This window comes from Streptomyces sp. NPDC093111, from assembly GCF_040683955.1.
Lineage (GTDB): Bacteria > Actinomycetota > Actinomycetes > Streptomycetales > Streptomycetaceae > Streptomyces.
Genome location: NZ_JBFBNW010000011.1, coordinates 287,138 through 344,808, shown reverse-complemented (window position 1 = coordinate 344,808; position 57,671 = coordinate 287,138). Strand labels below are relative to the sequence as shown.

Below are 57,671 nucleotides of genomic sequence, written 5' to 3'. Positions count from 1 at the left end.
GCGGCCGACCCGGCCGAACCCCCTCACCGAGCTGACCGGAGACACCCGTGCCTGACCCCGACGCCACCACGCTGCCCATCTGCCGCGGCTGCGGCACCCAGTACGGCGCCCCGCGCCAGGACTGCCCCGTCTGTCTCGACGAGCGCCAGTACGTCGGGGCCGCCGGCCAGCAGTGGACCTCCCGCGCCGCCCTGCGCGCCGACGGCCACCGGGGCCGCTTCGAGGAGGAGGGCCCCGGCGTCCTGGGCGTCGGGGCCACGCCCGCCTTCGCCATCGGCCAGCGCGCCCTGCTCCTGCGCACCGAGTCCGGCAACGTCCTCTGGGACTGCGTCCCCCACCTGGACGACGAGATCATCGAACGGATCCAGGCGCTCGGCGGCATCTCCAAGATCGCCGTCAGCCACCCCCACTTCTACTCCGCCATGGTCGACTGGGCCCACGCCTTCGACGCCCCCGTCTTCCTCCATGAGGCAGACCGCCAGTGGGTCGGCCGCCCCGACCCCGCCCTCCACTTCTGGAGCGGCCGCACCCACCGGCTGGCCGACGACCTCGTCCTCATCAACCCGGGCATCCACTTCCCCGGCAGCGCCGTCCTCCACTGGTCCGCCGGCGAGGGCGCCCTGTTCACCGGCGACGTCGTCCACGTCTGCCCGGACCTGCGCTGGGTCACCGTCATGTACAGCTTCGCCCACCACATCCCCGAGCGCCCCCACGCCGTCCGCGCCGCCGCCGACCTCCTCGCCCAGTACCGCTTCGACCGCATCTACGGCGCCTGGTGGCAGCGCGTCGTCCCCTCCGGCGGCAACGAGGTCCTGGAACGCTCGGTCGAGCGCTACCTGCGCTTCGAGGAGGGCATCCCGGAAGGGGCCTGACGCCGACGCACGTCAGGGAGCCCCCCCGCAGCTCCTCGGCTTCGGCTTCGGCGGGGGTCCCGCCACCGCCCGCCCGGAGCCCGTGAGCCGTGTCTCACCCGCCCTCCGGATCTTGCTATGCAACCAGTTGCATAGCAAGATCGCGCTCATGGCGCTCGAACACGCGATCCTCGTCTCCCTGCTGGAGAAGCCGGGCTCCGGCTACGAGCTGGCCCGGCGCTTCGAGCGGTCCATCGGATACTTCTGGACCGCCACCCACCAGCAGATCTACCGCGTGCTCAAGCGCATGGAGAACGACGGCTGGGTAGCGTCCAGGGACATCCCGCAGCGGGGGCGGCCGGACAAGCGGGAGTACGCGGTCGCCGACCTCGGGCGGGCCGCGCTCTCCTCGTGGCTGCACGAGCCGATCGAGCCCGAGAGCGTCCGGCACGACCTCGCCGTCAAGATCCGCGGCGCCGCCTTCGACGACCCGGCCGCCCTCGTCACCGAGGTGCGGCGGCACCGGGCCGCGCACGAGGAGCGGCTCGCCCGGTACCTCCTCGGCGAGGAACGCGACTTCACCGGCGCCGACGCGCGCGCCGCCGAAATGACCGAGGCCGAGCGGGAGCTCCAGCACGCCGTGCTGCGCGGCGGCATCGCGTACGAGCGGATGATGCTCGCCTGGCTCGACGACGTCCTCGCCACGCTGGCGCGGTTCGGCCCGGAACGCTGACCGACCCCGCACCCCTCACTCCGACCCCACCAGCCGAAAGGCGTCCCCACCATGGCCGACCCGCTGCTCTTCAACCCGCGCACCTACGACCCCGCGCACTTCGACCCGGAGACCCGCCGCCTGCTGCGCGCCACCGTCGACTGGTTCGAGGAGCGCGGCAAGCGCCGCCTGATCGAGGACTACCGGACGCGGGCCTGGCTCGGCGACTTCCTCGCCTTCGCCGCCGAGGAGAACCTGTTCGCGACCTTCCTCACCCCTTCCGCCGCCTCGGACGGTGACGCGGACAAGCGCTGGGACACCGCCCGGATCGCCGCCCTCAACGAGATCCTCGGCTTCTACGGCCTGGACTACTGGTACGCCTGGCAGGTCACCATCCTCGGCCTCGGCCCGGTCTGGCAGAGCGACAACGCCGCCGCCCGCGCCCGCGCCGCCGAACTCCTCGCGCAGGGCGAGGTGTTCGCCTTCGGTCTCTCCGAGAAGGCGCACGGCGCGGACATCTACTCCACCGACATGCTCCTGGAGCCCGACGGCCAGGGCGGCTTCCGGGCCACCGGCTCCAAGTACTACATCGGCAACGGCAACGCCGCCGGACTCGCCTCCGTCTTCGGCCGCCGCACCGACGTCGAGGGCCCGGACGGCTACGTCTTCTTCGCCGCCGACAGCCGCCACCCGGCGTACCACGTGGTCAAGAACGTCGTCGACTCCTCGAAGTTCGTCAGCGAGTTCCGCCTGGAGGACTACCCGGTCACCGCCGAGGACGTCCTGCACACCGGCCGCGCCGCCTTCGACGCCGCCCTCAACACCGTCAACGTCGGCAAGTTCAACCTGTGCACCGCCTCGATCGGCATCTGCGAGCACGCGATGTACGAGGCCGTCACCCACGCCCAGAACCGCGTCCTGTACGGCCGCCCCGTCACCGCCTTCCCGCACGTGCGGCGCGAGCTGACCGACGCGTACGTCCGCCTGGTCGGTATGAAGCAGTTCAGCGACCGTGCCGTGGACTACTTCCGCTCCGCCGGCCCCGACGACCGCCGCTACCTCCTCTTCAACCCGATGACGAAGATGAAGGTGACCACGGAGGGCGAGAAGGTCATCGACCTCCTGTGGGACGTCATCGCCGCCAAGGGCTTCGAGAAGGACACCTACTTCGCCCAGGCCGCCGTCGAGATCCGCGGCCTGCCCAAGCTGGAGGGCACGGTCCACGTCAACCTGGCCCTGATCCTCAAGTTCATGCGCAACCACCTGCTCGACCCGGTCGGGTACGAGCCCGTCCCGACCCGCCTCGACGCCGCCGACGACACCTTCCTCTTCCGCCAGGGCCCGGCCCGCGGCCTCGGCTCGGTGCGCTTCCACGACTGGCGGGCCGCCTACGACGCGTACGCGCACCTCCCCAACGTCGCACGCTTCCGCGAACAGGCCGACGCGCTCTGCGAGTTCGTCACCACGGCCGCCCCCGACGAGGCGCAGAGCCGCGACCTCGACCTGCTCCTCGCCGTCGGCCAGCTCTTCGCGCTCGTCGTCCACGGCCAGCTGGTCCTGGAGCAGAGCGCCCTGACCACCCTCGACGAGGACGTCCTCGACGAGCTGTTCGCCGTCCTCGTACGGGACTTCTCCGCCCACGCCGTCGAGCTGCACGGCAAGGAGTCGGCGACCGCGCGGCAGCAGCGCTGGGCGCTGGACGCCGTCCGCCGCCCGGTCGTCGACGAGGCCCGCACGGGCCGCGTCTGGCAGCGCGTGGAGGCGCTGTCGGGGACGTACGAGATGGCCCCGTAGGCGTCCGTGACGTCCGTGCTCCTCGGACCTGGGTCTACGCTGGCGCGCACCGTGATCTTGCTCATCGTCAGAGATCACGCCCAGAGATCACCGTCAGAGGAGTGGTTCCCATCTTCACAGCCGTACACCGCCGCATAGGCGCGGCCCTCCTGCTCGCCTCCGCGCTGCTCCTGCCCGGCACCGGCACCGCGGTCGCGGTGGACCCGGCGCCGATCGTCACCGGGGCGGTCTTCAACAACCCGAAGGGGACGGTGGCGGAGCAGAACGCGGTCAAGGACCACATCATCGGCGCGATCCGCGCGACCGAGCCGGGCCGCCTCATCCGGGCCGCCCTGTACGCGCTGACCGACCAGGGCTACACGAACGCCCTGACGGACGCGCACGCGCGGGGCGTGAACGTCCGGGTGGTCCTGGACGCGAAGTACAGCGACTCGGCCGCGGCGCAGTCCCTGATCGGCGCGCTGGGCACGGACAAGTCGGCGCTGTCCTGGGTGGACGTGTGCACGTCGGGCGGGGCGTGCATCGCCGCGGGCGGCGTGAACCCGATCAACCACAACAAGTTCTTCACGTTCTCGCGGGTAGGCGCCGTGACGGGGGTGGGGGAGGACGTGGTGATCCAGGCCTCGGCCAACCAGACGGCGGTGAACACGGCGAAGTACTGGAACAACGCGTACACCGTCGTCGGCAACACCGAGCTGTACACGGCGTACGTGAACTACTTCAACGACCTGGCCGCGGGCGTCAAGAACCCGAACTACTACACCACCGCCAAGGTCGGCACCGAGAAGTACTACTTCTTCCCGCAGCAGACCGGTGACGTGATCGTCGACGTCCTGAACAACGTCTCCTGCACCGGCAACACGACCGTCGGCACCGCCACCCACCGCTCGATCGTCCGCGTCGCCGCCTTCGCCCTCCACCGCGACGCCGTCGCCGACGCGCTCGTCTCCCTGGCGGGCCAGGGCTGCTCGGTGCAGATCGTGTACGCCGAGAGCAACGAGGTCGCCACGCTCAAGGGCCGCGCCAACATCACCCTGAAGCAGCTGAACACCGCCGACGGCTACCTGCTCCACTCCAAGTACCTGCTGGTCGAGGGCAACTACGCCGGCCACCCCGACACCAAGTGGACCTTCACCGGCTCCCACAACCTCGACGAGTCCTCCCTCCGCGAGAACGACGAGGCCCTGCTCCGCCTGGAGGGCAACGCACCGCACGACGCGTACGCGGGCAACTTCGCGTCGCTGCTGTCGTACGCGGTGCCGGCGGTCTGAGCCGTCGACAACGCCATGGGCCCCTTCCGGACGGAAAGGGGCCCATGGCGTCGTCTCAGGTTCTCACAGGGAGTCGAGCCATCTCCTGGCGGCCGCCTTCTCCTGCCGTGGCGTCCTCGGATATCCCGCTTTCCATTCCGCCATCGTGCGAAGGTCCTCGATCTCCGAGAATCCCGTCGCCACGACCGTGCGGATCCAGGACGTGGTCGAGCAGCAGAAGGCGGCGACGTCTCCCGTCACCGACAGCGCGGTGAACTCCGGTTCACCGAAACCGGTGCCGAGAGAGGAGGCGGAGCCCGCCCCCACGACATCCCAGGATTCGGCGAGCCGTACGCGCGCCCACCAAAAGTCGTTTCCGCCCTCGTGGAGCGCGACGGCGACCAGGAAATCCCGGTCGTCCCCGAAAAGACTTTCCGCGCGGCAGATCTCGAACCAGCTCGCGTTCGCCTTGGCGATGAAGTCCGGAGCACCGCGGTCGACGGATGAAAGCGGCCATTCCCCGGACGGCGGCTTGTATCCCGTGGCCATGTTGGCGAGCGGTGGCGGGGGGAGGGGGAGTTCCAGGTCCATCAGTCCCAGGAAAACCAGTCCGGCGGGGGCGAGTCGCCCGGCGTGGTCCATTGTTCCAACCCTTCTGGAGAACTCGTGAACGGAGCCCGCCGATCAATGGACGAAGCAGTGCACGGCACCCCATGAGGGGTGCCGTGCACTGCTTCCTGTCTAACCTACTACCACTTGTAGATGCGTGGCGATCCGTAGTTGTGGACGCCGCCCCTCAGGGGGAACCAGGCGATCTGCCCGGTCGCCGCGTTGACCATGATTCTGGCTTGGCTTCCCGCTCTGCGGTTCCAGTAGATCAGTGACCCGGCGGTGTCGTTACCCCGCCAGGAATCCCACTGGGACCGCTGCCGGGGATTGAGATCGCTTCCGTTGAAATGGTCCAGCCCGTCGGAAGCGGTTCCGTGCCGCGCGGGCATGTTCGGGTTCGCCCGGTACATGGCCACGAGGTCATGGATCTCCTCACCGGCCTCGAACCACTCCGCGAGGTCGGCGTTGCCCTCGCTTCTCTTGCCGACCGCGGCGTCCGAATAGTGATCGTCAGGCGTCCATGTGCTGGTCGCCTTGCCTTCGATCTGGTCGCCCTCGGTCGGGCACGAGTCGTTGTGGACGAGCGTCGGGGTCGCGCCCGCCAGCACGTAGTACGTGTGGAGATCGCCGACCGTGAGGTTGTGGACCCGCTTCTGCTGGGTCCACCGCCTGACCTCGGTGACCTGGACCCAGGTGCCGGACGAGGTCCGGAGCCACTCACCGGCCTTGAGGTCCGTGGCCTTCAGCCACTTGTGCAGGGACGGGACCCAGAAGGGGTGTCCGTCGGTCGCTGTGATCTTCTCCTTGGCGTCACCCTTCGTGCCGTCGGTGTCGATCGTGATCTCGACGAGGTTCTTCTGCCCCTCGCCGATGATCCTGGCGACGACGGGCTTGGCCTTCGTGGCGCCCGACGTCTCGTCGGTGGCCAGCACCTCGTCACCGAGCCGGACCTCCTCGATGGCCTTCGACGTACCGTCGGCCATCAGGACCTCGGTGCCCGGCACGAAGCTGTTGCACCCGCTGGATCCGCCGCTGTCGGCTTCCTTGCCGCCCGACTTCTTCGGCGCGTCCGCCTTCTTCGACTCCGAGGACTTCGACGACTTGCCGTCGCCGTCCGCGCTCTTCGCCTTCTGCGCCGAGGACTTGCCCTGCTTCGCCGCCGTGGCCGCGGCCTCGTCGGCCTTCTTGGCGGCCGCGGCGGCGGCCTCCTGGGCGGCTCTTCGGGCCGCCGCGGCCTCTTCCTCCAGTTTTCTCGCGCGTTCTGCGGCTTCTTCGATCTGGCGCTTCCACTCGGCCAGATCCTCGGCGTACTTGGCCATGGCCTGCTGGTAGCGCTCGACCTTGCGCATGATGTCGCGCGCCAGGGCGATCTTCGAGGCCCAGCTGTTGAATGCCTCCCACGCCCGGTCGAGGGCCTTCAGGATGCGCTTGGCACGGCCCGCGAAGGGCAGGGCCGCGTCGAGGGCGAGGCCCGCGCAGGCCCAGCCGTCGCCGCCGAGGCAGGCCTTGATGTCGTTGTAGCCCGAGACGTCCTTGAGGATGCCCATGGCGACCTCGAGGGCGACGTCCAGGGCGCTCTTGCCCTGGACCATCTTGGCCCAGGCCTCCTCCGCCGCCGTGAAGTCCATGACGGGCATCACGGGCGGTGCGATGGACAGACCGCTCGGGTCGCTGTACGTCACCGGCGAGTTGTTCGCGTAGACGTACGGATTCATCTGCTTGGGCTCGTTGTAGTCGACCACGGGGTCGACCGACAGGAACCGGCCCGTCGTGGGGTCGTACTCGCGCGCACCCAGGTGGACCAGACCGGTGGTCTCGTCGATGTCGCCACCGACGAAGCCCTTCTTGCCCGGCCACACGGACGGCGTCGTGCCGCGCACCTCACCGAAGGGGGTGAACTTGCGGCGGGTGATGGCCGAGGTCGTGGTGTCCACGGCGGTCGTCGCCGTGCCGTTCTGGTCCCCCATCAGGTACGACGTGGTGATCACGCCGTCCTTGGCCGTCCTGACCATCGTCGGTCCCGCGGCGTGGCCGTAGTACCGGGTGCTCTCCAGCTTGCCCGCCGCCGTCAGCTTGACCTCGGTGCCCGGCAGGTACAGCGTGGTGCCGGTCTTGTCGCGCTTGATCAGGCGGGCACCCTCGGCGTCGTAGACGAACGCCGTCGTCTCGGTGCCCTTGGTGACCTTCTGGAGCTGTCCCGCGACATCCCAGTCCAGGGTCTGGGTGTCGCCCTGGACGGTCCGTGTGCGGGTGTTGCCCGCCGCGTCGTACGTGTACGACTCGGTGCGGGAACCGCCCGGCCCCGTCGTGTCGACCTTCCGCAGCTGGTTGGCGCGGGCCTGGCCGGGGGTGCCGTAGGTGAAGACACGGGAGACGTCCTGAGCGGTGTCACCGGTGGGGGAGTGCTGGATCTCCTTGGTGCGGTTGCCGGCCGCGTCGAAGCTGTACGAGGACCAGTAGGGGTTCGGGCCGCCCACCGAGGGGGTGGAACCCGGCCCCGCGGAGCCCGGCTTGGCGGCGCAGTCGTCCGTGGAGGTCCACGCCTCGTTCATCCGGCGCAGGTAGTCGTAACCGAAGCACTGGACGTCGGCGGTGGCCTCCGGGCCCTCCTTGTCCGTGATCTTCAGGATGTTGCCGACGTCGTCCCGCTCGAACGTCGTGTCGTTGATCCGGCTCGGCGACACCTCACGGTCGTTGACCGTGCGCAGCACCTCGCGGGTCTGCTCGTCGTAGAAGTGCGTCGCGTAGACCTGGGAGCCGGCCGGTCCCGCCTCCGTGCGCAGCACGTCGCCCATCGGCGAGTAGTCGACCTTGCCGACGAACGCCTTCCCCCCGACGCCCATGACGGTGGGCAGCTCGAAGTGGTTGTACGCCTGCGTGGTGATCTCGCTGGGCAGACCACCGGCCGCCGGGTGCATCGTCCACGCGGGGAGACCGGTGTTCGGCCGGTAGCCGCTGGAGAAGCTGTAGGTGCCCGCGAGGGCACCCTCCGAGGCCGGGATGGTGATCTTCGACCCCGTCGGACGGTACTCGGTGTCGTAGCCGGTGACCTCCTGCTTGTAGGCGTTGCCGTCCACGTAACGGGTCGAGGAGACGGGCAGGCCGATGGCCCCGGGCAGGGTGTCGTAGGTGGTCGACGTCAGCGTCGGACCCGTGACCGAGTCCTCGTGCGTGGCGACGATCCGGCCCAGCACGTCGTACTCGGGCGCGACGGTCTTGCCGCGGGCGTCGGTCATGGACTCCAGACGGTCGCCCTTGCCGAACTTCACGGTCGTCTCGCCCTTGTCGGGGTCCGACTGCTTCGTCTGGCGGCCGCGGATGTCGTACTCGAACGACCACCGGTCACCGGCCTGGTCGACGACCGACTCCAGCGCCCCGCGCCGGTCGTACGTGTACCGCGTCGTGTCGTACGCCCCGGTCGGCGAGTCCGCCTTGAAGAAGCGCAGCTCCGTCTTGCGGCCCGCGCCGTCCAGGAAGGCCCTGGTCGGGGTCTCGCCCTTCGGCGGGTCGACGGTGATGTTGTCGCCGCCGTAGGCGGTCGTCGTCCGCGAGGTCTCCACGCCGAACTTGCGGGAGATCTGCGCGGTCGCACGGCCCGAGCCGTCGTACTGCGTCATCGTCGAGGACGGGACCTCGTTGTCCTTCGGGCCCCACTGGACGCCGGAGGCAGTGCCCTCGGTGTAGTAGGCGCCGTTGCTCTTCCAGACCTGGCCGAGGCTGTTGTAGAAGGTGTCCGAGATGACCCGGCCACCGCCCAGCGCCTCCATCTGGGTCTGGCGGATGCGCAGGCTGGCGTCGTAGATGTCGTAGCTGGTGCGGTAGGTGCCGTCGTCCAGGAGGGCCTTGTTGGTGATGACCACCGGGCCGTCGGTGCGGACGTCGTACGAGAACTCGCCGTCCGGCGACTTGGTCTGCGGGTCGCGGTCCGGGGACCAGACCTTCAGGAGCCGGCCGAGGGCGTCGTACCGCATGACCTGCTTGCGGCCGTTGACGTCCGTCTCGACCAGGACCGAACCGCGGCCCTGATCGGTCTCGGTCGTCTTGGTGTGGCCCAGGGGGTTGGTCGTGGCGACCTTGGTGACGATCTGCCCGGAGGCCGGGGTGTAGGCGGTCCGGGTGACCTTGCCGAAGACGTCCGTGGTCGCCGTCGGGCGGCCGTACGCGTCGTACTCGGCGCTGCCGTTCGTCGTGTAGACCGGGTTGCCGTTCGCGTAGCCCGACAGCGACTCCGTCGACTGCACGTTGCCCGCCGCGTCGTAGTGCATCCGCACGTCCGACGTCACGTCCTCGGGACGCGCCACGCTCGGCGCGTCACACGTCTTCGCGACCGACTCCACCCGCTTCTGCCGCGCGATGATCCACCGCGCCGGGTCCTCGTCGTACTCGTACCGCGTGCAGCTGTCGTCCGACGGGTCGGCCACGTCGCCGCGGTTCGAGACCGACTGGGCGAAGCCGCGGTCGTCGTACTCCGTGTGCATCGCCGTGCGGCGCCAGCCGCGCCCGTCGGAGAGCAGGATGCGGGAAGCCACGTCGCTCGTCTGCTGGACGAACGCCTGCTGCGGCTCGATGTCCTCCTCGGGCACCGCGCCCTTGCGCAGGCGGGTCGCCGTGGGGCCGTGCAGCCACGGGGTGTACGTGGTCGCCGCCTCCAGCGGGCCGCCCTCCCCGTCGTAGGCCAGGACCTCGCGGGTCTGGCCGGCGAAGAGGCGGTGGTCCGGGAGCTCGTTGCCCTCGGAGTCCTTGACCTTGACCGAGCGGGTGGTGCCGGAGGGCGTCGCCCGGTCGCCGTCGAGGCCGCGGAAGAACAGCGTCTCCGTCTGCGAGCGCCGGTCCGGCGCCACGCCGATGAGGGTGCGGACCCGCTCGTAGCCACGCCACTGGGACCAGGTGCGGGTCTTGGGCCGCATCATCTCGGTCTCGTCGTCGTAGGCCCACGCCGGGTCGCCGAGGAACTGGTACTCGGTGCGGCGCGTCGGCGAGTTGCCGTTGCGGTCCTCCTCCTGGACCCAGTCGACGACGTGCTTGTGGAACCAGTCGGTGACGTAGAGCTTGCGCTCGCGCTTCGGGTCGTTCGGGTCCGGGATCTCCGTGATCACCGGGTAGCACCGCAGCTTGTTCGTCTCGGGGGACGAGGGCAGGGCGGTGGAGGTGCACTGGGTGTCGGCGTAGTGCGCCAGGATCGTGGAGCCGGTCTCCGTGTCGATGGCCTCGACGCGGTAGCGCTTGTACGGCGGCTTGCCGTCGGACGCGCCGTCGACCCGGTTGTCGAGCTGCTTGCCGCGGAACTTCACGGGCGGCAGCGGCAGGTCGGAGCCGTTGCGGCCGGTGTGCCGGATCTCGGACAGCCACAGCGGGTAGTCCGTGCCGTCACCGGTCATCGGGAAGTCCTGGGTGAGCTTCCAGGTGTCGACCGGCTTGCGCTCGGTGCCGTTCCAGACGGTGGTGGTGACCTCGGCCAGGCGCTTGCGGGTGAAGAAGGTCGGGGTGAACCGGCCCTTGCACTCCTCGCCCTGGGCGCACAGCTGGTCGCCGGGGGTGTCCGGCCACTGCTTGGCGATGTTCCAGTCGACGTCCGGCTTCAGCTTGCCGGGCGCGCAGTCGAAGTCCGTGGTGGCCAGGCAGCGTTCGAGGACCTCGAAGTCCACCTGGGCCGGGGCTTCGGCGAACAGGGCGTCGCTGCGCAGACCGTAGGAGATGTGGTCGAGCCAGCCGGAGCGGTCGTAGGAGCGGGCGGTCGAGCCGCCTGCGATCTGGTAGTTGGAGCCGTAGTGGTTGGTCTCCTTCTCGTACCAGTACGTCATGGCGTTGCCGCGCGGGTCCACGACGTAGTCGAGGTTCCAGCGGTAGGCCTGGTCGCACACGGCGTTCGCGAAGGTGGCGTTGTAGCAGGGCTCGCCGGGGTGGTTGCCGTAGACCGGGACGGTCCAGGCGGAGTTGGTCAGCGGCTTGCCCGCGGTCCAGCCGGGGACCCGGTCGAGACCGAAGTAGAACTGGATGCCCTGGGGGGTGGTGAACCGCCAGTGGTCACCCTCCTTGTCCCCGTTCTGGGCGCCCTGGAGCAGCTCGACCCGGGAGCCGTCGTCCTTGACCGGACGCCACTTCTTGGTGGTGTCGTCCAGGACGAGCTGAGTGGAGCCGCCGTTCAGCGACAGGGTGACCATCGGGGCGCCGTGGCACAGGTCGCCGGTGTCGTCCTTCGGGTTGTTGTACCCGGAGTTCGGCCGCTTGTCCTGGCTGCACGGGACGTAGGACCGCTCGATGAAGTTCGAGGCCAGGTCCCAGCCGTCGCCCACCCAGGAGGTCTGCTGGGCGGAGGCGGAGGTCCGGCCGTCGATCGTCGAGCTGGAGTAGCCGAGCGTCAGCGACGGGCTGGGGCCGCCGAGCGAGGCGGGGATGTCCAGCGGGTACGACCAGGAGAAGTCGCCCGCTGAACCGCCGGCCTGCCAGGCGCCGCTCGGGTTGAGCGAGGTCGCCTTGTACGTGCCGTTGGCACCGTCGGCGCCCGCGGTGGCGGCCAGCGTCACGGCCTGCGTGCCGGCGGCGGCCATCGAGCGGCGGGCGCCCGTGGCACCGGCGGCGGGCTGGGCCGGGGCGTCGAAGGTGGCGACCAGCTTCCCGGTCGCCGGGTCGTTGACCGTGGTGACGGGGGTGCCCCGGCGGCACTCCGGCTTGTCCGGGGTGGTCAGCGCACAGGCCGGGAGCGCGGTGAAGCGCAGCCGGGAGCCCCAGCCGCCGCCGTACGCGTTCTTGAAGGCGTTGTAGTCGAGGGCGACCGAGACGGGGGCCGAGGCGCTGCCCGGGTCCGTGCGCTGCACGGAGAGGAGCAGGCTGCCGGCGCGTCCGGCGCGGCGGGCCGCGGCTTGGTCGAGCAGGCCGACCTTGACCTTGACCGGAGCGGCGGCCGCTCCGGCGACCGGCCGTCCGAGGGCACGCGCGGCGGGTCCGGCCGCGGCGGCCGGGGTACGCGGCGGCAGCGCCGCGACCGTCACCGGCAGACCGCCCGCGCGCACGGCCCGGCCCGGCTTGGCGGCCGTCACGAGGGCACCCCGCGCGGCCGGGATCCGCTGTCCGGCGGGCGTGGCCTCGGGAGCCGGCAGGGTGATCTCGGCCGAGCCCGCCTTCGGCCAGGCGATGGCGGGCGCGTTCTTCCAGCTCTTCCGCTGGGACTCGGCGGGGCCGGGGGCCGGCTTTCCGGCGATCGGCGCCCCGCCGACCTTCGTCAGTCGCTGCGTCTCCAGGAGCCGCAGGTCGGAGGGGGTGGCGCTGGCGTCCATGGCCGTGAGACCGGTGGTCATCAGGCTGACGGCCAGCAGGGGTATCGGCCACCGCCAGGCACGCCTCAGAGGCGCACGCCAGGCGTGCGCCTTGGATCTTCTCAAGATTCGAACACTCCATGAGATCAGGATGAGAGTAGCGTGAAAACTGTCATGATCACGCTTCAGCTGACGGCGCTGAACCTAACAGCGGATCCCGTGGGCGTCGAGGCGGCTCCCGGTGGGCGGCTTGAGGGAGCGTCAGGGGGAAAGTTACTGGTCGTAGCGGGCAAGGGGTGGGGAGGGGCGGAATTTGAGCCTCCGTCAATCTTCCGGCAACAAAGGCGTGATCCGGTGGCCCACAGGCGGGATCGCCTCACAGAAAAGCCCGCCCTGCTGCTACAAATAATCGAACGCCAACGGCCGATCGTCGAGGTGGCCGAAAGTGGCCTTCGGTGAGCGGTCGGACGCACCAGATTTCGGACACCCACCCCGGTGCGGTGACCGACCCGACCTCCGAGGACCCACTCCGTGAGACCCATCCCGACGCGCGCCCGCGTCGACGATCCGCCCCGCCGCGGCAGAACGGCCCGCACCGCGGCCGTCACGCTCGCCGCCCTGCTGCTCGGCACGCTGCCCGTCGCCGGGGCCACCACGGCCACCGCGGCGCCCGCCGCCCCCGGCAAGGGCGCCCCCGCCAAGGGCGCCACGACGCCGAAGCGCGCCGCGGACCCCGCCGACACCGCGCTGCACGCCAAGGCCACCGCCGCCGCCAAGCGCGCCGGCAAGCCGGTCGAGCTGCCCTCGAAGCGCACCGAGACCGACGACGTCTGGGCCAACCCGGACGGGACGTTCACCCAGAACCACGCCCTGGCCCCGATCCGCGTCCTGCGCGGCGGGAAGCTGGTCACCGCGGACACGGGGCTGAGCCGGCAGAGCGACGGCCGGATCGCCCCGCGCGCCACCCGCGTCGGGCTCACCTTCTCCGGCGGCGGCAAGTCCCCGCTCGTCACCATGCGCAAGGACGGCCGGGACATCTCCCTGACCTGGCCCAAGCCGCTGCCCGTCCCGCGCGTCGAGGGCGACAGCGCCGTCTACCCCGAGGTGCTGCGCGGAGTCGACCTGCGGGTCACCGCCGACGTCACCGGCTTCTCGCACCAGCTGGTCGTCAAGAACCGCGCCGCCGCCGACAACCCGGCCCTCGCCTCCCTCGGCTTCGGCCTGAAGGGCAAGGGGCTGACCGTCCGCAAGGAGGCCGACGGCGAGCTGCGGGCCCTCGACCCCACCGGCAAGGCCCTGTTCACCTCGGCCAAGCCGCAGATGTGGGACTCCGGCGCCGACCGGCCGGCCGCCGCGGCCACCACCGCGCCCCAGGCCCGTACCGCCGCCAAGGCCCCGGCCCCGGTCGCCGACCGGGTCCCCGCCGTGGACGGCATCTCCACCGGCACCCGTCAGGCCGACCTCGGCGTCGCGCTGAAGGGAGACACGCTCACCCTCACGCCCGACCGGAAGCTGCTGACGGCTCCCGGCACCACCTACCCGGTCGTCATCGACCCGGTGTGGCGCGACGACTGGAAGTCGGTCTGGGCCCTCGCGTACAAGCACAACTCCTTCCCGAACTCGGCGAACACCAACTACTGGAACGGTGGCACGCTCAGCAAGGAAGCCCGCGTCGGCTGCGCCAAGGACGCCGCGAACAACAACAACATCGTCTGCGCGAAGACCTTCTTCCAGGTCGGCATGGGCGCCCTGTGGGACAAGCAGATCCTCTCCTCCACCTTCCGCATCCAGCAGAAGTACGCGGGCTCCTGGAGCTGCAAGTCCGGTGACATCCAGATCTGGGACACCGACGGCATCGGTGGCGACACCACCTGGAACAGGCAGCCCGCCTGGAAGCGCATGGTGGACTCCTCGGGCCAGTCCTTCGGCGGGCGCAACTGCCCCGGCGACGGCGACCTGGTCGAGCTCAACGTCACCTCCGCGGTCGCCGACGCGGCCCGCTGGCACTGGCCGGCCTGGACCATGGGCCTCAAGTCCGCCAACGACACCGTCGACGTGTCCTGGCGCAAGATGAACCCGGACAGCGCCCGCATATCCACCCAGTACAACACCGTGCCGGACCCGGTCGGCGACCGCGGCTCCGACCCCTCGGTGTCCTGCGGCGGTGGGATGATCGGCACCACCGACGAGGTCGTGCTCCGGGCCCGCGTCTCGGACGCCGAGGACGGCGGCATCCGGGCCGAGTTCAACTACTGGAACGACCAGGACTACTGGGGCACCATCAAGCGGCCCCAGGTGTGGGTCGCCAGCGGCAACGTCGCCCAGGTGCGCATCCCCGCCGCCGAGCTCCCCACCGGAACCTACCGGTGGGACGTCCGCGGACTCGACGACTACGCGGGCGGTCCCTGGGCGGGCCAGTGCGTCTTCAGCATCGACGCCACCCGGCCCGGCCACCCGCCCAAGGTGTCCTCCGTCCAGTACCCCGAGAACGAGCCGGACAACACCTCCCAGGCCCGTACCAAGGGCACCTTCACCTTCAACGCCAACGGCGAGTCCGATGTCGTGAAGTACCAGTGGTGGACCGAGTCCGACCCCAAGGTCCGCGAGGTCGGCACGGCCCAGGCCGGCGGTGAGGCGTCCGTCGAGTACACGCCGTCCACGACCGGCCCGCAGACCCTGTTCGTGCGCAGCCTCGACGCGGCGAACAACCGCTCCGACCTCAAGGCGTACCTCTTCTACGCCAAGCGCAAGCCGACCCGCGACAAGCCCGGCGACCTCAACGGCGACGGGACCGTCGACGTCTGGAGCGTCGACCCGGGCTCGGGCCACCTGTGGATGCACCCCGGCAAGGGCGACGGCACCTTCGACCTGTCCAAGAAGCTGGGCAACCGCGGCCCGTTCGGCGACACCGTGTCCCTGTCCCACCGAGGCAGCTGGAACACGGACTACTACGAGGACCTCGTCGCGCTGCGCCCGTCCCCCTCGGGCACCCGCAAGGACCTGGTCGTCTACCCGGGCAACGGTGACGGCGACCTCCAGCCGGTCGACGCCAACCGCATCCTGCTGGCCACCGCCATGGAGGAGAACGACAAGTGGGCCCACGCCGACCAGGCCCTCGTCATCGGCAGCGTCGACGACGACAACAAGGACGGCAAGGTCGACGAAGGGGACCAGCCCGACCTGCTGGTCAAGGCCGGCGCGGAGCTCTACCTCTACCTCGGCTCGACCGGCGCCTACCTCGACGTCACCGAGGCGGGCTTCCGGCCGCCGATCCTGCTCGGCAACGCCGACTGGCAGAACATGACCCTCATCGCCCCCGGTGACCTGAACGGGGACGCGCTGCCGGAGATCTGGGCCCGCGACAAGGTGACCGGCAAGATCCACCAGTACACCAGCCGCGTCACCACCGACAGCTCCTCGCCGACCGCCGCCGACCTCACCGTGTACGGCGAGGCCACGGCCCGCTCCACCGCGATCGCGACCGGCTTCACCTCGCCGCAGCACCTGGAGAGCAACGGCGACTTCGAGGGCAACGGCTACGCCGACCTGTGGTCGCGCGACGCCACCGGCGAGATCACCGAGTTCCCGGGCCAGGCGCCCGGCGGCGGCTCCTCCTTCGGCGCGGGCCGCAGGCTCGTGCTCGGCGGCACCCCCTGGTCCGAGTGCCAGAGCTTCAGCTCGGCCGCGACCGGCACGCACTCCCTGTGCGGCCCGATCCTCGCCAAGTACCTGGCGAAGGGCGGCCCGGGCGGCTACGGCTACCCGACCACCGACGTCCTGGTCCCCTCGGACGGGCTGGGACGGTACGCGGGCTTCCGCGCGAACGGCGTCAACGGTGAGAACGCCTCCATCTACTGGCACCCGACCACCGGCGCCTGGATGATCCAGAACGGCATCCGCGACTACTGGAGGTCGCTCGGCGCCGAGAACGGTTTCCTCGGCTACCCGACCTCCGACGAGTCGACCACCTTCGAGAGCGACGCCTGGGTGACCACCTTCCGGGGCTCCGGCGGCGACGGCGCCATCTACTGGACGTACGACTTCGGCGGACGCTCCATCCACGGCACCATCTACAAGAAGTACCTGGACCTGGGCGGCCCGTCCGGCTTCGGCTACCCGACCACCGACGAGACCAACGTCGACGACGGCATCGGCCGGTACAACCACTTCCGCCGCCGCGGCGAGACCTCCGACACCCGCTCCATCTTCTGGACCACCACCACCGGCCAGGCCTGGGGCGTGTGGGGCAGCATCCGCAACACGTGGCTGTCGCTGGGCGCCGGCAAGAGCTGGCTCGGCTATCCGCAGTCGGAGGAGTACGACGTCGCGGGCGGTCCCCGGACCGACTTCCAGAACGGCTACATCCGCCACAACCGCTACACCGGTGCCACCGTCGAGCACCACTGGAACGACCGCACCGACACCGTCCGCAGGGAGCTGGCGGGCGACTTCAACGGTGACGGCCGCTCCGACCTGGCCACCGTCTACGACTACGGCAGCGACGCGATGGGCCTGTTCACGCACCTGGCCAAGGCGGACGGCGGCTTCGCGGCCCCCGTGGCCGCCCACACCAACGGCGCCTGGACCTGGCAGGTCGCGCAGTCCCAGTGGATCTCCGGCGACTTCAACGGCGACGGCCGCGACGACCTGGCCGCGCTCTACGGCTACGGTGACGGCGCCAACGGCATGTTCACCTTCCTGGGACAGGCCGACGGCACCTTCCTCTCGCTCCCGCGCAGCGCGTACACCGGACCCGGCAACTGGGACGCCACCAAGGGCAAGCTGGTCGCCGGCGACTACAACGGCGACGGCCGCGACGACGTGGTCATGCTCTACGACCACGGCAACTGCGACACCGGCGCCTACACCTTCCTGTCGAAGGCGGACGGCTCGTTCAACAGCATCTTCGGCAGCTGGCGCTCCGGCGCCGGCAACTGGTGCCAGGGGCAGACCAAGTTCGTCGGGGGCGACTTCAACGGCGACGGCCGTGACGACCTCGTCGGCTTCTACGGCTACAACGACGGCTCGGTCACCGTGTGGACCCTCCCGAGCAAGGCCGACGGCGGCTTCGCCGCGACGACCCCGTCCTTGCACATGAACCCCGGTCAGTGGGAGTGGTGGCGCTCCAAGCTCACCGCCGGCGACTACAACGGCGACGGCCGTGCCGACCTGGCCGTGATGTACGACTACGGCTACGGCAACGCCTCGCTGTTCACCATGACCAGCAAGCCGGACGGCACGATCAACGAGGCATTCCGCAGCTGGCAGGCGCCCTCGGGCACCTGGCACGTCCAGGAGGCGTCGTTCCCGGTCTCGGGCGACACCGACCACGACGGGCGCGAGGACCTCGCGATCATGTACAACGACGCCCTCGGCGCCACCGCGGCCAACACCTTCAAGGCGCGGACCGACGGCGGCTTCGAGAATCCGCTGAAGAGCTGGCAGTCCACGCCGGGCACCTGGTGACCCCGGCCTGATCCCGTTCTGATCGGAACGACGCCCTCCGGGACCCGAGCGGTCCCGGAGGGCGTCGTGTTCCACCCGGAGGAAGGGATTCCCGTAGGGTCGGACGATGGCCAAGTACTTCGACGTTCATCCCGAGACCCCGCAGGTCCGCACCATCGGCACCGTGGTCGACAGCCTCCGGGCCGGCGCCCTCATCGCGTACCCCACCGACTCCTGCTTCGCGCTGGGCTGCCGGCTCGGCAACCACGAGGCCCTGGAGCGCATCAAGACGATCCGGCACCTCGACGACCGGCACCACTTCACCCTGGTGTGCGAGAACTTCGCGCAGCTCGGCCAGTTCGTCCAGGTCGACAACGACGTGTTCCGGGCGATCAAGGCATCCACCCCGGGCAGCTACACCTTCATCCTCCCGGCCACCCGGGAGGTCCCGCGCCGCCTGATGCACCCCAAGAAGAAGACCGTCGGCGTCCGCATCCCCGACCACAACGTGACCCGCGCCCTGCTCGCCGAGCTCGGCGAGCCCCTGGTGTCCAGCACCCTGCTCCTGCCCGACGAGGCCGAGCCGCTGACCCAGGGCTGGGAGATCAAGGAGCGGCTCGACCACGTCCTCGACGCCGTCGTGGACTCCGGCGACTGCGGCACCGAGCCCACGACGGTCGTCGACTTCTCCAGCGGCGAGGCCGAGATCGTGCGGCGCGGGGCGGGCGACCCCTCGCGCTTCGAGTGACCCCGCGCCCCCGGATCAGACCAGGTCAGACCAGGTCGGACGGGTCGGTGTTCGCTCCGCACAGGACGACGGCGACCCGCTCGCCGGGCTCCCGGCGGTAGGCCCCGCCGAGCGCCGCGTGAGCCGTCGCGGCGGCGTGCTCGACCACGAGCCGGCGGTCGTCCCACAGGGACCGGCGGGCGCGCACGATGTCGGCGTCGCTCACCAGCACCGAGCGGACATGGTCCTGGCGGGCCGCGTCCAGGGCCGCGGCCGAGGCCCGGCGGGCGCCCAGCGAGTCCGCGGCGACCGAGTCGACGGTGACGTCCACCGGCCGGCCCGCCTCCAGCGCCGCGTGCAGGGCCCGGCAGTTCTCCGGCTCGACGGCGACCACCCGGACCCCGTGCGCCCGGGCCGCGGCGGCGACCCCGGCGAACAGCCCGCCGCCGCCCACCGAGACCACCACCGTGTCCAGGCCGGGCAGCCCCCGCTGGATCTCCTCCAGGAGGGTGCCCGCGCCGGCCGCGATCAGCGGGTGGTCGTACGCGTGCGAGGCGAGCGCGCCGGTCTCCGAGGCGAAGGCGTCGCACGCGGCGAGGGCCTCGGCGTACTCGCTGCCGACCAGCCGCACCTCGGCGCCGTAGCCGCGCAGCCGCTCGACCTTCACACCGGGGGCCGTGGTGGGCAGGAACACCGTCGCGGGCACGCCCTGCCCGCGGGCGGCCCACGCGCAGGCGAGCCCCGCGTTGCCGCCGGAGGCGATCGTCACCCCGGCCGCCGGCAGGGTCCCGGCCTCGCGGTGGGCGAGCAGGAAGTTCAGCGCGCCGCGCGCCTTGAAGGAACCGGTGTGCTGCATGAGTTCGAGCGCGAACGACACCCCGTCGGCGTCCCCGGGGGCGACCGTGACGGGACGGACGTGTCCGGCGATCCGGTCGGCGGCTGTCTTGACGTCGGCGTGGCTCAGCGTGTGCACGTGCGGCTCCAGACTCGGTGGTGGTACGGCCACCCCCGACCCTGCCATACGGGTCAGACGGCGGCGGCCGGTTCCGCGGCCGGCCGCAGCAGCGTGACCAGGTGGTCCGCGTACAGGTCGAGCGCCGCCGAGGCCGCCTCGTCGTCCCGGTCGATCAGCCAGTTCAGCGTCAGCCCGTCCAGCGCGCTCAGCCCGTACCGGGTCAGCACCGGCAGCGGCAGGGTCCACTCGGCGCCGGAGCGGCGCGCGATGGTCTCCAGCTGGCGCACGCTGACCTCGGTGTAGTGCCGGTACTGGCCGCGGGCCACGTCGGCGAGACCCGGCTTGCGCAGCGCGTACTGCGTGAGCTCGTAGGTCAGCAGGTGCTCGTCCGGGTTCTTCCGGACCCGTTCCCAGTAGGCGCGCAGGGTGCCCCGGACCACCTCGTCGACCGGCAGGTCCGCCGGGACCGGCGCGGCCGGCGGGTCGAGGGCCCGCAGCATGATCCGCTCGATGACGCTGTGGAGCAGCTGCTCCTTGGCGCGGAAGCAGTAGTGGAACGCGCCGAGCGGCAGCCCCGCCTCGGCGACGACGGCACGCGTGGTCGCCTTCGCCACGCCGTCGCGGATCATGACCCGGATCGCCGCGTCGATCAGCTGCTCGCGACGTTCGTCGGCCGATCGGCGGCCCATGGGAACTCCCGGGGGTGAGAGGGGTGTCGGGGCACGCTACCCCGAGCGCGGCCGTGGCGTGGCGGCGGGCGGGGTGCCGCCCGCCGCCACGCCACGGATCACAGGAAGGCGTGGCCCTCGCCGCGGTAGGTGGGGACGATGTCCACGATCCGGCCCTCCTCGACCAGGTGCAGCCGGTCCACCCGCTCGCACAGCTCCCCGGCCTTCGCGTGGCGGAACCAGACCCGGTCCCCGAGCCGCAGTCCGTCGGCGGCGTCCCCGACGAGCGGGGTCTGCACCTCGCCCGCGCCCTCCTGGGCCAGCATCCGCAGCCCGGCCGGCCACACCGGCACCGGCAGGCGGTCCGGGCCGGCCGGGCCCGAGGCGGTCCAGCCGCCGCCGAGCACCGTCACGTGCCGGGGCGCGGGCCGCCGGACCACGTCGAGGGCGAAGTAGGCGGCGGGCAGCGGCCGGAAGGCGCGGTAGTGGTCGAAGAGCGCGGGGGAGTAGATGCCGGACCCGGCCCCGAGCTCGGTGATCGCCGGCTCCGCCGAGGTCGCCTCCAGGCTGCCGGTCCCGCCGCCGTTGACGAACTCCAGCGGGGTGACGTCCAGCACGGACCGCACCGCCGCCGCCCGCCGCCGGCGCAGCTCCCGCGCCGACGTCCGCTGGACGAGCCGTAGCGCCGAGCGGGTGAGCGGCGAGCCCGGCTGGGCGTCGCCGACCCCGGCGATCTGCCCCTCGTACGACATGACGCCGACCAGCCGCAGCCGCGGTCGCGCCACCACGGCCCGGGCCAGCGCCGCGGCGGCGTCGGGGCTGTGCAGCGGGGAACGGCGCATGCCCAGGTGGACCCGGCCGCCGAGGAGCCGCAGCGAGGCGTCCAGGTCGAGGCAGACCCGTACGGCGGGGCCGTCCGCGCCGAGCACGGAGTCCAGCAGGTCGAGGTGCTCCAGCGAGTCGATCATGATCGTGACCCGGGCGGCGGCCCGCTCGTCGGCCGCGAGGGCGCGCAGCGGGGCCGGATCGGCGCACGGGTAGCCGACCAGGATGTCGCCCACGGCCTCGTCGGCGGTGCGGGCGAGCCACAGCGCCTCGGGCAGCGTGAAGGCGAGGACGCCGGAGAAGCCCGGCATCCGCAGCACCTGCTCGATCAGCGGGCGGCAGCGCAGCGACTTGCTGGCCAGCCGGATGGGCTTGCCCCCGGCGCGGCGGGCCATCCCGGTGGCGTTGGCGTGCAGCGCTCCCAGGTCGACCACGGCGAAGGGCGGGCTGAGCTCGGCCGTGGCCCGGCGCAGCTCCTCGAAGGACATCGGCGCGGCGGCGGCACGGATGGCGGTGGTGGCCGGCAAGGCAGCTCCCCCTGTCTGAGGACGGGCGTCTTCGGTCCTGCTGGGGCGCCACCTTCTCTCGGTCACCCGTCCAAGTCAATGCTTCAGGACGCTTGACTTGGACGCTTGACCGAGTTCAGTCTTCCGTCGACCGCGCCCGGTACGGCGCGGACCGCCGATCCCTGCGAGAGGACCCCGGGCATGACGAACGTGGCGGGCACGTGGAGCAACTGGTCGGGCAGCGAACACGCCACCCCGGTACGGGTGGTGCGCCCTGCCGACGCCGGCGAGGTGGCGGCCGCGGTGGCCGCCGCCGCACGCGGCGGGAGCCGGGTGAAGGCCGTCGGGGCGGGCCACTCCTTCAGCCCCGTCGCCGTCGCCCCGGACGTCCAGCTGCGCCTGGACGGGCTCGCCGCGCTGGAGTCGGTGGACCGCACGACGGGCCTGGTCACCGTGGGTGCCGGCATGCCGCTGTGGCGCCTCAACCCGCTGCTCGCCGAGCACGGACTCGCCCTGGAGATCCTCGGCGACATCGACCGCCAGACCATCTCGGGCGCCATCTCCACCGGCACCCACGGCAGCGGCACCCGTTTCGGGGGCATCGCGACCCAGGTGCGCGCGCTGGAGCTGGTCCTCGCCGACGGCACCCTCGTCAGCTGCTCGGCCGAGGAGCGGCCCGAGCTCTTCGCCGCCGCCCGGGTCGGCCTCGGCGCCCTCGGCATCCTGACCCGGGTGACCCTCCAGTGCGTCCCGCTCTTCGCGCTGCACGCCCGGGACGAGACCAGGCCGGTCGCGGAGACCCTGTCCCGCGTCCACGAACTGGCCGACACCAACGACCACTTCGAGTTCTTCTGGTTCCCGCACAGCGGCACCACGCTGACCCGCAGCTTCCGCCGGCTGCCCGGCGACACCCCGCTGACCCCGATCGGGGAGTTCTCCCGGCGCCTCGACGAGACCGTCAGCGGCACCGGCTTCGACCTGCTCAACCGGCTCGGCACCCGCGTCCCGGCGCTCGTCCCGCCCATCACCCGGTTCGCCGCCCGGGCCATGTCCGCCCGCGAGTGGACCGACCTGTCGTACAAGGTCTTCGCCTCGGTCCGCGACGTACGGTTCCACGAGGGCGAGTTCGCCGTCCCCCGGGAGGCCGCCGTCGACGCGCTGCGCGAGATCAAGCGCTGGGTCGACCGGAGCGGCGAGCCCGTGTCGTTCCCGCTGGAGGTCCGCTTCGCCGCGCCCGACGACATCTGGCTCTCCACCGCGTACGGCCGCGAGAGCTGCTACATCGCCTTCCACCAGTACCACCGCATGCCCCACGAGCGGTACTTCAGGGCCTGCGAGGACATCCTCGGCTCGTTCGGCGGCCGCCCCCACTGGGGCAAGATGCACCAGCTGGACGCCGCCACGCTGCGCACCCGCTACGAGCGCTTCGACGCCTTCACCGCCGTACGGGACGAGGTCGACCCGACGGGAGTCTTCGCCAACGCCTACCTGGACCGGGTCCTGGGTCCCGCGCCGAAGTCCGAGAGGTAGCACACTGGGCGGGTGACGAGGGAAGACACGAACGGGAACACGACGGTCCTGGCGATCCGCCAGGGGAGCCTGCGGGGCACGACGGACGGCGGGGTGACCGCCTTCCGCGGCATCCCCTACGCAGCCCCACCGGTGGGACGGCTGCGCTTCCGGCCGCCCGCCGCGCACCCCGGCTGGCCGGGCATCCGGGACGCGACGCGGCCCGGACCCTCCGTGCCCCAGGGGCCCGGACGGCTCGCGGCGGTCATGGGCGCGCGGACGCCCGACGGGGACGAGGAGGGCTGCCTCAACCTCAACGTCTGGACCCCGGCCGGAGCCGTCGGCACCGACCGGCCGCGCCCGGTCCTGCTCTGGTTCCACGGCGGCGGCTTCGCCTCCGGCTCCGGCGGCTGGGACTGGTACGACGGCGCCCGCCTGGCAGCCGCCGGGGACATCGTCGTGGTCACCGCCAACTACCGGATCGGGCCGCTGGGTTACCTCCACCTCCCCGAGGCGGGCGCGGACAACCTCGGCGTCCGCGACCAGGCCGCGGTCCTGCACTGGGTACGGGACACCATCGGCGCCTTCGGGGGCGACCCGGACCGGATCACCGTCGGCGGCCAGTCCGCCGGCGCGTACTCCGCCCTCGCCCTCGCGCTCGACCCGGCGACCGGCCCGCTCGTCCACCGGGTGGTCCTGCAGAGCGGCCCCTGGAGCCTCCGCCCGCAGGCGCCCGAGGTCGCCGCCCACGCGGCGGACCGCTTCCTCGCCCTGCTCGGCATCGAGCGCGACGAGCACCTCGCCAAGTCCCTGCGGGACGTCCCCGTCGCCGACCTCCTCGACGCCTACGGGCGGGTCGCGGCCGAACTGGCCCGTCCGGGCGACGCCGCCCCGCCGATGTACCCCGTCCTCGGCGGCTTCGGCCACCGGGCCGACCGGCCCACGGCCCTCGCCGGCGGAGGGCTCGCGGGCGGAGGGCTCGCGGGCAAGGGCGTCCTCGTCGGCAGCACCACCCACGAGGCCACCGCCTTCCTCGGGCCCGACGCCCCGGCCGACCTGGTCGCGGCCGTCACCCGCGCGGCCTTCGGGGAGGGCGTCGACACCCTCGCGCGGGAGTGCGCCGCCCACGGCACCCCGGCCCACGTCTACCGCTTCGGCCGCGTCTCGACGGCCGTGCCGGGACTCGGCGCACCGCACTGCGCCGACCTCCCCTTCGCCTTCGACCGCCTCGACGCGTACGCGACGGCGCCGATGCTCGGCCCGGTCGACGCCGGGGACCGGGAGCTGGCCCGCTCGTTCAGCGGGGCACTGGCCGCGTTCACCGCCACGGGCTACCCGGGCTGGCCGGCCCACCGCCCCGGCGTCGAGCCGTATGTGCGGACGCTCGGCGGGAACTGAGCCCCGGCGCGCCGAAATCCGTTTCCCGGCGCGTGCGGACGGGGCCTACCGTGGCGCGGTGACCACACAGATGATCATCCTCAACGGCGGCTCCAGCGCGGGGAAGTCCGGCATCGTGCGCTGCCTCCAGTCGGTGCTCCCGGACACCTGGCTCGCGTTCGGCGTCGACTCCTTCGTCGACGCGCTGCCCGCCCGCATGCAGGCGTCCGACGAGGGCCTGGAGATCGGCCCGGACGGCGGCGTGAGCGTCGGGGCGGAGTTCCGCCGACTGGAGGCGGCCTGGACGCAGGGGATCGCCGTCATGGCCCGCGCCGGGGCCAGGATCATCGTCGACGAGGTCTTCCTCGGCGGCGCCGGGTCCCAGCGGCGCTGGCGCGAACACCTCGACGGGATCACCGTGTTGTGGGTCGGCGTCCGCTGCGACGGCGAGGTCGCGGCGGGCCGCGAGATCGCCCGGGGTGACCGGATCCCGGGCATGGCCGCCCTCCAGGCGGGGCAGGTGCACGAAGGCGTCGCCTACGACCTGGAGGTGGACACCACGCACACCGAGTCGCTGGAGTGCGCGCGGCGGATCGCCTCGTACGTCCGGTGACGGTCCGGCGGTCTGGCGGGCTGGCGGTCCGGGGGCTGGGGGTCTGGCGGTGCGGCGGTCCGACGGCGTGACGGTCTGGCGGTCCGGCGGACGGTCCGTGTGAGGGACGGCCGGACCTCCGGCGCAGGGTCAGGACGGCCGGAGGCTCAGGACAGGGGGCAGGACGGCCGGATGCTCGGCACAGGGTCAGGACGGTCGGACGCCCAGGACCGGGTCAGGACGGCCGCACGTCCGGCGCGAGGGAGGAGAGACGGTGGATGCCACGGAGCAGGCCGCGCGGGGGGCCTTCGAGGAAGGGGTGCGCGACCGGGCCGAGGGGCGGGTGGACGCCGCCCGGGCGGCGTTCGACCGCGCGGCCGACAGCGGACACCCCGACATCGGGCCCATGGCCCTGGCGAACCTGGCCGTCCTGGAAGCCCAGGCCGGCCGCACCGCGCAGGCCCGCGCCGCCTTCGAGCGGGCCGTCGCCACCGGTCATCGCGACCACGCGCCCCAGTCCCTGTTCAACTACGCGATCTTCGAGCAGCGCCACGGCGAACCGGCGCACGCCCGCGCGCTCTACCGGCGCGCCGTCGACAGCGGGCATCCCGAACACGCCCGCAAGGCCCTGCTCAACCTCGCCAACCTGGCCGCCGAGGAAGGCGACACCGACGAGGCATGCGGCCTCTACCTGCGCGCCATGGAACCCCCGTTCCTCGGCGACACCGCCCACCGGGCGCACCGGCGCCTCGTCGAGGTCGCCCCCGGCCGCCTCGCCGAAGGCCGCGAGGTCTACCTGCGGGCCCTCACGGACGGGGACGCGACGACCGCCGCCCAGGCCCGCACGCTCCTCCACGACCTCGACCCCGGCCACCTCCTGCCCGGCGAAGGGATCACGCTCGGCGGCCGGAGCTTCGACCCGGCCGACATCGAGTCCGCCGAATGGGCGACCGGACGCCGCCCCTCCTACGGCAGCGGCCACCTCGACGTGTACACCCACGACGGCGCCCTGCACACCGTCTTCCTCGACCTGCGCGACCCCCACGACCGGCGCGGTCACGAGGCGCTGCGCAGGCTCCTGGGGCCCGACCACCTCTGAGACGGCGGGACGCCGGGGACCTCCGGGACCCGTCCGGCGACGCGTGCCGGACCGACCCCTAGCCCAAGCGGCCGCGGCTGTCAGTCCGTAAGGTTCCGGATTCATCGCCGGCGGACGCGCCGCTACCTTCCAAACGCCCAGCGCTGGGTACCGTCGCGTCTACCAGGAGGTCACGTTGACCGCGCACCACCCCACTCGCAGGAGCATCCTCAAGTCCGCCGGCGGAGTCTCCGCCGCCCTGGCCCTCGGCGCCGGGGGCGTCCTCGGCTCGGCCTCCTCGGCCGCCGCGGCCGGCGACGGCTTCGGACTGCGGATCGTGGACCGCAACGAGAGCGACTACCGGATGTGGTACTACCGCTTCGCGACCGACGCGATCGGCTGGAACCCCGGGGTCAACGTCCTGCTCCCGGACGACTACCACACCAGCGGACGCACCTACCCCGTCCTGTACCTCTTCCACGGCGGCGGCACGGACCAGGACTTCATCACCTTCGACCGCGAGGGCGTCCGCGCGTGGACGGCCGGCCGGCGGCTCATCGTGGTCATGCCCGACGGCGGGCACGCCGGCTGGTACTCCAACCCGGTCAGCTCCAACGTCGGCCCGCGCAACTGGGAGCACTTCCACATCAACCAGCTGCTGCCCTGGGTCGAGGCCAACTTCCGCACCTTCGCCGAGTACGACGGCCGCGCGGTCGCCGGCTTCTCCATGGGCGGCTTCGGCGCGCTGAAGTACGCCGCCAAGTACTACGGCCACTTCGCCTCCGTCAGCGCCCACTCCGGCCCGGCCAGCCTGCGCCGGGACGGCGGCCTCGTGGCCCACTGGGCCAACGCCTCCTCCGCGGCCCTCGACCTCGGCGGCGGCACCATCTACGGCGCCCCGTTCTGGGACGAGGCCCGGGTGAACGCCGACAACCCGGTGCAGCGCATCGAGAGCTACCGCAACAAGCGGGTCTTCCTCGTCGCCGGCACCAGCCCCAACCCGGTCAGCTGGTTCGACACCGTCAACGAGACCCAGGTCCTCGCCGGCCAGCGCGAGTTCCGCGCCGCCCTCGACAACGCGCGGATCCCGCACGAGTCGTACGAGCTGCCCGGCGGTCACTTCATCCGCCGCGACATGATGCAGCGCGACATCGACGGCATCGTCGCGCGCCTGCGCAAGGCCTGACGGGAGCCCTCTCGTGCTGCTCCGTCTTCCCCGGCGCGCCCTGCGCGTCCTGCTCGCGGCGACCGCGGCCCTCGCGCCCGGACTCCTCGTGACCCCGTCGGCCGCGGCCCAGCCCGCCGCACCGGCCGCCGCCCGGACCGCCGCCTCCACCGGGGCCTGCCCGGCCGAGGGCCCGGTCACCCAGGGGTACCACTCCGGCCACAACGGCGTGGACATCGGCAACGACATCGGTACCCCGATCTACGCCATCGGCGACGGCGAGGTGACGCACTCCGGATACGCCGACGGCTACGGCCAGTGGATCCGCATCCTGCACCCCGACGGGCGGATCTCCGAGTACGGGCACATGTACCAGCGGTTCGTGGCCGTCGGCGAACACGTCACGGCAGGCCAGCGGATCGCCCTGATGGGCAAGGAGGGCAACTCCACCGGCCCCCACCTGCACCTGCGGATCTGGGGCGACAGCTCCACCTCGTACGGCATCGACCCCGAGGTGTACCTCGCCGAGCACGGCGTGACCCTGCCGTGCGTCCCCGGCGGCATCCCGCAGCCCAGGCCCCTGATGTACCCGGTGGAGTCCGGCCGGGTGGTCTCGGCCCGCTCGGCCGACGGACGCCTGGAAGTGTTCGCGGCCGGCGCCGACGGCGTCCACCACGCCTGGCAGCTCGCGGCGAACGCCGAGTGGTCCGCTTGGGAGCCGCTGGGCGGCCCCGGCAACGCGGAGCTCGCCATCGCGCCGAACGCGGACGGGCGCCTGGAGATGTTCGCGATCAACGGGAACACCTTCATGCACCGCTACCAGCTCGCCCCCTCGGGCACCTGGTCCGGCTGGGAGCCCTTCGGCGGCGGCGGGCGCGACATCGCCGCCGGCGTCAACGACGACGGACGGATCGAGGTCTTCGCCTCCGGCCCGGTCGGGATCTTCCACAAGTACCAGACCGCGCCCAACGCAGGCTGGTCCGAATGGGAGTCCGCCGGCGGCGGCCCCGCCGACGCCCGGGTGGACATGGAGAAGGCCCCGGACGGGCGCCTGGAGGTCTTCGCCCTCAACGGGAACACCTTCCAGCACCTGTTCCAGACCTCCGTCAACGGCGGCTGGTCGGCCTGGGAGAACTTCGGCGGCGGTGGGCGCGACCTGACCGTCGACCACAACCAGGACGGTCGGATCGAGGTCTTCGCCTCCGGCCCGGTCGGCGTCTTCCACAAGTACCAGACCGGCCCCACCACCTGGTCCGGCTGGGAGGCCACCGGCGGCCCCGCCGACGCGCAGCTCACCAGCGAGCGCACCGCCGACGGCCGGGTCGAGGTCTTCGCCATGAACGGAAGCGTCGCCCAGCACCTGTGGCAGAACGGGGTCAACGCCCCCTACGGCCAGTGGGAGAACTTCGGCGGCGGCGGGACCGAGGTCACCGCCACCAGCAACGCCGACGGACGCATCGAGGTGTTCGGCACCAGCCAGGCCGGCGTCTACCACAAGTGGCAGACCGGGTACACGACGTGGTCCGACTGGGCCTGGGTCAACAACGGCCCCGGCCCCGCGGTCAGCTGAGGAGACAGCAGGTGAGAACCGGACAGCGCTCCCGAAGAGCGCCCCAGCGCGCCGTCCTGTCGGCGTTCGCCTCGCTGCTCCTGGCGGCGGGCATCCTGACCGGCGTCGCCTCGCCGGCGCAGGCCGCTTCGAGCGACCTGTGCGCCCAGGTCGGCTACAACGCCGGATTCCGCGGCGACGGCCTGGTCACCGCCGTGGCCGTCGCCCTCGCGGAGTCCAGCTGCGACCCGTCGGCGACCAACGTCACCAACAACACGCCGCCGTCCCGCGACCGCGGCCTGTGGCAGATCAACGACTACTGGCACCCCGAGGTCGACGACGCCTGCGCCTACGCCGCCCAGTGCAACGCGAACGCGGCGTTCACCATCTCCAACGGCGGCACCAACTGGCAGCCCTGGTCCACGTACAACGCCGGCGTCCACCGGCGGCACCTGGACGAGGCACGCGCCGCGGTGGACCGCCTCGGCCACCCCGGCCCCGGGCCCGCCCCGGTGGTGTACCCGGCGGAGTCCGGCCGGGTGGTCTCGGCCCGCTCGGCCGACGGACGCCTGGAGGCGTTCGCGGCGGGCGCCGACGGCGTCCACCACGCCTGGCAGGTGGGCGTCAACGGCGCCTGGTCCGACTGGGAGGCCCTGGGCGGCCCGGGCGGCGCAGAACTGGCGATCGCGCCGAACGCGGACGGGCGCCTGGAGATGTTCGCGATCAACGGGAACACCTTCATGCACCGCTACCAGCTCGCCCCCTCGGGCGCCTGGTCGGGCTGGGAGCCCTTCGGCGGCGGCGGGCGCGACATCGCGGCCGGCGTGAACGCCGACGGGCGCATCGAGGTCTTCGCCTCCGGCCCGGTCGGGATCTTCCACAAGTACCAGACCGCCGTCAACGGCGGCTGGTCCGAGTGGGAGGCCACCGGCGGCGGCCCGGCCGACGGACGCATCGAGGTGGAGAAGTCCCCCGACGGACGCCTGGAGGTCTTCGCCCTCAACGGGAACACCTTCCAGCACCAGTACCAGACCGCCGTCAACGGCGGCTGGTCGGCCTGGGAGAACTTCGGCGGCGGCGGGCGCGACCTGACCGTCGACCACAACCAGGACGGGCGGATCGAGGTCTTCGCCTCCGGCCCGGTCGGCGTCTTCCACAAGTACATGACCAGTCCGACCAGCTGGTCCGACTGGGAGCCGACGGGCGGCCCCGCCGACTCCCAGCTCACCAGCGAACGCTCGCCGGACGGCCGGGTCGAGATCTTCGCCATGAACGGGAGCGTCGCCCAGCACCTCTGGCAGAACGGGGTCAACGCCCCCTACGGCCAGTGGGAGAACTACGGCGGCGGCGGCACCGAGGTCACCGCCGCGACCAACGCCGACGGACGCATCGAGGTGTTCGGCACCAGCCAGGCCGGCGTCTACCACAAGTGGCAGACCGGCTTCGCGACGTGGTCCGACTGGGCCTGGCTCAACAACGGGCCCGGCCCCGCCGTCAACTGACCCGCCCCCCCCGCGACCGGCCGGGCCCGCCCTGAGCGGCCCGGCCGGCCGCGGGACCCCACACGGGGTCCCGCCGATCAGGAGAAGAGCCATGCACCCCATCAGCAGACGCGGGCTGCTGCGCGCGACCGCCGCCGCCGGCGCCCTCGCCCTCCCCGGCCTCGCCCCCACCGGGGCCGCCGCGGGAACGATCCCGCCCCACCGGTGGATCGGCGCCGGCCCCTTCACCCACGTCTACGACCCCTCGGTCCCCGGGCGGCGCCGCTACCTCAACGACCACACCCTGATCGGGGCCGACGGCCGCTGGCACGTGTTCGGCATCGTCGGCGACAGCGCGGCACCCGGCCACGCCCCGGACAGCGCGGCGGAGACCGCCTTCGCCCACGCCTCCGCCCCCGGCCCGTACGGCCCCTGGACCGGCCACGCCGACGCCCTGACCCTCGACCCCGGCTACCACGGCGAGGAACACCTCTGGGCACCGCACGTCATCGAGTCGGGCGGCACCTACTGGATGTTCTACGCCGCCGGCGGCGTGGACGGGGCCGCGATCAACCTCGCCACCTCCACCGACCTGTCCACCTGGACCCGCCTGCCCACCGGCCCCCTCTTCCGGGGGCGCGCCGCCCGCGACCCGATGGTGGCGCGGATCGGCGGCCGATGGGTCATGTACTACACCGAGGTGTCCGCCACCGACGGGCGGCACCTCGTGTGCCACCGCAGCTCCGACGACCTCGTCCACTGGAGCGGGCCCGCCGTCACGTACGCCGACGAGACCACCGAGTCCACCGGCGTCTCGGTCACCGAGTCGCCCTTCGTGCTCGAACAGGACGGCTGGTACTACCTGTTCATCGGCCCCCGGACCGGCTACGAGGGCACCGACGTCCTCGCCTCCCCGGACCCCTTCCGCTTCACCCTCGACGGCTACGCCGGCCACGTCCCCGGCCACGCGGTCGAGGTCGTCACCGACGGGACCGAGCGCTACGCGAGCGCGGCCGGCTGGTTCGGCGACGGCCTCTACCTGGCGCCCCTCCGGTGGCGGACCACCCCGCCCTCCTGGCAGAGCCCGGACAACCCGGCCGTCTCCCTCGACGTCGACGGGCGGCTGAACGTCTTCGCCCTCGCCGCGGGCGACCGCTCGATGCTGCGGCGCGTCCAGCTCGACCCGGCCGACGACACCTGGTCCGACTGGGAGGAGTTCGGCGGCCCCGCCGGGGCGGTCCCCACCCTCGGGCGGGACGCCGACGGACGCCTGGAGGTCTTCTCGCTCGCCCCCGGCGGCGTCAACCTGCACCACCGGGCGCAGCGGACCGACGGCAGCTGGTCCGACTGGGAGGAGTTCGGCGGCCCGGCCGCGGCGGCCCCCGCCGTCGCCCGCGACGCCGACGGCAGGCTGGAGGTCTTCGCCCTGAGCCCCGACGGCGCCGTCGTCGCACGCCGCGGGCAGACGACGCCCGGCTCGGCCGGCTGGGACCCGTGGGACGCGGGATTCGGCGGGCCCGCGGGCGCCCCGCCGGTCGTCGCCGCCAACGCGGACGGGCGCCTTGAGGTGTTCCTCCTCGCCCCCGGCGGCGCCGCGCTCAGCCACCGGTGGCAGCTGGCGCCCGGCGGCGGCTGGTCCGCCTGGAGCGCCTTCGGCACCGCCGCGGGCAACGCGCCGCGGGTGGCCCGGGACGGCAGCGGCCGGCTGACCGTCGCCGCCCTCGCCCCGTCCGGCGTGGGCTCCTTCCACCGGCGCCAGTCCGTCCCCAGCGGCGGCTGGGACGCCTGGCAGCCGCTGTTCGGCTGGTCGGCCGCGGCCCCGCTGCTCGTCCCCGGCGCCGACGGCCGGCTGGAGGCGTTCGCGCTGGCCCCCGGCGGCGCCCGCCTCGACCACCGCTGGCAGACCTCCTCCGGCGGCCCGTGGGCCACCGCCGAGGAGTTCGGCGAGCCGGGGGTCGTGCTCGCCGCCACCCCGTCCGCCGCCGCCGACGCCACCGGCCGCGTCCACCTCTTCGCGGTCACCACCGACGGAAGGATCCGCACCCGCGTCCAGGCACGGCCCAGCGGAGGCTGGCAGCCGTGGACCGCCTTCGGCGACCGCGCGGTCGCAACGCTCCGGTCGGGCGCACCCGCTCCCTGACACTCCGTCACGAACCGGACGAGCGGGGAGAACCCGCACGTGTGGACCGTGTGGAGGCCCGCCGAAGTGGCCGATGCCACTCGGTGCATCACCGGTTGCAACCGGTAACGTTCGGTGTGTCGGGCAGTGGTCGGCACGCGGGACGGGGGAGCGGTGAGCGGGATTGTCATCCACCTGCCGCAAGGCAGTGGCGGGGGCGTGGACGGGGAGGCCTGCGGCGACGCGGTCACGCTGAGGCTCGGGCCCGGGCAGCGGGCCCGGTTCGGGCGGGGCTCCTCCAGCATGCCCGTGGAGCTCCGTCTCGCCGACGCGGCGATCTCCCGGCTGGCCGGTGAGATCCGGGCGACCGACGACCACTGGCAGCTCAGCAACCACAGCACCACCCACAGCTATCTCGTGGAGAACCCGGAGGGCGCGGGCGAGTACCTGCGCGTCCCGCCGCGCCGCGCGGGCGCGCCGATCCCGTTCGAGTTCTCCCGGGTGGTGCTGCCCACCCGCCGCGACACCACCGTCTTCTTCCAGGTGTTCGCGCCGGACCACATCTACCTGGACCCGCGCGGCATGGGCGGCCTCGGTGAGAGCCGCACCCTCACCGCGTACTCCCTGGACGAGACCGCCACGTACTTCCTCGTGCTCGTCGCCCTCTGCGAACCGTGGCTGCGCGACCGCTCGCCGGTGGCGGTGCCCACCACCCCGCAGGTCGTCGAGCGGCTCCGCGGCCACGCCGCCTGCGTGCGGCTGACGGCCCGCGCGGTCAGCTCGCACATCGACTACCTCGCCGACGAGAAGTTGCGGATCGGCGTCCCCGGGGCGGCGGACACCGGTCGCACGGACCGCAGGAACGGCAAGCGCGAGGCGGTGGTCGGCCTCGCCCTGAAGTTCGGCATCGTCCGCGAGGAGCACCTCGCGCTGTTGCCGCCGGGCGCCGAACCAGCCGAGCGGGGACGGTAGGGGCGTGGTGCGGGTGGACCAGCGGTCCGTCTCGTGGGGGAGCGGGCGGCCGGAGCCGCTGCCCGAGGGCTGCCGGGTGGGCGACTGGGTCGTCACCGAGCCGATCGGCTCCGGCGGCTGGGCGACCGTGTACGCGGCCCGGCCGGCCGACCCCGGCGGCGGGGCGCCCGAGGAGGTCGCGCTCAAGATCATGCCCACCGCCGGGCTGGCCCCGCGCCAGGCCCGCGACGTGGCCGAGGCCGCCGCGCGCGAGGTCGAGCTCGGCCGCAGGGCGGCCCACCCCCGTCTGGTGCGGCTGCTGGACTCCGTCGTCCTCGGCGCGTGCGAGGACCCGGCCCTGGACGGAGCGATCGTCCTGGTCATGGAGCGGGCCCGGTGCAGTCTGCGGGAACTCCTCGACGCCGGGGTGGGCGAGGCGGAGGGGGCCCGGCTGATCACCGGGATCTGCGAGGGCCTGGCCCATCTGCACCGCGCGGGCTGGGTGCACACCGACCTCAAGCCCGAGAACATCCTCATCGCCGGGGACGGCTCGGTGAAGCTCTCGGACTTCGGCTTCGCCATCGAACTGACCGGCACCCACGGCTACACGCCCCCGATGGGCACCCTGGACTACCTCCCGCCCGAGCGCGGACGGGAACCGCTCGGCGAGCGGGGCGTGCGGGTGCGGCCCAGCGCCGACGTGTGGGCGCTCGGCATCGTCATCCACGAGGTGTTCGCCTCCGGCGCCTCGCCCTTCCCCGGCGCGACCCCGGCCGCGCGGACCGCCGCCGTGCGCGAGTACGCGGAAGGGCGCGCCCCGTTGCGGATGGACAACGCCGTCCCCGCGTTCTGGCGCGAGCTCGCCGCCGACTGCCTCGCCCCCAGCCACGAGGCGCGCGCCGCCCACACGGCCGAGAGCCTCCTGGACCGGATCGCCGGCCGCCCCGCCCCGCGCGGGCGGCGCACCTGGGGCGGGCGCGGCCGGTCCCGGGTGGTCGGCGCGCTGCTCGCCGTCGGCGTGTGCGCGGCGGTGGGCGCCGCGCTCTGGGCGTACACCGGGCGTGAGGGCGGTGGATCGGGCGGGCCGGGTGTCGAAGGCCCCTCTCCGATACGGGTGTTCAACGCCGAGCGTGGCTGTCAGGGCCGCAAGGACCGCGAGCGTCAGTGCAGTCTCGGCCTGGCGATCGACCCGCTGCGCCCCTACACGGCGCAGAACGTGGTGCCGACGAGGGTGTGGCACGGCGACGTCCTGGAAGCGGAGTGCCGGCTGCCGGACGGGCTGCCCGTGATCGACGAGGAGGACCTGACGTCCACGGTCTGGTTCCGGATCCGCCTCCCGGTCGCGGGTGCCTCCACGACGGCCTGGCTGCCCGCCGTCCGCACCAAGGACCGGCCGGAGCTGCCGAGATGTCCGCGCCCGCATACCACGCCGACGGCACCGGCCTCGTCGGCGGGGGCCCACCGGGCGTGATGACGAAGATGTGACATTCGCGTCCGATATGCGTGAAACCTTCCGGCGGTCTCGTCCGTCCTCCCTTCTGGGATACGGTCAGGAACCTACGGGGAGTGGGCATTCCATGGGAGAGAAGCGCAAGTACACCACGCACATAGCCGTGGTGGCGTCGGCGATCGGGCTCAGCCTGGCGGCCTGGGGTGCCGCCGCGCTGACGGACCCCGAGGCGGCCGCCGGCGCGGGCGCCGCACCGGGCGCGAGCGCGCCCGCGGGGCGGGAGGGGGAGACGGGCAAGGGTCCGGCGCAGGTGCACCCGGAGAAGGTGCCCGAGGGGATCGCGCACGCCGCGGAGGCGGGCGGCAAGGCCGTCAACATCACGATAGACGACGGTCCCGACCCGCGATGGACGCCGAAGATGCTGGACATCCTCAAGGAGAACGACGTCAAGGCCGTGTTCTGCATGGTCGGACCGCGGGCCCAGGAACACCCCCGGCTCGTTCGACGGATCGTCGCCGAGGGCCACAAGCTCTGCGACCACACCATGGACCACGACACCTCCATGGACAAGAAGTCCGTCGCCTACCAGAAGCGCCAGATCCTGGACGCGAAGAAGATGATCGAGGACGCGGCCGGCGGCGCGAAGGTCGAGTACTACCGGGCACCGGGCGGCGCCTTCACCCCCGACAGCCGCAGGATCGCCGCCGCGGCCGGCATGCGCCCGCTCGGCTGGAACGTCGACACGAAGGACTTCGAGCGGCCCGGCACCGCCTCGATCGTCCGCACCGTCAAGAACGAGCTGTCCAACGGCCCGACGATCCTCTTCCACGACGGCGGCGGCGACCGCGCTCAGACGGTCGCGGCCCTGGACCAGGTCCTGCCGTGGCTCAAGCAGCAGGGCCGCACCTTCAGCTTCCCCGTACGGACCACCCCCTGAGGAACCTCACCAGCCGAAGCGGCGGTCGACCAGGGCCGCGAACTCCTCGAAGCTGAGCACCCGGTCGCCGTTCTGGTCGGCCTGGTCGAACAGCGCCGACGCGGCCTCGTCGTCCCCCACACCCCAGACCGGGATCACTCCCTGGGCGGCGAGCGTCGGGCCCTTGGCGCGCAGCGCGCCGATGACCTCGACCCGCGTCAGGGTGCCGTCCTGGTCGAGATCGAGCGCGTCGAAGAGGATCCGGGCCTTGTCGCTCATCGTGTGTCCTGTCCCTACGGGGGGTGCGCCCGCTGTCCTGGGCCCTGCGTGGTGCTCCTGCTGTGGGGAAGGACGCCGAAGGTGCCCGCGAAGTTGCCTCCCGCCGACGGCCGCCCGCCGTGCCCCGGGGCGGGGCCGTGTCGTTGGGCCCTGCGGGAGCGGCCGCCGGGGCCCACCCGGAGGGGTGCGGGAGCATGACAGGTGTCGAGTTGATCCTCGCGGCGTTGGCGACCGGCGCGGCGGCGGGGGTGTCGGAGTCCGCCGGGTCCGCCGTCCGCGACGCGTACGCGGGCCTCAGGGACGCGCTGCGGCGCCGCGCCGCCCCGGACGGGCCCGACGGAGGGACACCGGAGCCGCTGGAGGCCGAGGAGGTCGAGCCGGGACTCTGGGAGGCGCGGATGCGCGGACGCCTCATGGAGACCGGCGCCGACCGCGACGAACGGGTCCTCGCCGCCGCCCGGCTCCTCCTGGAACGGGCCGGGGCGGCCGGGGCGCCGCGGACCGGTCACACGGTCGACGCCGAGCAGGCCAGGGGCGTGCAGATCGGCGATCACAACACCCAGACGAACCACTTCTCTTGACCGCCGAGGACACGGGAGCGGACCCGGCCGGCTCCGGCCCGCCCGGTGGCGGCGCGGGCGGCGGCCCCGTCCGGATCCACCGGCCGGCGTCCGAGGTCCGGGTCGACGCCACGCACGCGCGCGGCGTGCAGATCGGTGACGGCGGCGTCCAGACGAACGTCTTCCTCACACCCCCGCCCACCGCCCGCTCCGCCTACGCGCACCAGGTACGGGCCATCGCCCCGCCCGCACTCCTCGACCGGCGGCCGGAGCTCGCCGCGCTCGCGGCGTTCTGCGCCGCCCCCGGCGACGGCGGCTATCTGTGGTGGCGGGCGCCCGCCTGGGCGGGCAAGTCCGCGCTGATGGCCTGGTTCGCCCTGCACCCGCCGCCCGGCGTCCGCGTGGTGTCCTTCTTCGTCACCGGCCGCTTCGCGGGCCACGGCGACCGGACCGGATTCACCGACGTCGTCCTGGAGCAACTGGCCGACCTGCTCGACCGGCCCCTTCCGGCCCACCTCTCCGAGGCCACCCGCGGCCCGCACCTCGCCGGCCTCCTCACGGACGCCGCCGCCCTGTGCCGGGCCCGCGGCGAACGGCTCGTCCTCCTCGTCGACGGCCTCGACGAGGACCGCGGCGCGGTCGCCGGGCCCGACGTGCACAGCGTCGCCGCCCTGCTGCCGGTCCACCCGCCGCACGGGCTGCGGGTCGTCGTCGCCGGCCGGCCGGACCCGCCGCTGCCCGCCGACGTGCCCGACGCCCACCCGCTGCGGACCGACGCCGTCGTCCGCGTCCTCGGCGCGTCACCGCACGCCCAGGTGGTACGCCGGGACGCCGAAGCGGAACTCAAGCGGCTGCTGCACGGCTCCCCGGAGGAGCGGGACCTGCTCGGGCTCGTCACCGCCTCCGGCGGCGGGCTCCGGGCCGCGGACCTCGCGGAGCTCACGGGCCTCGACCGGTGGCGGGTCGACGAGCACCTGGGGGCGGCGACGGCCCGGACCTTCACCCGGCGCGGCGCCCCCGGCGCGTACCTCCTGGCGCACGAGGAACTCCAGGCCGCGGCGGTACGGTTCCTCGCCAAGGGACTCGACGCCCACCGGGAGCGGCTCCGCGCCTGGGCGGACGCGTACCGGGGGCGGGGCTGGCCGGTGGACACCCCCGACTACCTGCTGCGGGGGTACGCGTCGATGCTCGCCGACGCCGGCCGGGTGCCCGAGCTGGTCGCCTGCGCGACGGACCGCGCCCGCCACGCCCGGCTGCTGGCCCGGACCGGCGGGGACGCGGCGGCGCTCGCCGAGATCGGCGCCGCCCAGGACGCGGTGCTCGCCCAGGAGCCGCCCGACCTGCGCGTCCTCGGCGTACTGGCCGTCCACCACGGGCTGCTCTCGACACGGAACCTGGCGCTCCCGTCGGCGCTGCCGGCCGTGTGGGCGGTGCTCGGCGACTTCTCCCGGGCGCGGGCCCTGGCGGGCTCGGTCCCGGAGGCCGGTGCGCGGGCCGGAGCGCTGACCGACCTGGTGGCGCGGGCGGCCGACGCGGGCCAGGACGAGGCGGCCGTCCGGCTCGCGGAGCGCGTCCGCCGCACGGTCCGCGGCGTCGAGAACGCGCATCTGCGCGACAAGGCGCTGATCCGGCTCGCCACGGTGCTCGCCGGGGCCGGGCTCGTGGACCGCGCGAAGGAGGTGGCGGACACCCTCTCCGAGACCGGCGGGCCCTACGCGGCGCTCCTGGGCATGGCGGAGGCCCTCGCCCGCACCGGACGGGACGCGCCGCTGCGGGACCTGATCGAGGACCACGCGCCGCCCGAGCACCGCGAGGCGGCGTGGCAGCGGGTGGCGGAGGTCTGGGCGGACCAGGGGCGCGTCGCGGACACGGAACGGCTCGCCGCGTCCCTCACCACACGGGCCCGGGCCTTCGCCCACGAATCCGCGGCCCGGGCGCAGGCGAGGGCGGGGCGGTACGCGGCGGCCGAGGCGACGGCCGCCGCGGCGGGCGACGGGTTCGTCACGCAACGGATCCTCAAGACCGTGGCGCTCCACCTCGCCGAGGCCGGCTGCCACGCCCGGGCGGAGGCCCTCGTAGATGGGCTGACCGAGCCGATGCTGCGCCTGCACGGACTGGAGCGACTGGCCGCGCTCGCGGCGCGGACAGGCCCCGGGCCGACCGGAACGGCCGCGCCGCCCGCCCCCGCCGCCCGCCTCTGGGCCCGCGCCCGCGCGCTGGCCGACGCGGAGCCGGACGCCCAGAGCCGCGTACGGGCATGGACCTCGCTGGTACGGAACGCCGCCCCGGCGGCCGGCCCCGAGGAAGTGCGCCGCCTCGCCGACCGCGCCGAGGCGCTGGCCCGCACGCTGAAGGGCCCGTACCGGGCGGCCCACGCCCTGAGCGTCCTGACGGAGGCACTCGCCCACGCCGGCGAGCCCGCCCGAGCCGAGGCCCTGCTGCGCAGGCTCTCCGGGTACAACGCGCAGGCGACGACGCGGGGCCTGATCCAGGTGGCGGTCGGACGCGGGGACCTCGCGTGGGCGGAAGCGCTCGTCGAGCACGGCGGGGACACCGAGCACGGGGGCAGCGCCGGCCTACGGGACCTCGCCGTGCGCGCCCTGGCGCACGCCCTGCGCGAGCACGGCCTGCACGACCGGGCCGCGCAGACCGCCCGCACGCTGCGCTCCCCGCAGCTCCGCGCGGAGGCGCTGGCCGAACTGGCGCTCGCGGCGGCCGAGGCGGGCGAGCCCGGCGCGACGGAGCTCGCGGCCGAGGCGGAGCGGGACGCGAGATCGGCCCGGGACGCGGAGGAGGAGGGCCGCTCGCTGGCCGCGCTGCTCCGAGGGCTCACGGCCGGACCCGGCGCGGGCCGAGGGGCCGCCGTCCGGGCCGACCTTGGCGCAGCCTCCCACGGCGATGCGGGTGCCGCCCTCGTTGCGGGCTCGGGTGCTGCCTTGGGCGACGGGGATGTGGGTGCTGGTCTCGTTGTGGGTCCGGGCGCTTCCCTGGGTGACGTGGGCGCTGGCCGCGTTGTGGGTCCGGGCGCTTCCCTGGGCAACCGCGACGCGGGCGCCAACCCCGTTGCGGGCCCGGGCGCTTCCCCGGGCAACGGCGATGCGGGTGCCGCCTCCGTTGCGGGCCCGGGCGCTGCCCTGGGCGACGGCGATGCGGGCGCCGCCCCCGATGCCGGCCCCGGTGCTGCCCCGGGCAACGACCCCGGCGGTGCTCGCGGGGCCGTCTCCGGCTCCGGCCTCCGCATGCCCGTCTCCGGCCCCCGCCCCCGCGTCCGTCTCGTGACGGCGCGGACGGGTCCCGTGGCCGTCCGGCTCGCCGAGGAACGCCCACGGGGTGAGGTGCTGGCCGAGGTGGTCGAGGCGCTCTACCGGGCGGGTGAGCACGCGGCCGTGGTCCGTGCGCTGCGAGGGGTGCGGCCGGACGCGCGGGCCACGGTGTTCACCGCCCTCGCCCGGGCGGCCGGGACCGCCCGGCGTCCCGGTCACGTCGAGGTGTTCGCGGCGGCGGCCCTCGCCGCGGCGCGCTCCGCGCGGGTGGACCCGGAGAGGGCGCCGTACCTGGTGGCCCGGCTGGCCGTCGCGCTCGACCTGGCCGGGGCCGAGGAGCTGCTGGTCACGGTGGCCGACCCCGTCGCCCAGGTCGGTGGCTGGGCGGATCTCGTGGCGAGGGCGGCGGACGGGCCCGAGGGCCGGGTGTGCGTCGAGCGGCTCGCCGACCGGGCGGAGGCCGTCGTCGCCGGGGTGCCGGCGTCGAACGCCCTGGACGAGGCGCAGCTGCGGCTGGCGGAGGCGCTCGTCGAGGCGGGCGCCCCTGCCCGGGCCGAGGCGATCGCGGGTCCGCTGCTCCACCCGTACGCGGGGGACGTCGCGACGATCGCGCGCCTGCGCGACGCCGCGGCCCGCCGGGCCTGGGCGGAGCTCGACCGGCTCGCGGGCACGATGCGGTCGCGGAGCGGGACGCGGCGCACGATGGCGTCCCTCGCGGCCGGCGCGGCGGGAGCCGGTGACGTCGAGGGCGTGCGGGAGTTCGTACGGGTCGCGGCGGCCGCGGGCGTGGGACCGCAGGAGTGGGAGGGGCTGGTCGGGCCGGTCGTGGGCGCCCTGGCGGCGGCCGGTGAGGTCGCGGCGGCCGAGGCCCTGGCCGAGGGCGTCTCGTTTCCCGGCGGCGGGACCCGGGTCCGGATCGCGCTCGCGAGGGTCCTGGAGCCGGACCGGGCCCGGCCGCTGCTGGCGCGCGCCCTGCGCGAGGGCGACTGGCGCGAGGCGGTGGAGGCGATGGGCGTCCACCGCCCGGACGCCGTGGAGGCGATGGCGGACGTCTACCTGGACGGCACGTCCTGAACGGGGCGCGGTCGCCTCAGCCGGTGGGAACGGCGGCCGTCGACTCGTCGCCCGGGACCCAGTTGCCGTGCAGACCGAGCGGGACGCGGACCGGCAGGTGGATCCGGGCCAGCGGCTCTCCCGTGAAGTCCTGGGCGGACAGGATCACCAGGTCGCTCGCGCCCCGTTCGGGGGAGTAGACGTACGCCATGACGTAGCCGTCGTCCTCCGCCGACGGGGACTCCGCCGGGACGAAGACGCCCTCCCCGACGGTCCCGTCCCGCCCGAACTCGTGCGCCTGCGTCGTCCCGGCGACCAGGTCGTGCTTGAGCAGGGCGTTGCTGAAGCCCTCCTCGGGCCGGTCGTCGTCCGGTCCGGCGGGCGCCGCGTACAGCTCGACGGCGGCGGTGTAGCCGAAGCGGTACGGGCGTCCCGTACGACGGGAGTCGACGCGCGGGAACTCCTGGACCCGGTCGTCGAGGCGGTCCTCCCGCACCCGCCCGCCAGTGAGGTCGAGCGTCCAGCGGTCCAGCGTGGGCCGGCTCGACCCCACGTCCCGGATGTCGAAGCCCTCCCCGTGCCGGACGACGTCCACGACGATCTCCGGACCGGCGGCGCCGGCCCGCTCGTACGCGTTGAGCGTGTGCCCCACCAGTCCCGGGGCGAGGGCGAACCAGCGCACCGGCCCGCCCTCGCGCGGCATGACGCCCACCCGTGCCCCGCGCCGCTCGTCCCAAGTGAACGGGACCCCGGTCGCCAGGTGGGCCGGGCTGAAGACCACGGGGGAGTCGTAGAGGAGGACGTGGTGCTCGGTGAGGGCGAAGTCGTGCATGTACGGGTTGCCGGGCACCCGTACGGTCGTCGTGCGCCGCACCGCGCCCGTGGGGTCCATGACGATGTGCTGGACGTCGTCGGAGCCGTAGCGGAAGGCGAGCGCGTGCAGTTCGCCGGTGTGCGGGTCGTAGAGGGAGTGGGCGTTCGCGCTGTACCCCTGCGGGGTCGCCCCCAGCGCGCAGGGGCCCACCGTCTCCAGTTCGTAGTCGAGTTCGTACGGAGGGATGCCGCCTTCGAGGAGCGCGAAGGTGCGCCCGGCCAGGCCCGCGACCTGCACGTTCGGTGAGACGTCCAGGCGCTCGTCGACCGGGGTGCCCCGCCGGCGCTCGCCGAGCAGGTCGGCGACGGGACCCGACCGGACCCAGCGGTTGCGGTACCACTCCGCGCGCCCGCCCCTGATCCGCACGCCGTGCACCATGCCCGCGCCGAGGGTCCACACGTGAGCGGCGGGGTCCTCGACGCCCAGCGGGTTCGGGCCGTTCCGTAAGTACCGGCCGTCGAGGTGGGCCGGGATCCGTCCGGTGACGGGCAGGTCGTGGGCGGTGACCTCCTCGGTGACGGGGGCGAAGCGCCCGGAGAGGTAGCGGTTGCGACGACGTCGCTCGATGGTCACGCGGGTCGTCCTTCGCCCTCGGTGGTGGTGGCGGTACGGGGGAGGGGGCCGGCCGGGGAGGCGGGCGGGGGTGCGGCCGGGGGTGCGGCTTCCGTGCCCGCCGCTCCCGGGGGCGTGGCGAGGAAGGCCCGGCCCACCGCCGCCATCAGGGCGTCGTAGCGGGGGCCGGCCTCCTCCGGGGCGAAGTGGCCGCCGATCTCCAGGCTCACCGCGCCGTGCGAGGCCGCCCAGAGCAGCTTCGAGAGCTCGTGCGCGTCGCCCGGCCGGAAGACTCCGGCCTCCATGCAGGCGCCGACGGCGGCGGCGGAGGTCTCGAAGGCGCCCTCGGCGACGGCGAGCGCGTCCGGGCTCGGCCGGAAGCCGGGGACCGGCTGCTCGAACATCACCCGGTAGTAGGCGGGCTCGGCCAGGGCGTGCGCCCGGTAGGCCTGCCCGAGCCGGGTGAGGTGGCTCAGCGGGTCGTCGGCGCGGGGCACCGCCTCCTGCGCGCGGCGCAGGCGGGCGAAGCCCTCGCGGTAGAGGGCGTCGATCAGCCCCTCCTTCCCGCCGAACATCGTGTAGAGGACCTTGGTCGACGAGCCGATGTCGGCGGCGATCCGGCGCATCGTCAGCGCGGCGGGCCCTTCCGAGACGAGCAGATCGATGGAGCGGTCGAGGATCGTGGTGCGCACGGCGTCCTGGCCGGCGCGCTGGGCATCCTGATACGGCGTGCTCATGAGCAACACCGTATTCGATGGGTAACGCTGTTACCAGTGTTGCGGTAACGCTGTTACCGGTCCGCGTGGGGGCGTCGTTCCGGACTCCTCGCCTCCGGAGTTGTCCACAGGTTGCGGCGGCCCGGCCAAGGGTGTCCGTCCGGGCGGCTAGGCTTTTCGAATGGCCCTCACCGACGCTTCCACCGAGACCTCCGACGCCCTGCGGGTACTGCACCGCGTCTTCGGTTACGGCTCCTTCCGCGGCGAGCAGGAAGAGATCATCGAGCAGGTCGTCGCAGGCGGCGACGCCCTCGTGCTGATGCCGACCGGCGGCGGCAAGTCGCTCTGCTACCAGATCCCGGCGCTCGTCCGAGAAGGCACGGGCGTGGTGATCTCACCGCTGATCGCGCTGATGCAGGACCAGGTGGACGCGCTCACCGCGCTCGGGGTCCGGGCCGGCTTCCTCAACTCGACGCAGGACGGGTACCAGCGGCAGGAGGTCGAGCGGGCCTTCCTCGCCGACGAGCTCGACATCCTCTACCTGGCGCCCGAGCGGCTGCGCACCGAGGGCATGCAGCGACTGCTCGACCGGGGGAAGATCTCCCTCTTCGCGATCGACGAGGCCCACTGCGTCGCCCAGTGGGGCCACGACTTCCGGCCCGACTACCTCGCCCTGTCGATGCTCCAGGAGCGCTGGCCCAAGGTCCCCCGGATCGCGCTGACGGCCACGGCCACCGAGGCCACCCACGCCGAGATCGCCGGACGGCTCGGACTCCAGGAGGCCCGGCACTTCGTCGCCAGCTTCGACCGGCCGAACATCCAGTACCGCATCGCCCCGAAGAACAACGCGACCAAGCAGGTCCTGGAGCTCATCCGCGCCGAGCACGACGGCGACGCCGGCGTCGTCTACTGCCTGTCCCGCGCCTCGGTGGAGAAGACCGCCGCCTTCCTCGTGGAGAACGGCATCGACGCCGTGCCCTACCACGCGGGCATGGACGCCGCCACGAGGGCCGCCAACCAGTCGCGCTTCCTGCGCGAGGACGGCGTCGTGGTGGTCGCCACGATCGCCTTCGGCATGGGCATCGACAAGCCCGACGTGCGCTTCGTGGCCCACCTGGACCTGCCGAAGTCCGTCGAGGGCTACTACCAGGAGACCGGCCGCGCCGGACGCGACGGGGCGCCGGCGACGGCGTGGCTCGCGTACGGACTGCAGGACGTCGTGCAGCAGCGCAAGCTCATCGACGGGTCCGAGGGCGACGAGGCCCACCGCCGCTCCCTGGCCGCGCACCTGGACGCCATGCTCGCGCTCTGCGAGACCGTCGACTGCCGCCGCGTCCGGCTCCTCGCCTACTTCGGGCAGCAGGGCGAGCCCTGCGGCAACTGCGACACCTGTCTCACCCCGGCCGAGTCCTGGGACGGCACGGTCGCCGCGCAGAAGCTGCTGTCCACCGTGTGGCGGCTGGCCAAGGAACGGCGCCAGAAGTTCGGCGCCGGTCAGATCATCGACATCCTGCAGGGCAAGAAGACGGCCAAGGTCATCCAGTTCGACCACGACACGCTGACCGTGTTCGGCATCGGTGCCGATCTGAGCACGGCGGAGTGGCGGGGCGTCGTGCGCCAGCTCCTGGCCCAGGGGCTGCTCGCGGTGGAGGGCGACTACGGGACGCTCGTCCTCACCGACGGCAGCGGCGAGGTCCTCGGCGGCCGTCGCACCGTCGCCATGCGCAAGGAGAAGGCCCCGGCCACCCCGTCCCGCAAGGAATCGGGGTCCCGCTCCGCGAAGGGCGCCCGCGTCCCGGTCGACCTGCCGGCCACCGCCGTGCCGGTCTTCGAGGCGCTCCGCGCCTGGCGCGCCGCCGCCGCCCGCGAGCAGGGCGTCCCGGCGTACGTCGTCTTCCACGACGCGACCCTGCGGGAGATCGCGACCCTGCTGCCCGGCACCATCGAGGAGCTGGCCGGCGTCGGCGGCGTCGGCGAGGCCAAGCTGACCAAGTACGGCCAGGGTGTCCTCGAAGCGCTCGCCGAGCACACCGGCGCCGAGCCCGGCCCGTCCGCCGCCGTGCCGTCCGCGGCGGTGCCGGCTCCGGTCGCCGCCAGGGCCCCGGCGGCCGCGGCCGCCGGCACCCGGGCCGGCCGCCCGGCGCCGCAGGGCGACAGGCCCGCCTTCGACCCGGACGAGGAGCCCCCGTTCGACGAGGACGAGATCGCCCCGCCGTGGGACGACTGGCAGTAGACGGCCGAACGACGGCGGGCGGAGGCCGGACGGGCGCGCGGGCCGGTTGGCCCCGGGGCGCGGGCGACCGGCCCCGGGGCTACCCGGCCCGGCCGGAGCGGGGCCGTCGTCCGCCCCTCAGGCCCCCGGTCGGGTCAGGGTCGCGGTCCCGGCGATCGCGGCCAGCGTGGCGCGCATCCCGGACCGGTTGAGAGCGATCCGGCGGGCCGGGTCGGTGCCGGCGAAGACCGTGCCGAGGAGATCGGCGACCCGGCCCCGGGGTCCGCCGGACCGCAGGTCCTGCCAGAACTCCGTGACGCGGGTGCCCGTCCCCTCCGGTTCGAAGCGGTAGCCCCAGCGGGCGATCGGCAGCCCGAAGACCCCGACGTCGAAGACGAACGCGCGGTCCTGCCGCGCCTCGACCACCCGGCCCACCGTGAACCAGACGAACGGCCCCCGCCGGTTGAACCCCAGGAACCGCGCCCCGGCCCGTGCCGAGGTCCGCGACGGCACCCATACGGAACGGCACTCCGGACTCCAGCGCCCCATGTTCCGCAGCTCCGACACGAGCCCGTAGACGGTCGCCGGAGGCGCGTCGATCACCGCGCTCTCCTCCAGGCTCCGCTGCCGTTCCATCGCCCACACCCCTCGTCGCCGGAGACTCCGGGGCGGCGGCCCCGCCCCTACTCGTCGGTACGGTAGCGGGTCGGGGCGCCGCCGGGGGCGGGCTCAGCCCGCTTCGGGAGCCAGGACGACGAAGTCCGCGTTCGCCGGGTCGAGACAGACGGCCAGCCTGCCCACGCCCGGCACGTCGGCCGGGCCCATCTGCACGGTGCCGCCGTTCCCGGTGACCCGGGCCACCGTGGCGTCGCAGTCCGCGACGGCGAAGACCGGGTGCCAGTACGGGCGCCCGCCCGCGAGGGCGAGCTGATCCGAAGGCAGCTGGAGGAGACCGCCGTGCATGCGCTCCGCCGGGAGCCCGGCGGGCGTGATGAGGGTGTACGTCCCCTCGCCGCCCGGCATCTCCATGTCGCTGTACCACCAGCCGAGGACGGAGCCGTAGAACTCCTTGGCCGCGGCGGCGTCGCTCGTGTACAGCTCGGTCCAGGACAGCGATCCGGGCTCGTCGACCAGCTCGGCGCCCTTGTTCGTCCCCGGCTGCCAGACGGCGAACTGGCCGCCCAGGGGGTCGCTGTACTGCGCCATCCGGCCCCACTCGTCGAGGTCCATCGGAGGCACCCGGACGGTGCCCCCGGCCCGCTCGACCGCCTGGGTCGTGGCATCGGCGTCGGCAACGCTGTAGTAGATCATCCAGGCCGAACGCGCGCCCTTCTCCGTCAGCGTGCCGAGCCCGGCGACGATCTTGCCGTCCTTCCGGAACATGCCGCCCTCGAAGTCCTCGGCCTCCCCGGAGCCTCCGGCGTCCCCGGTCCCGCCCATGGCCTCGTACTCCCAGCCGAACACGGTCCGGTAGAAGGCCGCGGCGGCCGGGACGTCGGGGGTGCCCAGGTCGAGCCAGCAGGGGGAGCCGGGGGAGAAGTCGGTGGTGATCACGGGGTGTTCCCTTCGCAGCTGCGGTCCCCCCAGAGGACCCAGCCTGGCATCCCGGGCGGACACGCGCCCTGAGGGCGGCGGCGCGTGTCGCCCGGGGTGCGCGCGGCTACGGGACCCAGTGGTTCCCGGACGCCGTGATCATGACCTGGAGCTGGATGCTCGCCGAGAAGTAGCTGCTGGTGTCGACCGGAGTCGCCAGCATCCGGTTCCACAGCGCGTCCAGCCAGGCCTGGCTGCCCGGGTCGGTCATCGCCGCGAGCGTGAACGGGGCGAAGAAGGCGGCCTCGCTGCCCGAGGAGATCTGCGTCCCGTTCAGCTTGTACCCGACGCCGATCTTCTTCGGGTCGCCGCCGGTCTTGCCCTTGATCCAGCTGTTCAGCTTGCGCGCCGCCGCGAGCGACTTGGCGTCGCCGCTGGTCACCGCGTCGTCCGCGATGCGCCACGGCGTGCGACAGGCGTTCCACCAGTAGGCGCCGTCGTTCGCGTCCTCCAGGACCTTGCCCGGGGCCGGCTTCGGCGTCGCGTTCGTGTTGACGACGAAGTCGGGCAGCAGACCCGTGTTCGGGGCGTACGAGGACTGGAGGTTGGCGATCTGGTTCTGGTGGGCGGTGCGGACGGTGTCCCAGGCCGCGTCGCCGGACGCCGCGCGGAAGGCGCGGAAGTGGTCGACCATCCAGTCCGAGGTGCGGGAGACGTAGTAGTACTCGTCGCCCTTGCTGCTCCAGTCGCCCAGCTTCAGCAGGTTGGTCGACGGGTTCAGCTCGTCCTTCTTGATCGCCGCGATGTGCTTGAGGGCCAGCGCCTTGTAGTCGTACGTCCCCGAGCTGCCCCACTGCCGGTCCGCGAGGAGCAGCCCGTAGGCGGCGTCCAGGTCGCCGTCGGTGGCCGCGTCGCTCCCGTCCACGCTCTTGCAGGAACTGTCCTGTTCGGCGGCGAGCAGGTCCTTGTTGATCGACGACGGGTGGTCGATCATCCACTTCGTCAGACCGTCGAAGATCTTCTTCGCGTCCGGGTCGGCACCCGCCATCGTCGCGGCGATGACCATGCCGTAGCCCTGCGCCTCGCCGACGTACGGGTGGTCCGCGTCGGGCGAGATGACCTGGTACCAGCCGTGGCCGCAGTTCTGGCGGACGAAAGCCGTCTTCCACTTGTTGTAGTAGTCCACGACCTTCTGGTCGAGTGTGCTCTGTGCGCCGGAGGGCTTCAGGGTCCCGGCGGCGTACGGCTTGGTGTGGCTGCCGAACGGCACGGCCGGGCCGGCGGCCGCCGCCGCGCCCGCGGTGGGGCCGAGCGCGGCGAGTCCGGTGAGGGCGGTGGTGGCGACGGCGAGGCCCGCGAGGGGGCGGTGCCATCGGGAGGTGCGGTGCGCGGAACGGTGCGGATGTGCCTGTGACATCGGGCGTCCTCGGGTGAAGTGGTGCACCAGTGGGGGGTGGATCGGGTACGGGTCGGAGCGGACCCGCAATGGTTAGGAAATATTCCTAACCATTGCGCGGGAGACTAGAGACCCACGCCCGGCCGCGCAAGGCCACCGACGCCGATCGGCCACCGTCAGCCCACGAGATGCCGCTCCCGGGCGGAGCCCCCCGGTATGGTCCCGTCGGCGTCGGCCAGCCGCTCGCCCTCGACGTCGAGGTCCGGCAGGAGCCGGTCGAGCCACCGGGGCAGCCACCAGGCGGACCTGCCGAGCAGGGCGAAGAGGGCGGGAACGATCGCCATGCGGACCACGAAGGCGTCGAAGAGGACGGCGGCGGCGAGGCCGAATCCGATCATCTTCACGAAGTCGTTGTCCTCCAGGACGAATCCGGAGAAGACGCTGGTCATGATGATCGCGGCGGCGCTGACGACCCGCCCGCCGTAGCGGAAGCCGGTCACGACCGCCTCGCCCGGACGGGCCCCGTGGACGTACGCCTCGCGCATCCGGGAGACGAGGAACACCTCGTAGTCCATCGCCAGGCCGAAGACCACACCGATCATGAAGATCGGCAGGGTGCTCATCACCGGGCCGGGGTGGTCGACGCCGAACAGGTCGGCGAGCCAGCCCCATTGGAAGACCGCGACGACGGCGCCGAGTGCGGCGCTCACCGACAGCAGGAAGCCCAGCGCGGCCTTGAGCGGGACGAGCACGGAGCGGAAGACCAGCATGAGCAGGAGGAAGGCCAGGCCGACCACCAGCGCCAGGTAGGGGAGCAGGGCGTCGTCGAGGGTCCGGGAGAAGTCGATGAACATCGCGGTCTGCCCGGCCACCAGGATCTCCGTGGCGCCCGTCCGGGTCTCCAGACCGCCCGCCGCGTCGCGCAGGGAGCGCACCAGCTCCTCGGTCCTGGCCTCGGTCGGACCGGTCTCGGGGACGACCGTCACCAGGGCGGTGTCTCCGGCCGGATTCGCCGTCACCGGGGAGACGTCCGCGACGCCCGGAACGTCTGCCAGCGCGGTCCGCACCCGCTCGGCCGCCGTCTTCGCGTCCTTCGCCTCGACGGTGACGGTCAGCGGCCCGTTGAAGCCGGGCCCGAAGGAGTCCGACAACAGGTCGTACGCCTTGCGCTGGGTGGTGTCCGGGGCCATGGTGCCCTCGCCGGGCAGCCCCAGTTCGAGGCTCGCGGCCGGTACGGCGACCGCGCCGAGGCCCAGGACGCCGACCAGCAGCACGGCGACCGGGTGGCGCAGGACGAGGCCCGCCCAGCGGGCTCCGAGGTTGGGCTTGGTGCGGGCGGCGCGCCGGGCGGCCTTGCGCTGCTGACGCCGGGACAGGGGCTTGCCGGTGTACCGCTTGCGGTCCAGGCGGGCCAGCACCTTGACCGGGGCGAAGCCGAGGAGGGCGGGGACGAAGGTGATCGCGACGAGCACGGCCACGGCGACGGTGCCGGCCGCGGTGAGGCCCATCTTCGTGAGCATCGGGACGTTCACCACCGCGAGCCCGGACAGGGCGATGATCACGGTGAGGCCGGCGAAGACGACGGCCGAACCGGCGGTGCCCACGGCGCGGGCGGCGGCGTCCGCGCGCTCCCGCCCCTCGGAGATCTCGGAACGGTAGCGGGAGACGATGAACAGGGCGTAGTCGATGCCGACGGCGAGGCCGATCATCATGGCGAGCGTCGAGGTCGTGGAGGAGAGGCCGAAGGTGCTGCCGAGCGCGGTGATGGCGCCGATGCCGATGCCGACGCCGATGACGGCGGTCAGCAGCGGCATCCCGGCGGCGACGAGCGAACCGAAGGTGAGCAGCAGGACCACGGCGGAGACGAGGATGCCCAGCTTCTCGCCGGTGCCGCTCATCGCCTGGTCGATCTCGACGGCGTCGCCGCCGGCCTCGACGACGAGCCCCGCGCCGCGGGCCCGCTCCATGGCCCGGCCGAGCCCGTCGTGCGCCGCGTCGGTGAGCTGCAGGGCGGAGGCGTCGTACGTGACGTACGCGTAGCCGGTCGTCCCGTCGGCGCTCACCGCGTTCGTCGTGAACGGGTCGGCCACGGTGCTGACTTGGGGCGCCTTGGTCAGGTCGGCGACGAGGGCCCGGACCTGGGCTCGGCGCTCGGGCGAGGTGATCCGCTCGGAGCCGGGGGCGCGGACGACGACCCGGGCGGCGGCGCCGTCGGCCCGGGCGGCCGGGAACTTCTCCTGGAGCAGGTCGAAGGCCCTCTGGGACTCCGTGCCCGGCATCGAGAAGGTGTCGGCGGGGGGAGGCGGTGCGGTCGAGGCGGCGAAGCCCACGCCGACCAGGGCGAGGAGCCACAGCAGGACGACCAGGCCACGCCTTCGAAAGGCGAAGCGGCCGAGCCGGGAGAGGAAGGTAGCCACGGAGGTGGGTCCTGTCGGGTGAGGAGGGTCTCGGGCGAGGGCGTGCGGGCAGCACGGAGCGTCCCGGCGGCGCGCGGGGCGGGTGGCGGCGCGGGAGCGGTGTGCGGAGTGGAGGTGTACGGCGGCGGCCGAAGGGCCTGTCGGGGCGGGGCCGGGGGTTTCACCCGGCCCGTTCGGCGGCGGGCCCACAGGTCGGTGGGCGGGGCCGCCCGGGGTCAGCGCTTGGCGGTGCGGCCGAAGGCGGAGCGGGCCCAGAGGTAGCCGACGAGGCTGAGGCCGAGGCACCAGGCCAGGGCGAGGTATCCGCTGCTGCCGATCTCCGTGCCCATGAGGAGTCCGCGCAGGGTCTCGATGACCGGGGTGAAGGGCTGGTACTCGGCGAACCAGCGCAGTCCGGTGGGCATGGAGTCGGTCGGGACGATGGCGCTGCCGAGGAAGGGCAGGAAGGTGAGCGGCAGGGGCGCGTTGCTGGCGGACTCGGGGGTCCTGGCCACCAGGCCCATCCCGGCGGCGAGCCAGGTCAGGGCGAGGATGAGCAGGGTCAGCAGGCCGATGGCGGCGAGCCATTCGACGGGGGAGGCGTCGGGCCGGAAGCCGATGGCGAGGGCGACGCCGATGACCAGGGCGACGGCGATCAGGGTCTGGATGACGCTGCCGACGACATGCCCGGTGAGGAACGCGGCGCGGGATATCGACATGGTGCGGAAGCGGTTGACGATGCCTTCGGTCATGTCGACGCAGACACCGACCGCCGTGGCGACCGCGCCGGCGGTCGCGGCCATCAGGATGATGCCGGGAGCGACGTAGTCGATGTACGCGCCGCCGCCTCCGCCGGAGATCCCGGCGCCGATGGCGCCGCCGAAGGCGTAGTTGAACAGCAGCAGCATCATCACGGGCATGATGACGGTGGAGATCGTCATCGACGGGTAGCGCTGCGCGTGCTTGAGGTTGCGCCGCAGCATGGTCAGGGAGTCGCTGACCGCGTACGTGAGGGTGCTCATCGGGCCATCTCCGTCGTGGAGTCGGGCGTCCCGTGGCCGGTGAGGGTCAGGAAGACGTCGTCGAGGTCGGGCGTGTGCACGGTGAGCGACTCGGCGGCGAGCGCCGCGCCGTCGAGGACGTCCAGGACGGCCCGCAGGGTCGCTATGGCGCCGTCGCTGGGGATGCGGAGCGTGAGTTCCTCGGGGTCGCGGGCGGCGGCGCCGAAGTGGCGGGCGGCGGTGTCGAGGTCGGCGAGGGAGCCGAACCGCAGCCGGATGTGTCCGCCGGGGATCAGGGCCTTGAGCTCGTCGGGGGTGCCCTCGGCGACCAGGCGGCCCTTGTCGAGGACGGCGATGCGGTCGGCGAGCTGGTCGGCCTCCTCCAGGTACTGGGTGGTCAGGAAGATCGTGACGCCGTCGTCGGCGACCAGCCCGCGGATGATCTCCCACATGGTGCGGCGGCTGCGCGGGTCGAGTCCGGTGGTCGGCTCGTCGAGGAAGATGATCCGCGGGTCGCCGACCAGGGTCATCGCCAGGTCCAGCTTGCGGCGCATGCCGCCGGAGAGGGTGGAGACCGGCTTGCCGGCGGCCTCGGTGAGTTCGAACCGGTCGAGCAGCGCGGCGGCCCGGCGGCGGCCCTCGGGCCGGGGCAGGTGCCGCAGGTCCGCCATCAGGTGCAGGTTCTCCTCCGCGGTCAGGAGGTTGTCGACGGCGGCGAACTGGCCGGTGACGCCGATCGCGGCGCGGACGCCGTCGGGCCGGTCGGTGAGGTCGTGGCCGGCGATCCTGGCCTGTCCGGCGTCGGGCCGGACGAGGGTCGAGAGGATCTCGACGGTGGTGGTCTTGCCGGCCCCGTTGGGGCCGAGGAGGGCGAAGACCGAGCCCTCGGGGATGGTGAGGTCGATGCCGTCGAGGACGACCTTGTCGCCGTACGACTTGTGCAGGCCGAGAGCGGAGATGGCGGGCGGGGCCGTGGTGCCGGCCCGGTCCGTGGTGGTCGCGGTCATGGGCTGCGCTCTCCCTTCCGGGGAGGTCAGGCGCGGCGGATCACGATGTCGCCGACGCTGGTGCGGGCGTGGATCTCGACGGTCCCGTCGGAGGTGCCGGGGTTCTCGGCGGCGTCGAGGGAGTTGCGGAGCGTGCCGAACTTGGAGTGCGCGTCGAGCCAGGCGGCGGTGGACTCGCGGATGCCGATCTCCAGGTCGCCGACGGAGGTCTGGAGGTTGATCACGCCGCGGGCGACCTGCTGGACGCCGATGGCGCCGTTGGCGGACTTGGCGTCGACGGAGGCGTGCGCGACGCCGATGGTGATGCGTCCGTTGGACGCGTTGGCCTTGAGGTCGCCGGTGATCTCGCCGATCACGGTCTCGCCGTTCCCGTTCTTGACGGTCGCGGTTCCGTCGATCTCGCCGATGTCGACCCGGCCGGCTCCGTGGATCTCGGCGTCGCCCACGGCCCGGTCGATCCGGATGTCGCCGAAGCCGGTGCGCAGCTCGACGGTGGTGGCCTCGTCGATCCGGATGTCGCCGAACGAGACCTTGATCCGGCACTCGCCGAGCGGGCCCTCCGCGACGTAGTCGCCCATGGGCGCGGTGCTGCGGAGGTGGGAGCCGGCGGGGAGTTCGACCGTGATGTCGATCGAGCCCTGCTTGCCGAACAGGCCGCGCTTCTTGGGGCCCTTGAGGCTCAGGACGCGGTTGGCGTACGCGACCGTGGTCTGCTGTGCGGCGCGCGCGTCGGCGTCGTCGGCGCCGTTGCTCGGCCGCACCTCGACGACCGTCGTCCCGCGCTTGCCGGCGGTGATCCGCACGTTGGCGACCTCGAACTCGAGGACCGCGGTGATGGGTTCGGGGGTCTCGTAAGAAGGCATGGCTGTCCCGTCCTCTTGACTCTGGTGGGTGTTTCCGCAGGTGGGGTGGCGTGTGCGGGGGAGGGGTGGGGTCTGCCGCTAGCGGACCCAGCCCTGGTAGCTCTGTCCGTGGCCCGAGGGGCGCGGGGTCGCCCGGGCCGGGGCGGCGCCCGGCTCCAGGGCGGCGCCCACCGCCCGTACGAGCCAGGCGTTGACGGACAGGCCGTCCCGGCCGGCCGCCTCCTCGACGCGGGCCTTGAGTGGTGCGGGGAGCCGGAAGTTGATGCGGGCCGTGGCCCCGTCCTCGCCGTCCCCGAGAGACGGTGCCACTGGCGCCATCGGTGCCACGGGTGGCGCCATCGGTGTCGTCAGGCTGGCGGGCTCCACGGCCAGGTGCTCGGCGGCGGGCGGTGCCGTCACCACGAACTCGGGGTCGAGCCCCCGCAGCCGCACGTCCACCGAGCCGGGGGCCAGGTCGCGGGTGATCTCGTCCGAGGCGGCGGACAGCGCGTTGAGGAGGGTCAGCCGGGCGGCGGACTCCAGCGGCGCGGTCAGCCGCTCGGCCAGGGCACGAGCCTCGTCCCCGCCGGCACTCGCGGCGACCGCGAGCTCTCGACGGAGGTGATCGACGAAGGGGGTCAGGTCCATGTGCACCATAGTGGCACCAGAATGGCGCCATGGCAACCCTTGGTGGCGCCAGATGGCTCCGTGTGGTGCTGAATGGCGCGTTGGGGGTGTGCGGGGGTGCCCGGATGGCGCATGGGGTGGCGCCACATGGGCCAGAAATGGCGCCACATGTGCCACACGTGCCACGCGGCGTCACCCGCGTCACACGCCTCCTTCCACCTCCTCCCGCTTCCTTACGCGCCACCGGCCCCCGCCGCCGCCCGGCCCGCGCACTACCGGCCGCGCCGCCGGACCGCCGGGGACCCGCGCACCCCCCCGGCGCCCCCGTCCCGTCAGGCCGCAGGCCTGCCCGGCTGGTCGTGGGTGGCGCAGTGGATGCCGCCGCCGCCGGAGGCGATGGTGTCGATCTGCAGCTGCACGACCTCCCGCTTGGGGAAGTGCTCCTGGAGGATCGCCTTGGCCCGGGCGTCGGCCTGCGCGTCGCCGAAGCGGGGCAGGAAGACGGAGTCGTTGGCGACGTAGAAGTTGGCGTAGCTGGACACGAAGTCCTCGCCCTCGCCGGTGATCTTGTCCAGGTCGGGCTGCGGCAGGTCCACGATCTCGAAGCGCCGGCCCCGGGCGTCGGTCGCCTTGGAGAGCACGGAGCGGGCCTGGTCGGCGGAGCGGGACCAAGAGTCCGGGGGTGTGCCCGGGAACGCCTGGTCCAGGAGGACGACGCCGGGGGCGGTGAACCGTACGAGACTGTCCACGTGGGCGTCGGTGATGTCCTCGCCGCGGACGCCGGCCAGCCAGACCACCTTGTCCACGCCCAGCGTCTCGATCAGCTCGTCCTCGATCTGGTCCCGGCTCTTCCCCGGGTTGCGGTTGACGTTGACGATCGAGCTCTCGGTGACGAGCAGGGTGCCTTGGCCGTCGGTCTCGAAGGAACCGCCCTCGGCGACGAGCGGGGCCTGCTCGCGGGGGATGTGATAGCGGGCCAGCAGTTTGCGGCCCACCTGGGCGTCGTTGGCGTGTTCCTGCTTGTCGCCCCAGCCGTTGAAGTTGAAGTCGATGCCGACGAGCTCGCGCCCGTCCTCCACGAAGACGGGGACCGTGTCGCGGGCCCAGAGGTCGTCGACGGGCAGCGGGATCACCTCGACCTGGGAGCCGCAGGCCTGCTGGGCCGCCGCCACCTGCTCCGGGCGGGCCATCATCACCACGGCCTCGAACTCGGCGACGGCGCGGGCGATGCGCGCGATGTCCTCCCGTACGGACGGCAGGTCGTCCCCCCAGACGGAGGCCAGGGCCGGCCAGGACATGAAGGTGCCGGTGTGGCTCTCCCACTCGGCGCCGAACCGGCGCTCGCCGCCCGCTGAGGGGGAGGCGGCCGAGCCGCTCGGCCCGGTCGTGGCCCCGGAGTCGGCGCTGCCCTCGGGGCCGCAGGCCGTGGCGCTGAGGGCGACGGCCCCGCCGATTCCGGCGAGGGTGCGCAGGGCGCCGCGTCGGGTGGGGAAGCGAGGGGACATCGGTGCTCCGATCGTGGGATCGCGACGCTAACCGAGCGCGCCGGCCGGGACGCGCGGGCGCGCGCGACGGCGCACGGCACGGAGGCCGGCTTCACACGAGCGGCGGCGTCTTGGGCCTCGCCGTCGGCATCTGCGCCGGGCGGCCTCATCGTCGCCAGCCGCACCGGGACGCCTGGCAGTCGGCACCCGCCCTGTGGCGGCCTGGCCGTCGGGACCCGCACCTGGGCGCCTGGCCGTCGGCGGCCGCCCCGTGCGGGCCCCGCCCTCGGCCCCCGCCCCGTGGCGCCCCCGCCCTCGGCCCCCGCCCCGCCCTCGCCCTCGCCACGGGCGTCATCGCGGCCTCGTCGGCGTGCCCACCGGCCGAGTCATCGGGATTTCATCGCCCCTCCCTAGCGTGACCGCGTTCGTACGCAGGCCGCTACGAAGGCCGCGACCCAGGGGAAGGACGGCTCGATGGCGCGGAGGAGATCAAGGGCGAGGCTGCCGCTGGCGGTCATGGCCGCGGTGGCGGTGATGGGTACGACGGCGGTCGCCGGGCCGTCCGCCGCCGAGGCGGGGCCGGACAAGCCGACGATCCGTTACACCGAGTACGGGATCCCGCACATCACCGCCTCGAACTGGGAGGGCCTGGGGATCGGCTACGGCTACGCGGCGGCCAAGGACAACATCTGCACCCTGGCCGACACCTATCTGATGGTGAACGCCCAGCGGTCCCGCTATCTGGGGCCCACGGGCAAGGCGAGCCCCGGCCAGAGCCAGAACAGCACCACCAACCTCAACAGCGACCTGTACTTCCAGCGGATCAACGACAACCGGGTCGTCGAGCGGCTGCTCGAACAGCCCGCGCCCAACGGGCCGGAGCCGGAGGTCAAGGAGGGCATCCGCGGCTACGTCCAGGGGTACAACCGGTACCTGGCCGAGACGGGCGTCGGCAACATCACCGACCCCGCCTGCCGTGGCGCGGCCTGGGTGCGGCCCATCACCGAGCTCGACGTGTACCGGCACGCGCACGCCGAGATCATCATGGGCACCGCCGACCCCCTGCTCGACGGCCTGGTGAACGCCGCTCCCCCCGGGGCCTCGGTCGCCGCCGCGGCCGCGGCGAAGCCGCCCACCGCCGCGCAGCGCGCGAAGAGCGCGAAGGAGACCGGGCGGCGGATCCGCGAGGCGATGGCGGCGAGCCGACGCGACAGCATGGGCAGCAACGCCCTGGCCGTCGGCGCGCAGGGCGTGTCCGGCGGCACGAGTATGCTGCTCGCCAACCCCCACTTCCCGTGGCAGGGCAAGAACCGCATGTGGCAGAGCCAGCTGACGATCCCGGGCAAGGTCAACGTCAGCGGAGCCAGCCTGCTCGGACTGCCCGCGGTGAACATCGGGCACAACGACGACGTCGCCTGGAGCCACACGGTCGCCACGGTCGCGCCCTTCGGTCTCTTCGACGTCCAGGTCGATCCGCTGAACCCGACCATGTACCTGGTGGACGGGGCCTGGCAGCGGATGACCTCCCAGCAGGTCTCCGTCGACGTCCTCAACGCGGACGGTTCCGTCGGCAAGGTCAACCGCACCATGTGGTCCACCCGGTACGGCCCGATCACCGCCTCGGTCCAGGGCATTCCGCTGCCCTGGGTGGTGAGCGCCCACGCCGTACGCGACGTGAACATGGACAACCTGCGGGCCCTGAACACCTGGTTCCACCTGGACCAGGCGAAGGACGTCCGCGACGTGGTGAACACCCTGGAGACCACCCAGGGCGTGCCCTTCTTCAACACCATCGCCTCCGACCGCAAGGGCGACGCGCTCTACGCGGACATCCAGGCCACCCCGAACATCACCGACGAGCACGCCCGGTCGTGCCTCACCGAGACCGGCAAGATCCTCTTCAACCAGACGCTCCGGCTGCCCAACGTCCCGCCGGTCTCCATCTTCGACGGCAAGCGCAGCGCCTGCGACTGGCCCACCGACCCCGCCGCGGTCGCGCCGGGCCTGCTGGACCCGCACCAGCAGCCCCGCCTGATCCGCTCCGACTTCGTCGGCAACGCCAACGACAGCGCCTGGCTGGCCAACCCCGAGCAG

The 57,671-nt window shown here is 73.2% G+C and carries 38 protein-coding genes and 1 pseudogene (2 of these 39 running past the window's edge); 22 read left to right on the top strand and 17 right to left on the bottom strand.

Annotated elements, in window-relative coordinates:
- The 5 genes from AB0Q96_RS21430 to AB0Q96_RS21410 all read left to right on the top strand — a co-directional run.
- A protein-coding gene (locus AB0Q96_RS21430; protein ID WP_365327673.1) for an NAD-dependent epimerase/dehydratase family protein crosses the window boundary here: on the top strand, positions 1–55 show its 3' portion. The gene continues 818 nt to the left of window position 1, outside the view; 55 of the gene's 873 nt are visible here — the last part of the coding sequence; its start codon lies off the left edge, out of view; the stop codon is at positions 53–55.
- Entirely contained in the window at positions 48–872 is an 825-nt protein-coding gene (locus AB0Q96_RS21425) for an MBL fold metallo-hydrolase (protein ID WP_365327671.1), read from the top strand. Before AB0Q96_RS21430 ends, AB0Q96_RS21425 begins: the two co-directional genes overlap by 8 nt.
- 148 nt (positions 873–1,020) lie before the next feature.
- Entirely contained in the window at positions 1,021–1,584 is a 564-nt protein-coding gene (locus AB0Q96_RS21420) for a PadR family transcriptional regulator (RefSeq protein ID WP_365327669.1), read from the top strand.
- A gap of 51 nt (positions 1,585–1,635) precedes the next feature.
- Positions 1,636–3,357, top strand: a complete 1,722-nt coding sequence (locus AB0Q96_RS21415) for an acyl-CoA dehydrogenase family protein (protein WP_365327667.1) — start codon at positions 1,636–1,638, stop codon at positions 3,355–3,357.
- 101 nt (positions 3,358–3,458) lie between these two features.
- Positions 3,459–4,628, top strand: a complete 1,170-nt coding sequence (locus AB0Q96_RS21410) for a phospholipase D-like domain-containing protein (protein ID WP_365327665.1) — start codon at positions 3,459–3,461, stop codon at positions 4,626–4,628.
- Between the two features lie 63 nt (positions 4,629–4,691).
- Here the strand turns inward: AB0Q96_RS21410 and AB0Q96_RS21405 are convergent, their stop codons facing one another.
- Complete coding sequence (locus AB0Q96_RS21405) at positions 4,692–5,249, bottom strand: hypothetical protein (protein ID WP_365327663.1); 558 nt, start codon at positions 5,247–5,249, stop codon at positions 4,692–4,694.
- A 107-nt stretch (positions 5,250–5,356) separates the two neighbouring features.
- A complete protein-coding gene (locus AB0Q96_RS21400; RefSeq protein WP_365327661.1) occupies positions 5,357–12,511 on the bottom strand; it encodes a polymorphic toxin-type HINT domain-containing protein in 7,155 nt (2,384 codons plus the stop codon).
- A 489-nt stretch (positions 12,512–13,000) separates the two neighbouring features.
- Here AB0Q96_RS21400 and AB0Q96_RS21395 point away from each other — a divergent pair, with 489 nt between their 5' ends.
- A complete protein-coding gene (locus AB0Q96_RS21395; protein ID WP_365327660.1) occupies positions 13,001–17,935 on the top strand; it encodes an FG-GAP-like repeat-containing protein in 4,935 nt (1,644 codons plus the stop codon).
- A gap of 106 nt (positions 17,936–18,041) precedes the next feature.
- Positions 18,042–18,662: an L-threonylcarbamoyladenylate synthase gene (locus AB0Q96_RS21390; protein WP_365327658.1), complete on the top strand. Its 621-nt coding sequence runs from the start codon at positions 18,042–18,044 to the stop codon at positions 18,660–18,662.
- Positions 18,663–18,687: 25 nt separating this feature from the next.
- On the opposite strand, the gene AB0Q96_RS21385 is transcribed toward AB0Q96_RS21390, so the two are convergent.
- From AB0Q96_RS21385 to AB0Q96_RS21375, 3 genes are all read right to left on the bottom strand, one after another.
- Positions 18,688–19,614 carry a serine/threonine dehydratase gene (locus AB0Q96_RS21385; protein WP_365327656.1) on the bottom strand — a complete coding sequence of 309 codons (927 nt, stop codon included), beginning with the start codon at positions 19,612–19,614 and terminating at the stop codon, positions 18,688–18,690.
- Positions 19,615–19,667: 53 nt separating this feature from the next.
- On the bottom strand, positions 19,668–20,285 hold the full coding sequence (locus AB0Q96_RS21380; protein ID WP_365327655.1) for a TetR/AcrR family transcriptional regulator: 618 nt from the start codon (positions 20,283–20,285) through the stop codon (positions 19,668–19,670).
- A gap of 98 nt (positions 20,286–20,383) precedes the next feature.
- Positions 20,384–21,577, bottom strand: coding sequence for an amino acid deaminase/aldolase (locus tag AB0Q96_RS21375; RefSeq protein ID WP_365327713.1), 1,194 nt, complete (start codon positions 21,575–21,577; stop codon positions 20,384–20,386).
- Positions 21,578–21,796: 219 nt separating this feature from the next.
- On the opposite strand from AB0Q96_RS21375, the gene AB0Q96_RS21370 reads away from it, so the two are divergent.
- From AB0Q96_RS21370 to AB0Q96_RS21320, 11 genes are all read left to right on the top strand, one after another.
- Entirely contained in the window at positions 21,797–23,125 is a 1,329-nt protein-coding gene (locus AB0Q96_RS21370; protein WP_365327653.1) for a D-arabinono-1,4-lactone oxidase, read from the top strand.
- 12 nt (positions 23,126–23,137) lie between these two features.
- Complete coding sequence (locus tag AB0Q96_RS21365; RefSeq protein WP_365327651.1) at positions 23,138–24,502, top strand: carboxylesterase family protein; 1,365 nt, start codon at positions 23,138–23,140, stop codon at positions 24,500–24,502.
- A 70-nt stretch (positions 24,503–24,572) separates the two neighbouring features.
- Entirely contained in the window at positions 24,573–25,094 is a 522-nt protein-coding gene (gene cpt, locus AB0Q96_RS21360; RefSeq protein ID WP_365327711.1) for a chloramphenicol phosphotransferase CPT, read from the top strand.
- Positions 25,095–25,347: 253 nt separating this feature from the next.
- Entirely contained in the window at positions 25,348–26,172 is an 825-nt protein-coding gene (locus tag AB0Q96_RS21355) for a tetratricopeptide repeat protein (RefSeq protein ID WP_365327650.1), read from the top strand.
- A 175-nt stretch (positions 26,173–26,347) separates the two neighbouring features.
- Positions 26,348–27,337 (top strand): esterase family protein, encoded by a 990-nt coding sequence (locus tag AB0Q96_RS21350; protein WP_365327648.1) that lies wholly within the window; start codon positions 26,348–26,350, stop codon positions 27,335–27,337.
- A gap of 13 nt (positions 27,338–27,350) precedes the next feature.
- On the top strand, positions 27,351–28,886 hold the full coding sequence (locus tag AB0Q96_RS21345; RefSeq protein WP_365327646.1) for a peptidoglycan DD-metalloendopeptidase family protein: 1,536 nt from the start codon (positions 27,351–27,353) through the stop codon (positions 28,884–28,886).
- An 11-nt stretch (positions 28,887–28,897) separates the two neighbouring features.
- Complete coding sequence (locus AB0Q96_RS21340) at positions 28,898–30,367, top strand: hypothetical protein (protein WP_365327644.1); 1,470 nt, start codon at positions 28,898–28,900, stop codon at positions 30,365–30,367.
- 91 nt (positions 30,368–30,458) lie between these two features.
- Positions 30,459–32,486, top strand: a complete 2,028-nt coding sequence (locus AB0Q96_RS21335) for a family 43 glycosylhydrolase (RefSeq protein WP_365327642.1) — start codon at positions 30,459–30,461, stop codon at positions 32,484–32,486.
- Positions 32,487–32,639: 153 nt separating this feature from the next.
- Complete coding sequence (locus AB0Q96_RS21330; protein ID WP_365327640.1) at positions 32,640–33,437, top strand: serine/threonine protein kinase; 798 nt, start codon at positions 32,640–32,642, stop codon at positions 33,435–33,437.
- A 7-nt stretch (positions 33,438–33,444) separates the two neighbouring features.
- On the top strand, positions 33,445–34,887 hold the full coding sequence (locus tag AB0Q96_RS21325; RefSeq protein WP_365327709.1) for a serine/threonine-protein kinase: 1,443 nt from the start codon (positions 33,445–33,447) through the stop codon (positions 34,885–34,887).
- A gap of 106 nt (positions 34,888–34,993) precedes the next feature.
- The gene (locus tag AB0Q96_RS21320) at positions 34,994–35,803 is read left to right on the top strand and encodes a polysaccharide deacetylase family protein (protein ID WP_365327638.1); all 810 of its coding nucleotides are present in this window, start codon (positions 34,994–34,996) and stop codon (positions 35,801–35,803) included.
- A 6-nt stretch (positions 35,804–35,809) separates the two neighbouring features.
- Here the strand turns inward: AB0Q96_RS21320 and AB0Q96_RS21315 are convergent.
- Positions 35,810–36,067, bottom strand: a pseudogene (locus AB0Q96_RS21315) (EF-hand domain-containing protein); the annotation flags it as partial.
- A 188-nt stretch (positions 36,068–36,255) separates the two neighbouring features.
- On the opposite strand from AB0Q96_RS21315, the gene AB0Q96_RS21310 reads away from it, so the two are divergent.
- Together AB0Q96_RS21310 and AB0Q96_RS21305 are read left to right on the top strand one after the other, a co-directional pair.
- Positions 36,256–36,642, top strand: coding sequence for a hypothetical protein (locus AB0Q96_RS21310; RefSeq protein WP_365327636.1), 387 nt, complete (start codon positions 36,256–36,258; stop codon positions 36,640–36,642).
- Positions 36,639–40,958: a hypothetical protein gene (locus AB0Q96_RS21305; protein ID WP_365327635.1), complete on the top strand. Its 4,320-nt coding sequence runs from the start codon at positions 36,639–36,641 to the stop codon at positions 40,956–40,958. The genes AB0Q96_RS21310 and AB0Q96_RS21305 overlap by 4 nt, the downstream gene beginning before the upstream one ends.
- A 16-nt stretch (positions 40,959–40,974) precedes the next feature.
- Here the strand turns inward: AB0Q96_RS21305 and AB0Q96_RS21300 are convergent, their stop codons facing one another.
- Both AB0Q96_RS21300 and AB0Q96_RS21295 read right to left on the bottom strand, forming a co-directional pair.
- Positions 40,975–42,384, bottom strand: coding sequence for a carotenoid oxygenase family protein (locus AB0Q96_RS21300; protein WP_365327633.1), 1,410 nt, complete (start codon positions 42,382–42,384; stop codon positions 40,975–40,977).
- A complete protein-coding gene (locus tag AB0Q96_RS21295; RefSeq protein WP_365327631.1) occupies positions 42,381–43,100 on the bottom strand; it encodes a TetR/AcrR family transcriptional regulator in 720 nt (239 codons plus the stop codon). The genes AB0Q96_RS21300 and AB0Q96_RS21295 overlap by 4 nt, the downstream gene beginning before the upstream one ends.
- Before the next feature lie 160 nt (positions 43,101–43,260).
- On the opposite strand from AB0Q96_RS21295, the gene recQ reads away from it, so the two are divergent.
- Positions 43,261–45,312, top strand: coding sequence for a DNA helicase RecQ (gene recQ, locus AB0Q96_RS21290; RefSeq protein WP_365327629.1), 2,052 nt, complete (start codon positions 43,261–43,263; stop codon positions 45,310–45,312).
- Between the two features lie 117 nt (positions 45,313–45,429).
- Here the strand turns inward: recQ and AB0Q96_RS21285 are convergent, their stop codons facing one another.
- The 9 genes from AB0Q96_RS21285 to AB0Q96_RS21245 form a co-directional block, all read right to left on the bottom strand.
- Positions 45,430–45,927: an SRPBCC family protein gene (locus AB0Q96_RS21285; RefSeq protein ID WP_365327627.1), complete on the bottom strand. Its 498-nt coding sequence runs from the start codon at positions 45,925–45,927 to the stop codon at positions 45,430–45,432.
- Between the two features lie 93 nt (positions 45,928–46,020).
- Positions 46,021–46,845, bottom strand: coding sequence for a VOC family protein (locus tag AB0Q96_RS21280; protein WP_365327625.1), 825 nt, complete (start codon positions 46,843–46,845; stop codon positions 46,021–46,023).
- A 106-nt stretch (positions 46,846–46,951) separates the two neighbouring features.
- Positions 46,952–48,241: a glycosyl hydrolase family 8 gene (locus AB0Q96_RS21275; protein WP_365327623.1), complete on the bottom strand. Its 1,290-nt coding sequence runs from the start codon at positions 48,239–48,241 to the stop codon at positions 46,952–46,954.
- A gap of 155 nt (positions 48,242–48,396) precedes the next feature.
- Complete coding sequence (locus tag AB0Q96_RS21270) at positions 48,397–50,637, bottom strand: MMPL family transporter (RefSeq protein WP_365327621.1); 2,241 nt, start codon at positions 50,635–50,637, stop codon at positions 48,397–48,399.
- A 215-nt stretch (positions 50,638–50,852) separates the two neighbouring features.
- Positions 50,853–51,638, bottom strand: a complete 786-nt coding sequence (locus tag AB0Q96_RS21265; protein WP_365327619.1) for an ABC transporter permease — start codon at positions 51,636–51,638, stop codon at positions 50,853–50,855.
- Entirely contained in the window at positions 51,635–52,624 is a 990-nt protein-coding gene (locus AB0Q96_RS21260; protein WP_365327617.1) for an ATP-binding cassette domain-containing protein, read from the bottom strand. The genes AB0Q96_RS21265 and AB0Q96_RS21260 overlap by 4 nt, the downstream gene beginning before the upstream one ends.
- A 26-nt stretch (positions 52,625–52,650) precedes the next feature.
- Positions 52,651–53,487: a DUF4097 family beta strand repeat-containing protein gene (locus AB0Q96_RS21255; protein ID WP_365327615.1), complete on the bottom strand. Its 837-nt coding sequence runs from the start codon at positions 53,485–53,487 to the stop codon at positions 52,651–52,653.
- A 78-nt stretch (positions 53,488–53,565) separates the two neighbouring features.
- Positions 53,566–54,114 carry a hypothetical protein gene (locus AB0Q96_RS21250; RefSeq protein ID WP_365327614.1) on the bottom strand — a complete coding sequence of 183 codons (549 nt, stop codon included), beginning with the start codon at positions 54,112–54,114 and terminating at the stop codon, positions 53,566–53,568.
- 311 nt (positions 54,115–54,425) lie between these two features.
- Positions 54,426–55,598: an agmatine deiminase family protein gene (locus tag AB0Q96_RS21245; protein ID WP_365327612.1), complete on the bottom strand. Its 1,173-nt coding sequence runs from the start codon at positions 55,596–55,598 to the stop codon at positions 54,426–54,428.
- 453 nt (positions 55,599–56,051) lie between these two features.
- Between AB0Q96_RS21245 and AB0Q96_RS21240 the strand changes: the two genes are divergently transcribed.
- Positions 56,052–57,671 carry the 5' portion of a penicillin acylase family protein gene (locus AB0Q96_RS21240; protein WP_365327611.1) on the top strand. Its footprint extends 855 nt past the window's final position, so only the first 1,620 of its 2,475 coding nucleotides appear in the window; it begins with the start codon at positions 56,052–56,054; its stop codon lies beyond the right edge, outside the window.

Excerpts from the sequence above, each read along its gene's own strand:
- AB0Q96_RS21370 (WP_365327653.1), top strand. The coding sequence starts at position 21,797 with ATGACGAACGTGGCGGGCACGTGGAGCAACTGGTCGGGCAGCGAACAC.
- AB0Q96_RS21400 (WP_365327661.1), bottom strand. The coding sequence starts at position 12,511 with ATGACCACCGGTCTCACGGCCATGGACGCCAGCGCCACCCCCTCCGAC.
- cpt (WP_365327711.1), top strand. The coding sequence starts at position 24,573 with ATGATCATCCTCAACGGCGGCTCCAGCGCGGGGAAGTCCGGCATCGTG.
- AB0Q96_RS21335 (WP_365327642.1), top strand. The coding sequence starts at position 30,459 with ATGCACCCCATCAGCAGACGCGGGCTGCTGCGCGCGACCGCCGCCGCC.
- AB0Q96_RS21320 (WP_365327638.1), top strand. The coding sequence starts at position 34,994 with ATGGGAGAGAAGCGCAAGTACACCACGCACATAGCCGTGGTGGCGTCG.
- recQ (WP_365327629.1), top strand. The coding sequence starts at position 43,261 with ATGGCCCTCACCGACGCTTCCACCGAGACCTCCGACGCCCTGCGGGTA.
- AB0Q96_RS21275 (WP_365327623.1), bottom strand. The coding sequence starts at position 48,241 with ATGTCACAGGCACATCCGCACCGTTCCGCGCACCGCACCTCCCGATGG.
- AB0Q96_RS21415 (WP_365327667.1), top strand. The coding sequence starts at position 1,636 with ATGGCCGACCCGCTGCTCTTCAACCCGCGCACCTACGACCCCGCGCAC.
- AB0Q96_RS21250 (WP_365327614.1), bottom strand. The coding sequence starts at position 54,114 with ATGGACCTGACCCCCTTCGTCGATCACCTCCGTCGAGAGCTCGCGGTC.
- AB0Q96_RS21295 (WP_365327631.1), bottom strand. The coding sequence starts at position 43,100 with ATGAGCACGCCGTATCAGGATGCCCAGCGCGCCGGCCAGGACGCCGTG.
- AB0Q96_RS21390 (WP_365327658.1), top strand. The coding sequence starts at position 18,042 with ATGGCCAAGTACTTCGACGTTCATCCCGAGACCCCGCAGGTCCGCACC.
- AB0Q96_RS21260 (WP_365327617.1), bottom strand. The coding sequence starts at position 52,624 with ATGACCGCGACCACCACGGACCGGGCCGGCACCACGGCCCCGCCCGCC.
- AB0Q96_RS21310 (WP_365327636.1), top strand. The coding sequence starts at position 36,256 with ATGACAGGTGTCGAGTTGATCCTCGCGGCGTTGGCGACCGGCGCGGCG.
- AB0Q96_RS21265 (WP_365327619.1), bottom strand. The coding sequence starts at position 51,638 with ATGAGCACCCTCACGTACGCGGTCAGCGACTCCCTGACCATGCTGCGG.
- AB0Q96_RS21420 (WP_365327669.1), top strand. The coding sequence starts at position 1,021 with ATGGCGCTCGAACACGCGATCCTCGTCTCCCTGCTGGAGAAGCCGGGC.
- AB0Q96_RS21285 (WP_365327627.1), bottom strand. The coding sequence starts at position 45,927 with ATGGAACGGCAGCGGAGCCTGGAGGAGAGCGCGGTGATCGACGCGCCT.
- AB0Q96_RS21255 (WP_365327615.1), bottom strand. The coding sequence starts at position 53,487 with ATGCCTTCTTACGAGACCCCCGAACCCATCACCGCGGTCCTCGAGTTC.
- AB0Q96_RS21380 (WP_365327655.1), bottom strand. The coding sequence starts at position 20,285 with ATGGGCCGCCGATCGGCCGACGAACGTCGCGAGCAGCTGATCGACGCG.
- AB0Q96_RS21375 (WP_365327713.1), bottom strand. The coding sequence starts at position 21,577 with ATGTCCTTCGAGGAGCTGCGCCGGGCCACGGCCGAGCTCAGCCCGCCC.
- AB0Q96_RS21245 (WP_365327612.1), bottom strand. The coding sequence starts at position 55,598 with ATGTCCCCTCGCTTCCCCACCCGACGCGGCGCCCTGCGCACCCTCGCC.
- AB0Q96_RS21405 (WP_365327663.1), bottom strand. The coding sequence starts at position 5,249 with ATGGACCACGCCGGGCGACTCGCCCCCGCCGGACTGGTTTTCCTGGGA.